At 72.3% G+C, this 40,979-nt stretch carries 33 protein-coding genes; 30 read left to right on the top strand and 3 right to left on the bottom strand.

Going from position 1 to position 40,979, the window contains the following annotated elements; all coding sequences use genetic code 11:
• The first annotated feature begins 146 nt into the window (after positions 1–146).
• Entirely contained in the window at positions 147–1,601 is a 1,455-nt protein-coding gene (locus ACFQ7Q_RS26620; protein ID WP_383559404.1) for a hypothetical protein, read from the top strand.
• Between the two features lie 73 nt (positions 1,602–1,674).
• Here ACFQ7Q_RS26620 and ACFQ7Q_RS26625 read toward each other — a convergent pair whose 3' ends face one another.
• The gene (locus ACFQ7Q_RS26625) at positions 1,675–2,709 is read right to left on the bottom strand and encodes a LuxR C-terminal-related transcriptional regulator (protein WP_383559406.1); all 1,035 of its coding nucleotides are present in this window, start codon (positions 2,707–2,709) and stop codon (positions 1,675–1,677) included.
• Between the two features lie 276 nt (positions 2,710–2,985).
• Between ACFQ7Q_RS26625 and ACFQ7Q_RS26630 the strand changes: the two genes are divergently transcribed.
• The 27 genes from ACFQ7Q_RS26630 to ACFQ7Q_RS26760 all read left to right on the top strand — a co-directional run bounded on the left by ACFQ7Q_RS26630 (position 2,986) and on the right by ACFQ7Q_RS26760 (position 38,041).
• A complete protein-coding gene (locus ACFQ7Q_RS26630) occupies positions 2,986–3,192 on the top strand; it encodes a hypothetical protein (RefSeq protein WP_383559408.1) in 207 nt (68 codons plus the stop codon).
• Between the two features lie 4 nt (positions 3,193–3,196).
• Complete coding sequence (locus ACFQ7Q_RS26635) at positions 3,197–4,099, top strand: hypothetical protein (protein WP_383559410.1); 903 nt, start codon at positions 3,197–3,199, stop codon at positions 4,097–4,099.
• 286 nt (positions 4,100–4,385) lie between these two features.
• The gene (locus tag ACFQ7Q_RS26640; protein ID WP_383559412.1) at positions 4,386–4,892 is read left to right on the top strand and encodes a cupin domain-containing protein; all 507 of its coding nucleotides are present in this window, start codon (positions 4,386–4,388) and stop codon (positions 4,890–4,892) included.
• Positions 4,889–6,481: a class I tRNA ligase family protein gene (locus tag ACFQ7Q_RS26645; protein ID WP_383559414.1), complete on the top strand. Its 1,593-nt coding sequence runs from the start codon at positions 4,889–4,891 to the stop codon at positions 6,479–6,481. Before ACFQ7Q_RS26640 ends, ACFQ7Q_RS26645 begins: the two co-directional genes overlap by 4 nt.
• A complete protein-coding gene (locus ACFQ7Q_RS26650) occupies positions 6,474–8,816 on the top strand; it encodes an FAD-dependent oxidoreductase (protein ID WP_383559416.1) in 2,343 nt (780 codons plus the stop codon). Before ACFQ7Q_RS26645 ends, ACFQ7Q_RS26650 begins: the two co-directional genes overlap by 8 nt.
• Before the next feature lie 73 nt (positions 8,817–8,889).
• Positions 8,890–10,140, top strand: a complete 1,251-nt coding sequence (locus tag ACFQ7Q_RS26655) for an APC family permease (RefSeq protein ID WP_383559418.1) — start codon at positions 8,890–8,892, stop codon at positions 10,138–10,140.
• 18 nt (positions 10,141–10,158) lie between these two features.
• Positions 10,159–11,475 carry a lysine N(6)-hydroxylase/L-ornithine N(5)-oxygenase family protein gene (locus ACFQ7Q_RS26660; RefSeq protein ID WP_383559420.1) on the top strand — a complete coding sequence of 439 codons (1,317 nt, stop codon included), beginning with the start codon at positions 10,159–10,161 and terminating at the stop codon, positions 11,473–11,475.
• 89 nt (positions 11,476–11,564) lie between these two features.
• Complete coding sequence (locus ACFQ7Q_RS26665) at positions 11,565–12,275, top strand: pyridoxamine 5'-phosphate oxidase family protein (RefSeq protein WP_383559422.1); 711 nt, start codon at positions 11,565–11,567, stop codon at positions 12,273–12,275.
• The gene (locus ACFQ7Q_RS26670) at positions 12,272–13,669 is read left to right on the top strand and encodes an aspartate aminotransferase family protein (protein ID WP_383559423.1); all 1,398 of its coding nucleotides are present in this window, start codon (positions 12,272–12,274) and stop codon (positions 13,667–13,669) included. The genes ACFQ7Q_RS26665 and ACFQ7Q_RS26670 overlap by 4 nt, the downstream gene beginning before the upstream one ends.
• Before the next feature lie 239 nt (positions 13,670–13,908).
• Positions 13,909–14,946 (top strand): helix-turn-helix transcriptional regulator, encoded by a 1,038-nt coding sequence (locus ACFQ7Q_RS26675; RefSeq protein ID WP_383559425.1) that lies wholly within the window; start codon positions 13,909–13,911, stop codon positions 14,944–14,946.
• Between the two features lie 108 nt (positions 14,947–15,054).
• Positions 15,055–15,375 carry a hypothetical protein gene (locus ACFQ7Q_RS26680; RefSeq protein ID WP_383559427.1) on the top strand — a complete coding sequence of 107 codons (321 nt, stop codon included), beginning with the start codon at positions 15,055–15,057 and terminating at the stop codon, positions 15,373–15,375.
• 192 nt (positions 15,376–15,567) lie between these two features.
• The gene (locus ACFQ7Q_RS26685) at positions 15,568–17,412 is read left to right on the top strand and encodes an amino acid adenylation domain-containing protein (protein ID WP_383559428.1); all 1,845 of its coding nucleotides are present in this window, start codon (positions 15,568–15,570) and stop codon (positions 17,410–17,412) included.
• Between the two features lie 11 nt (positions 17,413–17,423).
• Entirely contained in the window at positions 17,424–18,365 is a 942-nt protein-coding gene (locus ACFQ7Q_RS26690) for a chlorinating enzyme (RefSeq protein ID WP_383559430.1), read from the top strand.
• 1 nt (position 18,366) lies between these two features.
• Positions 18,367–19,536: an alpha/beta fold hydrolase gene (locus ACFQ7Q_RS26695; protein WP_383559431.1), complete on the top strand. Its 1,170-nt coding sequence runs from the start codon at positions 18,367–18,369 to the stop codon at positions 19,534–19,536.
• Positions 19,533–20,279, top strand: a complete 747-nt coding sequence (locus ACFQ7Q_RS26700) for an SDR family oxidoreductase (protein ID WP_383559433.1) — start codon at positions 19,533–19,535, stop codon at positions 20,277–20,279. Before ACFQ7Q_RS26695 ends, ACFQ7Q_RS26700 begins: the two co-directional genes overlap by 4 nt.
• A 37-nt stretch (positions 20,280–20,316) precedes the next feature.
• Positions 20,317–21,393 (top strand): thioesterase domain-containing protein, encoded by a 1,077-nt coding sequence (locus ACFQ7Q_RS26705; RefSeq protein WP_383559435.1) that lies wholly within the window; start codon positions 20,317–20,319, stop codon positions 21,391–21,393.
• A 2-nt stretch (positions 21,394–21,395) separates the two neighbouring features.
• The gene (locus ACFQ7Q_RS26710; protein WP_383559437.1) at positions 21,396–21,620 is read left to right on the top strand and encodes an MbtH family protein; all 225 of its coding nucleotides are present in this window, start codon (positions 21,396–21,398) and stop codon (positions 21,618–21,620) included.
• Complete coding sequence (locus ACFQ7Q_RS26715; protein ID WP_383559439.1) at positions 21,617–29,872, top strand: amino acid adenylation domain-containing protein; 8,256 nt, start codon at positions 21,617–21,619, stop codon at positions 29,870–29,872. Before ACFQ7Q_RS26710 ends, ACFQ7Q_RS26715 begins: the two co-directional genes overlap by 4 nt.
• The gene (locus ACFQ7Q_RS26720; RefSeq protein ID WP_383559440.1) at positions 29,869–31,149 is read left to right on the top strand and encodes an MFS transporter; all 1,281 of its coding nucleotides are present in this window, start codon (positions 29,869–29,871) and stop codon (positions 31,147–31,149) included. The genes ACFQ7Q_RS26715 and ACFQ7Q_RS26720 overlap by 4 nt, the downstream gene beginning before the upstream one ends.
• Positions 31,150–31,157: 8 nt before the next feature.
• Positions 31,158–31,805, top strand: coding sequence for a YqcI/YcgG family protein (locus ACFQ7Q_RS26725; protein WP_383559442.1), 648 nt, complete (start codon positions 31,158–31,160; stop codon positions 31,803–31,805).
• Positions 31,806–32,531 (top strand): 4'-phosphopantetheinyl transferase, encoded by a 726-nt coding sequence (locus tag ACFQ7Q_RS26730; protein WP_383559444.1) that lies wholly within the window; start codon positions 31,806–31,808, stop codon positions 32,529–32,531.
• Entirely contained in the window at positions 32,528–33,652 is a 1,125-nt protein-coding gene (gene rsgA, locus ACFQ7Q_RS26735; protein WP_383559446.1) for a ribosome small subunit-dependent GTPase A, read from the top strand. Before ACFQ7Q_RS26730 ends, rsgA begins: the two co-directional genes overlap by 4 nt.
• Positions 33,653–33,863: 211 nt before the next feature.
• Complete coding sequence (locus ACFQ7Q_RS26740; RefSeq protein ID WP_329119050.1) at positions 33,864–34,046, top strand: hypothetical protein; 183 nt, start codon at positions 33,864–33,866, stop codon at positions 34,044–34,046.
• Between the two features lie 50 nt (positions 34,047–34,096).
• A complete protein-coding gene (gene gntD, locus ACFQ7Q_RS26745; protein WP_383559448.1) occupies positions 34,097–35,119 on the top strand; it encodes a guanitoxin biosynthesis L-enduracididine beta-hydroxylase GntD in 1,023 nt (340 codons plus the stop codon).
• Between the two features lie 31 nt (positions 35,120–35,150).
• The gene (locus ACFQ7Q_RS26750; RefSeq protein WP_383559449.1) at positions 35,151–36,482 is read left to right on the top strand and encodes a cation:proton antiporter; all 1,332 of its coding nucleotides are present in this window, start codon (positions 35,151–35,153) and stop codon (positions 36,480–36,482) included.
• Positions 36,479–36,667, top strand: a complete 189-nt coding sequence (locus ACFQ7Q_RS26755; protein WP_383559451.1) for a hypothetical protein — start codon at positions 36,479–36,481, stop codon at positions 36,665–36,667. The genes ACFQ7Q_RS26750 and ACFQ7Q_RS26755 overlap by 4 nt, the downstream gene beginning before the upstream one ends.
• 69 nt (positions 36,668–36,736) lie before the next feature.
• A complete protein-coding gene (locus ACFQ7Q_RS26760) occupies positions 36,737–38,041 on the top strand; it encodes an MFS transporter (protein ID WP_383559452.1) in 1,305 nt (434 codons plus the stop codon).
• Between the two features lie 18 nt (positions 38,042–38,059).
• Here the strand turns inward: ACFQ7Q_RS26760 and ACFQ7Q_RS26765 are convergent, their stop codons facing one another.
• Positions 38,060–38,938 carry a sigma factor-like helix-turn-helix DNA-binding protein gene (locus ACFQ7Q_RS26765; RefSeq protein WP_383559454.1) on the bottom strand — a complete coding sequence of 293 codons (879 nt, stop codon included), beginning with the start codon at positions 38,936–38,938 and terminating at the stop codon, positions 38,060–38,062.
• 101 nt (positions 38,939–39,039) lie between these two features.
• Positions 39,040–39,426 (bottom strand): DUF6479 family protein, encoded by a 387-nt coding sequence (locus tag ACFQ7Q_RS26770; RefSeq protein WP_383559456.1) that lies wholly within the window; start codon positions 39,424–39,426, stop codon positions 39,040–39,042.
• 122 nt (positions 39,427–39,548) lie between these two features.
• On the opposite strand from ACFQ7Q_RS26770, the gene ACFQ7Q_RS26775 reads away from it, so the two are divergent.
• Positions 39,549–40,058, top strand: a complete 510-nt coding sequence (locus ACFQ7Q_RS26775) for a SigE family RNA polymerase sigma factor (protein WP_383559458.1) — start codon at positions 39,549–39,551, stop codon at positions 40,056–40,058.
• A 53-nt stretch (positions 40,059–40,111) separates the two neighbouring features.
• A complete protein-coding gene (locus ACFQ7Q_RS26780) occupies positions 40,112–40,945 on the top strand; it encodes a hypothetical protein (RefSeq protein ID WP_383559460.1) in 834 nt (277 codons plus the stop codon).
• Positions 40,946–40,979: the final 34 nt, after the last annotated feature.

Below are 40,979 nucleotides of genomic sequence, written 5' to 3' on the forward strand. Positions count from 1 at the left end.
CGGCCGGGCCGTCGGCGTCTGTCGAGGGAAGGGTCCGTCAAGAAAAGCCCAGGTCACGCATCTTCACACCGCCATCACTCGAACGGTTGTCGAATGCGCCTACACTCCCGCAGGCCATGTGCATGGCAAGTACACGGGAGGAACGCGTGAAGAGGAGCTTCAAGACGAGGGCGGTGTTGTCGATCATGGCGACGCTCGCCGCGTCGCTGCTGACGGCGGCACCCGCGCAGGCCGTCGATGATCCAGGGCTGGAGCTGGGCAACTTCGAGCTCCGCCCGATCGGCAACCGCGCCGAACTGCAGGGCCGGGTCGACAAGCTCAACGCCGATCTGCCGAACATCGGCGTGAACTCGATCCTCAAGTCGGATGCCCGCCAGGGCACGTGGAGTTCGGGCGTCTGCAACTCGGCGGCGGTGGAAGCCGGCACGAAGCCGGAGAACCTCACCCGGAGCTTCTGCTTCGACGACGCCGACAACGGCAACGCGAACTCCGAGTGGTGGCCGCAAGGCGTGACCACCGTCGCCGACGCCGACGAGGACCAGACCTGGGGCGATCCCGAGACCGGGTGGGACCCCGCGGACCACAAGCCGATGATGGTCACCTGGTACAACAAGGACGACTGGAACGACGACAAGAAGCCCGACGACGCGGACTCCGACGGGCTGAACACCGAACGCAAGGGCGTTCGCGTCTCCTTCATCGACTCCAGCACCGGGAAGTACGCCCACGTCCTGCTGGTGTACCCGTTCATCAACGCCTCGGGCAACGCCAGTTACATGAGTGTGCGCACCTCGCAGCACTACTCGTCGAGTCAGTACAACTACGGCTCGCTGCACGCCGGCGGCATCGTCTGGTACGGCTACTACCTGTACGTGGCCGACACCAACCGCGGATTCCGGGTCTTCGACCTGCGCAACATCGTCGACCTCGGGGCCCTGCCCGCCGACAAGTGGGGTACGTCCAAGAACGCCATCGGCAGGCAGGACGGCGTCTACCACGCCCACGGCTACCGCTACATCCTTCCGCAGAGCGACGGGTGGACCAACACCGCCTGCGACACGGTCGAGCCGCCGCCGGGCACCCCCTGCGACATGCAGGACAACGACAAGACGTGCGAGGCCAACGACGTCACGCCGAAGACCAGCTACGCCGGTCTCGACCGCAGTTCGAGCGTCCGACACATCACCACCGGCGAGTGGTGCGAGAAGGCACAGGTCACGGACGCGTACACCACCGGCAGGGTGATCCGTCGGCCGATGAACGCCAGTGGGGGAACGCCGAAACTGGACAGCAACGGATACTGGGCGGCCGACGAGGCGTACCGCATTCCCTTCAACACGTCGTACACCGACAACGGCGGGATCCAGGGCGCCGCGGTGATCAACGGTACGTACTACCTAAGCCAGAGCCGAGGTTCGTCGAACGGCCGGTTGATCGTCGCCAGGCCCGACACCAGCACGGGACGGCTCGTCGAGACGTCCCCCCGCCGGGTGTCCGCGATCGGTGTCGAGGACCTCTCCGTCTGGCCCGGATCGCCGAACCAGCTCTGGACGGTCACCGAACACCCCGGCCAGCGAATGCTGTTCAGCGTCACTCCCTGACCGTGTGACCTGGTGCGCGGCGCCCGGGACGGCTTCGGCCGACCCGGGCGCCGCCCTGTTTCCCCGTACGTCGTCAGCCCGTCGGCTGCTCGCGTTCCTGCTGGGCCAGGAGGTAGCCCGCCTGGAAGCGGCTCTCGGCGCCCAGGGCCGCCATCACGTCGGCGACGTGGCGGCGGCAGCTGCGGACCGAGAGGCCCAGGCGGCGGGCGATCGCGGCGTCGGTCAGGCCCTCCGTGAGGAGGCGGACGATCGTCTGCTTGAGTTCGTCGGAGATGTCCATGATGGTCTGGCGGTCCCATTCGGTCTCGAACGGGAGCGCCTCCAGCCAGAGGCGTTCGTACGCGCCGACCATGAACGAGACCACGTGCGGTTCACGGATCAGGACCGCCGCGTTCGGGTCGTCCGGGACGGGGATGACCGCCGTCGCGCGGTCGAAGACCAGCATCCGCATGAACTCGTCGTCCAAGGTGCGCACCTGCGCGCCCAGCTTGCCGACCCGCTCGACATAGGCGCAGGTGCCCGAGGAGAAGCGGGCGGTGTGCTGGTAGAGGATGCGCATCCGGACGCCCCGGCGCAGGAGTTCCTCGTCGCGGGCGACCGCCTCTTCGAGGACCTCGGCGCGCCGGCCGCCGCCCGGCTGCGCGGTCATGACCTCGCGCTCGCAGGTGCGGCCCAGTTCCGTGATCGCCTCCCGGACCGCCCTCAGATCGGTGAGGACCTCCACATACTCCGCCTGCCGGAGGTGTGTCATTCGGGACAGATGCGTCTCGTAGAGCGGCATGAACGCCATCAACTGCTCACGCGTGCGCTCCATGTGCAGGCGCCGGGCCCGCATCTCGCGCTCCAGCGGGCCCAGGGTGCGCTGCACCGCCTCGTCCGGTGGTACCGGCAGGACCCCGCGCTCCGGCGTGCGGCGCAGCAGGCCCATGTCGAGCAGGGCCGACACCGCCGACTCCACGCGCGCGAGCGGGAGTTCCAGCTCCTCGGCCAGGTCCGCCGGTCGCGCGGGGAGGTCCGGATCGCGTCCCAGGATCGTCGTGTAGACCCGTGCCGGTGGATCGTCGGGTGCCAGGCCCTCCGGTAGGGCCTCCCCCGGAGGAGCGCCCATGAGGCCGACCGCGAAGCCCCCGCCCGGGCCGCTCGCGAGCCCCTTGGGCCTCTCGCTTCTGTCTGGTATCGCCACCTTTACCCCCGCTTGTGACAGCGTCCTGTTGCTGCCATGCAGCCTAATGAGCCATGCGGTCCGCCCGATACCCATGCAATCCCGGATACGTTCATCTCACCGCCCACAAGGTCAAAGCTCACAGAGCTCGTGAAGCACACGAGCCATGCAAATCCCTTGAAAACACTCGGACTTACTCAGCGCGGAAGAGAGAGCAGACGAATGAAGCGGCGGATCCGCAACACCGTGTACGCCACCCTGATCACCGCCCTCGCGGGCCTGGCCACCGTCACCGGCACGCAGCTCGCCGCCGCCGGTGCGGGCACGGACGACACGGGCTGGGGCGCGGCGGTCGTCGGCGGCACCTACGACACCGGCTGGGGCGCTCCGGTCCCCGGCCCGGGAACGAACGACACCGGCTGGGGATGACCGCATGACGCTGCTCGACTGCACCCTGCGCACCAGCGGGCAGCTCACCGGCGGCGCGCCGTCACCGCAGCTGGTCGTCGACTACCTCGCGGTCTGCGCGCGGCTCGGCATCGACGTGATCGAGCTGGGGTACGTGCACGACCCCGCCGCGCGGCCGGCCGGCGCCCCGCTGCCCGACGTCCTGACGGTCACCCGTACGGTCAGTGGCGCCGAGCGGTACGGGCCGCGGTTCGCGGTCCTGCTCGACGCCGCCGAACTGCCCCCCGGGGACGGCCCCGCCGTGGCGGCGGCCGACCGGATCACCGACCGGATCGCCGCCGTCCCCCTCCCCGTCGGCCTGGTGCGCGTCGCCGTCCGCTACGACGAGGTGGCGCGTGCCGCCGCCCCGCTGGGACGGCTGCGCGACGCCGGGTTCGGCGTCTGTCTGCTCCTCACCGAGATCGACCTCGCCTCCTACCCCGAACTCGACCGATGTCTCGCCGAGACGGCGGCGCTCGGACCGCTCGACGCCGTCTTCCTCGTCGACTCGCTCGGCTCGCTCCGCCCGGAGCGGGTCATCGAACTCGTCCAGTCCATCCGCGCCGCCGTGCCCGCACCGGTCGGCATCCACGCCCACGACAACCAGGGGTTCGCCCTCCACAACACCGTGGTGGCCCGCAGCGCCGGCGCCACCTGGCAGGACGCCGCCGTGCACGGGATCGGCCCGGGAGCGGGCATCACCCGCACCGAACAGCTGCTCGCGCTGCTCGGCGCGACACCCGGCGACCTCGGTCCGCTCCTCGAACTGATCGCCACGCACGTCGCCCCGCTCAAGCGCCGGTACGGCTGGGGCGCCGGACCCCGCCAGGTCATGGCCGGCCTCGCCCGGATCCCGGTGACGGCGGTACGGGGGCTGGACGGGGGCTGAGGCGGTCATGCCCCGCCCGGCGTCGGGGGTGCGCCTTCCGCCCCACCGGGCGTCGGGGGTACGCCCTCCCCGGCCCCCGTGCCGGGGGTGCGCCCTCGTCCCACCCTGCGTCGGATGTGCACCCTCCCCGGCCCCGTGCCGGGTGTCGCCCTCCCCGGCCCCGTGCCGGGGTACGCCCTCGTCCCACCCGGCGTCGGGGTACGCCCCCGCCCCAACCCGGCGTCGGAGGTGCGCCCGCCCCGCGCGCTCGTCGACCGTCGCCTGCCGCACGTCTCAGGAGACCCGTATGCCCTTCACCGCACCCATCCCGCCCCCGGGAGAGCCGGCCGCCGCCGTCACCCCGTACGGCAGCGCCGATACCACCACCCAGCCCGCCCGGCGGGCAGACCGCTCAGGAGAGGCCATGGCCGACCGCAGCCCGAACCGCTTCCGCATCGACCGGAGTTCCGCCGAGGAGGAGTTCGGCCTCGCCTGCCAGCGGCTCATTCCGTGGCCCGGCGGGGACGAGGAGCCGCCGGTCGGCGCCATGGCCTGCTTCCTGCGGCCCGGTGGCGACTCCGACCCCGACTGCCACAACCAGGACGAGGTCATGATCATCCTCTCCGGCGCCGGCAGCGTGACCCTCGACGGCACGCTCGAACCGCCGTTCCGCGCGGGCGACGTCGTCGTCCTGCCCCGCAACCAGGAGCACGTCGTCCACAACACCGGTGACGAGGAGCTCAGCTGGGTCTCCCTCTACTGGCCGCTGCGCGAGCCCGCCGTCCGTACCGAGAACGAGGAGGTCGCGGCGTGAGCGCGACGCACTGGATCACCGCCACCCCGCCCACGCCCAACGGCGACCTGCACATCGGTCACCTCGCAGGCCCGTACCTCGCCGGTGACGTGCTGCGCCGCTATCTGGTGGCCGAGGGCACGGGGACCGTCCGGTACACCACGGGTCTCGACGACCACCAGAGCTACGTTCCCGTCCGCGGCCTCAACGACGGCGGGCGCAAGGGCGAGGAGGTCGCCGACGGTTACGGCGAGTCCATCGAGTCCGTCTGGCGGCAGGCCGGCGCCGACTTCGACGCGATCGTCCGCCCGCGCCGTGACGTCGAGTACCTCTCGGCGGTGCAGGAGTTCTTCCAGCGGCTGTACGACACCGGCCACATCGTCGCCCGTACGCGACCGCTGCCGTACTGCACCGGCTGCGAGCGCTGGCTGTACGAGGCGTACCTCAAGGGCGGCTGCCCGCACTGCGGCTCGGGCTCCAACGGCAACGCCTGCGAGCCGTGCGGTCGCCCCAACGACTGCGCGGATCTGATCGACCCGGTCTGCACCGGCTGCGGCGCCACCCCCGAACTCCGCGACTGCGAACGGCTCTACTTCCCCCTCGCCCCCTTCGAGGAGCAGCTCACCGCCTTCTGGGCCGAGGTCGACATGCCCCCGCACCTGCGGTCGCTCTGCGAGTGGATGCGGGCCGAGGGGCTGCCGGAGATCGCCGTCAGCCACCCCTCCGAATGGGGTGTTCCGGTACCGGTCGCGGGCTTCACCGACCAGCGGATCTACGTGTGGTTCGAGATGGCCCCGGGCTATCTGCTGGAGTGGACCGGCGCAGGGGAGACCGGGCCCGCCCCGGCTCCCGTGCAGTTCTTCGGCTTCGACAACGGCTACTTCCACGCCCTGCTGTTCCCGGCGGCGTTCCGGGCGTACGACGCGGAGATCGCGCTGCCGAAGGCGTTCGTGGTCAACGAGTTCTACCGCCTCGAAGGGCTGAAGTTCTCCACGAGCCGGCGGCATGCCATCTGGGCGCACGAGGAGCTGGCCCGGACGAGCGCGGACGTGCTGCGCTACCACGTGCTGTCGGACCGGCCCAACGGGCGGCAGACCAGCTTCAGTTCGGCCGCTCTCGAGATCAGCCGGGTGCGGCTCGCGGAGCGTTGGGACGGGTGGCTGGGCCGCCTGTTCACCGCCGTCGCCGAGGGCGGGGGCGTGGTCCCGTCGGAGGCGCCCCGGGGCGCCGCTTGGGAGCGGCTGCGTCGGCGCCTGACGGAGACCGTCGGTCAGCTGCGGGAGGCGTACGGGGTCGAGGGGTACGACGCCCGGCGGGCTGTCGCGCTGCTCGACGAGGTCGTCGCGCTCGCGGAGGACTTCGGGTACGTGAACGGCTTCGAGGCGGAGCGGCCGGACGGTGCCTCGGCGTACCGCGCCGCGCTGGCCGCGCAGCTGGCCGTGGCCGCCGCGCTGTCGGCGTGGGCCGCGCCGGCGCTGCCGTACGGCTCGGCGCGACTGGCGGAACTGCTCGGCCTTCCCGCGGTACGCCCCGTGGACGCGGTGGCCCTGACCCCGCTGGTCCCGGGCGCGCCGCTGGCGGCCTGGCCGGGGACGGTCTTCGGTGGCTGAGGCCCTGGAGGGCGTGGGTGCGGTCGGCGCCGGGGCACGGTCCCCGGGCGCCGGGCCCGGTGGTACCGGTGCCGGGTACCCGCGCTCCGGTGGCCGGCCCGTCCCCGCCGAGTCCGCGCCCCCCGAGCCCGTCCCTGCCGAGTCCGTGCCTGCCGAGTCCGCGCCCGCCGAGTCCGTGCCCGCCGAGCCCGTGCCCGCCGAGATCGTCCCCGCCGAGTCCGCCGGTGCCGAGTCATCGCTGCCGCGCGGCGCCGTCGTGGGCCCCTTCTCGGGGCCCCGGGCCGCTTGGGGCGAGCACCTGGAGCGGGCCGCGGCCCTGTACGGGGACGTCAACTGGGAGTTGTACGACGACCGGGGGGAGGCGGAGACCGCCCGGCAGATCGCCGAGGCCGTCGTCGCCGAAGGCCGGCACACGCTGGTGATCGGTCACTTCAACAGCGCCGGCGCGCGGGCCGCGCTGCCCGTCTACCGGTCCGGGGGCCTGCCCGTCCTCCTGCCGCTGGCCACGACACCGGACCTGCTCGCGGACTGCGGGGGCACGGTTCTGCGCTGGTGCCCCGACGACCGTGCCCAGGCGGCGGATCTGCTCGCCGCCGTCGGCGCGGCCGGCCACACCCGGATCGTCGTCACCCACGACGGGACGGCGTACGGGGAGGGCCTGGCCCGACTCGTACGGGACGCGGGGCAGCCCGCGGCCACCGGCCTCCCGGCCGGGCCGGTCGTCTCGGACGGCAGCGGCCCGGCGACCGGCGCGCTGCCGGGTGCCGGCCCCTTGGCCACCGGCTTCCGCACGTCCGCCGGAGCGCCGGAGCTCGTCTCCGCCCCCGGGGCCGACGCGGCCGCGCTCACCGCCCTCGTCGTGTGCGGGACGCACGGCGGGGCCGCGCGGGTCGGGCGGGAGTGGCGGGACGCGGGGTTCGAGGGGGAGCTGTACTTCACCGACGACTGCGCGGTCGACGAGTTCTCCGAGCTCCTCGGGGACGCGAACCGGGGTGCTCGCGTGGCCCGGATGCGCGGAGGGCCGGAGGCCCACGTCACGGCCGCGTTCGCGGCGGCCACCGCGGCCCTCACCGAGAACCCCGAGCGGACCGGGCGGATCCTGCTCTCCGCCGTACGGGCCCACGCCGACCGGGCGTTCACCGCGCTCGGGGAGCCGGTGGAGGGGAGCGTGGGCTGGGATCTCGACCCCGTACCGGTGCGTGCGTCGCCGTCCCCGGGCGGCGCGGGTCACCGCGGCCGGGCCTACGACGTGATCGTCGTCGGTGCCGGAGTCGTCGGGGCCGCGACCGCCGCCGTACTCGCCCGGCAGGGCGCGCGGGTGGCGCTCGTCGCGCCGATGGACGGGCGCCGGGACCATGCCACCGCCTGGTCCGGCGGGCTCGTGCGGGCCTTCGAGGCCGACCCGTACCTGCGGGGGCTCGCCCTCCGCAGCCACCAGCTCGCCTGGGGGCCCGCGGCCCTCGTGCCGGGACCTTACGGCTTCGTGCCGACCGGGTCGCTCGTGCTGTGCGGCGAGGCCGACCTGGACCAGGCCGAGAAGGGCGTCGCCGAGCTCAACGGCGCCGGGGTGCCCGCGGAGTTGCTGGAGCCGGGGATGGTCAGGGAACGGTTCCCGGGCCTCGCCGTGGACGGGGTGAGCGCCGCGGTGTGGGAGCCGGAGGGCGGTTACGCCGATCCGCCGCGCACCGCGCGCGTGTACCGCGACCGTGCCCTGGCCCACGGCGCGCGGCTGCTGCCCGCCCGTGTGCGCGAGCTGGTCGCACCGCCCGGGGCCGACCGGGTGCGGGTCCTGCTGGAGCCGGGCGGGCCCGTCGAGGCCCTGGCCGTCGTCCTGGCGGCCGGCAGCGGCACCGGTGCGATCGCCGGGCACCGGCTGAGCGGTTCGGACGCGGGGCGTACCAAGAGCATTCGGTACGGCTTCTTCCACCACCCGGACACGGCCGGCCTGCCGACCGTCGTCGACATGGTGACCGGCGTCTGGGGGCGGCCCCAGATCACCGGGGAGGCGGCGGGCGGATACATGGCGGGGCGACCCGTCGACGAGTGGGACGTACCCGCGGGGGGCGAGGACACGCTCACCGACGAGCACGTGGCGTACATCCGCCAAGGGGCGGCCGCGCGCTGGCCCTGGCTCGCGGACCCGGCGACCCGCTTCCTCGGCGGCCGGCAGGGCGTCGACCTCTACACCCCGCACTCCCTGCCCCACCTCGGCCGGGAACGGTCCGACAGCCGCATCGTGCTGGCCACCGGCTGGTCCGGCGCCGGCTTCAAGACGGCCCCGGCAGCAGCGGAACTCGCGGCGGCGGAAGCCCTGGACGTCCTGTCGACCACCTGACTCCGCCCGACGGGCCCGGTGCTCCCGGCACCGGGTCCGTCCCCGACCCCCCACCCCACCGAAGGTGACACCCATGACGGATCTCATGCCCCGCCCCGCGCCCCCAGGCGGGGAAACGGCCTCGAAGAGGCTTGGCGTTCGGGCGCTCGTCGTCTTCTACGTCAGCAGCCTCGTCGGGACCGGCATCCTGCTCGTGCCCGGGCTGACCGAGCGGCAGGCCGGGCCCGCCTCCGTGCTGGCCTGGCTGGCGCTCGCGGTCTGCTCGTACCCGTTCGCTCGGTTCTTCGCCGAGATGTCCGCCTGGCGGCCCGACGCCGCCGGGCTCGCCGCGATGGTGACCGCCGGGCTCGGGCGGCGGCCGGGGCGGGCCGCCGCGCTGCTGCTCGTCGCCACGTACGTCATCGGCAACCCCGTCATGGGCATCGTCTCCGCCCGCTGTCTGCTCGGCCTGCTCGGGCAGCCGGACGGGCCCGTGTACCCGATCGCCATGGGCTTCATGGCCCTCTCCGCCGCGTTCACCCTCCTCGGGCTCACCGCCGGAGCGCGGGTGCAGGCCGCCTCGCTCGTCGTGCTGCTGCTCGGGCTCGGCGGGGCCGTGGCGGTCGCCGCGCCGCGGTTCGACGCCGGGGAGTACACGCCGTTCCTGACGAACGGCTGGGACGGCGTCGGCATCGCCGTCGTCACCGCGTTCTTCTCCTTCCTCGGCTGGGAGAACGTCTCCACCCTCGCCGAACAGGTCGACGACCCCGCCCGCAGCTACCGCCGCGCCATCCGCTGGGCCGTACCCGTCGTCGGGCTCCTCTACGCCGCCGTCACCGCCGCCTACCTGGCCGTCCCCGGCGACGAACCCGTCGTCATCACCGCCCTGCTCGGCGCATCCCTCGGCGAGGCGGGCGCCGTCGCCGGCGATCTGCTCGCCCTCGGCCTCGCGGTCGTCGCCACCAACGCCTGGGTCCTCGGCGCCACCCGCGTCGTCCGGGCCGCCGCCCGCGACCGCATCCTGCCGCGCACCCTGGCCGACCGGCCCGTGCCGGCCACCGTCGCCCTGACCCTCGCCTACACGGCGGTCCTCGGCGCCCTGACCCTCACCGACACCGGCGAGGAGCTCGTCCTCATCGTCACCAGCAGCGCCTTCCTGCTGCTGTACGTCGCGGCGGCCGCCGCCGCCCTCCGGGCCCACGGCACCGGACGCGCCCTGCGCGCCACCGCCGTCGTGACCCTGGTGATCGCCGCCGTCTTCCTCTCCTTCGCCGGAACGGGGCTCCTGCTCGCCCTGCTCCTCGCCGCAGGCTGCGCCGCCCTCACCGCCCGTACGAACTCCTGAGAACCGAAAGGCACCACCATGAACGCGACCACTCCCGTCTACGACGTCGTCGGTGTCGGCTTCGGCCCCGCCAACCTCGCCCTGGCCATCGCCATCGAGGAGTACAACGAGCAGGCCGCGCCCGACGAGAAGCTCACCGCCGTCTTCCTGGAGAAGCAGCCGTCCTTCGGCTGGCACCGCGGCATGCTGATCCCGGACGCCACGATGCAGGTCTCGTTCCTCAAGGACCTGGCCACGATGCGCAATCCGACGAGCCGCTTCGGCTTCGTGCCGTACCTGCACGACCGCGGCCGACTGGTCGACTTCATCAACCACAAGGCGCTGTTCCCCACCCGCGAGGAGTTCCACGACTACCTCCAGTGGGCCGCCAACGGCGTCGACCACATGGTCCGTTACGGCCTGGAGGTCACCGGCATCCGCGCCGCGACCCAGGCGGGCCCGGTCGTCGAGGTCGACGTCGCCGCCCGCGGGGAGGCGGAGGCGGTCACCTACCGGGCCCGCAACCTGGTCCTCGGCACCGGACTCGTGCCCCGCCTTCCCGAGGGCGTGGTCTCCGCCGAACGCCTCTGGCACAGCAGTGAGTTCCTGCACCGCCTCGCCGCGCTGCCCACCGAGAACCCGCGCCGCTTCGTGGTCGCGGGGGCCGGACAGAGCGCCGCCGAGATCGCCGACCACCTCCACCGTACGTACGAGAACGCCGAGGTCGTCGCCGTCCACACGCGCTACGGCTACAGCCCGGCCGACGACAGCCCGTACGCCAACCGCATCTTCGACCCGGAGGCCGTCGACCTCTACCACGGCGCCGACCCGGACGTCCGGAGCAAGCTGATGGCCTACCACCGCAACACCAACTACGGCGTGGTGGACATGGACCTCATCGAGGAGCTCTACCGCCGCTCCTACCAGGAGAAGGTCCGCGGCGAGCAGCGCCTGCGCATCATGGGCGCCTCGCAGCTGACGTCGGTCGAGGCCGACGCCGCCGAGGTCCGCGTCCGGGTGCGCAACCTCGCGACCGGCGAGACCGAGGCGCTCACCGCCGACGCCGTCGTCTACGCCACCGGCTACACGGAGCCCGACCCGGCCCGTCTCCTCGGTGAGCTGAACGCCGCCTGCGAGCGCGACGAGGAAGGCCGGCTGCGCGTGCACCGGGACTACCGCGTGGTGACGGGACCGGAGCTGGAGGCCGGCGTCTATCTGATGGGCGGCACCGAGCACAGCCACGGCATCACGGCGAACCTGCTGTCGATGGGCGCCGTGCGGGCGGGCGAGATCTGCGACTCCCTCGCGGCCGGCCGCCGTTCCGACAGGCGGGCGCCGGTGGCGGCCCGCGGCTGAAGCCCGTAGAACCCGGGAAGAACTCCACCGCGCGCCCCGCGCCCAGGACCGATCGCCGTCACCCACGACGGCCGTACGAAGAGGACACCATGAGCACCGCCGCCGAACAGGTACCCGCGCCGGACGAACTGGCCGCCACCGAGCGGACCCGGCTGCGCCGGATGCGCCACAAGGGCAGCCACCGGCGCGCCGATCTGGAGGCGGTGCTCGCCGCCGGCTTCCTCTGCCACCTCGGCGTCACCGTCGACGGGACCACGATGGTGGTGCCCACCGCGTACGGCACCGACGGCGACCGGCTCTATCTGCACGGTTCGGTCGCGAGCCGCAGCCTGGTCCAGGCGCCCGAGGCGACCGTCTGCGTCACGGTGACGCACGTCGACGGCCTGGTGCTCGCCCGCTCCGTCTTCGAGCACGGCGTCAACTACCGCTGCGCGATGATCTACGGCGTCCCGCGGCTCGTCACCGACCCGGAGGAGAAGCTGCGGGGGCTGCGCGCGCTCACCGAGCAGTGCGCGCCGGGGCAGTGGGAGTACGCCCGGCAGCCCAGCCGCAAGGAGCTCGCGGCGACCGCGCTGGTGGCGCTCGACCTCGTCGAGGCCTCGGTGAAGATCGCCACCGGTCCGCCGGACGACGGGGAGAGCGAGGACGCCGCGCTGGGGCTGTGGGCGGGGGTGCTGCCGGTCGTCACCACCTTCGGGGAGCCGGTCGCCGATCCTGTCCTGCCCGCCGACATCGATCTGCCGGCGCACATCGCGGACCGCGCGGGCCGCGTCCTGACGGGGGAGGCGATGCAGGCATGACGTCCACGAACGCCGACGCGCGAGGCTCCGACGGCGCGCGGGCCGCCGATCGCGCTCCCCGCACGAACGCCGACGCGCGGGCCGCCGACCGCGCCCATGTCTTCCACTCCTGGTCCGCGCAGGCGCAGACCGATCCGCTGCCGGTGGCCGGTGCCTCCGGCGCCTACTTCTGGGACCACGAGGGCAACCGCTACCTCGACTTCTCCTCCCAGCTCGTCTACACCAACATCGGCCATCAGCACCCCCGGGTCGTCGCCGCGATCCAGGAGCAGGCGGGGCAGCTGTGCACCGTCGCCCCGAGCTTCGCCGTCGACATCCGCTCCGAGGCGGCGCGGCTGATCGCCGAGCACACCCCCGGCGACCTCGACAGGATCTTCTTCACCACGGGAGGCGCGGAAGCGGTCGAGCACGCGGTACGGATGGCCCGGCTGCACACCGGCCGGCACAAGGTCCTCTCCGCGTACCGCTCGTACCACGGCGCCACCTCCACCGCGATCCATCTGACCGGTGACCCGCGCCGCTGGCCCTCGGACACGGGCGCCGCCGGGGTCGTCCACTTCTGGGGTCCGTACGCCTACCGGTCGTCCTTCCACGCCACCGACGAGCGGCAGGAGTGCGAGCGGGCCCTGCGCCACCTGGAGGAGACGATCCTCGGCGAGGGGCCCGGCACGATCGCGGCGGTCCTCCTCGAACCGGTGGTCGGCACGGCGGGGGTGCTCGTGCCCCCGGACGGCTATCTCGCCGGGGTGCGGGCGCTGTGCGACCGGTACGGCATCGTGTTCGTCCTGGACGAGGTGATGGTCGGTTTCGGGCGTACGGGACGCTGGTTCGCCGCCGACCACTGGGGGGTGGTCCCGGATCTGCTGACCTTCGCCAAGGGGGTCAACTCCGGTTACGTACCGCTGGGCGGGGTCGCGATCGGCGAGAGGATCGCCGCGACCTTCGCCGACCGGCCGTACCCCGGCGGTCTGACCTACTCCGGGCATCCGCTGGCCTGTGCGGCGGCGGTGGCCACCATCGAGACCATGCGCGCCGAGCGCGTCGTCGAGCACGCGGCGGACCTCGGCGCGCGTGTTCTCGGCCCGGGATTGCGTGAACTCGCCAATCGGCACCCCAGTATCGGTGAAGTTCGCGGCCTCGGCGCCTTCTGGGCACTGGAGTTGGTGGCCGACCGCACCACGCGCGAGCCGCTCGTCCCCTACGCGGCCACCGGTGAGGCGGCCGCGCCGATGGGCCGGGTCGCCGCGGCCTGCAAGGCGCGCGGGCTGTGGCCCTTCGTCCACATGAACCGCATCCATGTCGCGCCGCCCTGCAACCTGACGGAGTCGGAGGCGAAGGAGGGACTCGCGATTCTCGACGAGGCGCTGGAGGTAGCCGACGCGGAGGCGCGGTGATCAGGGCGGGACCTGGTCAGCTTTGTTCGCTCTTCATCATTTGCCCGTGTTTCCCAGAAGTCGGCGTCTGAAACCCCCAATTGATCCGGTGCCCATTCCTGCTGTCGTCCTGTACCGTCACAGACTCATAAGGGTGGGTGCCCTGATCTCCGTACCGGAATCGACCGTCCGGCGCCGAATGATTCGGGGCGATTAAAGGATTCGATCGCGAATCGACCCGTTGAGTGAGGAGGGGGACAGTGGGGGGCTTCGCCGAGCCGTGCCGTGGGACGCGTGCGGGCACGGACTTCTCGTCGTTGGCGGCGCTGATCGGGCAGGACGAGACCTGCGTCGACGTCTACCGCCTGGTGATCAGCGAGCCGCGCTGGGGGCTCACGGAGATCGCCGGAGAGCTCCATGTGGAAGAAGCCGCGGTCCGGGGGTGTCTGGACAAGCTCGCCGAGCTGTCGATGCTCTATCCCACCAAGGACGCCACGGATGTCGCCCCCATCAGTCCCGAAGTCGGCCTCGCCGCCCACATTCACCGCAGGGAGACCGAGATCCACTCCCAGCAGCTGGAGTTGGCCGCGATGCGGGCGGCGACCGCCGAACTGACCGCGATCTACGCCTCGCAGCGGGGCCGGCACAACAACGTCGGCCTGGAGCAGCTCGAAGGGGTCAACGAGGTACGGGCCCGGCTCTCGGAGCTGGCCCGGCACGCGACCACCGAGATCCTCGCCTTCATGCCCGGCGGCGCGCAGAGCCCCGAGGCGCTGGAGGCCAGCCGGCCGCTCGACGAGCAGACGCTGGCGGCCGGGGTGAGGCTGCGGACGATCTATCTGGACAGCGTGCGCAACGACCGGACGACCACCGAGTACGCCCGGTGGCTCGCCGAACTCGGCGGCGAGATCCGCACGATGCCGTCGCTGCCGCTGCGCATGCTGATCGCCGACCGGTCGGTGGCGCTGCTGCCGGTCAGCCCCGAGGACACCAGGGCGGGCGCGGTCATCCTGCGCGCGCCGGGTGTGGTGACCGCGCTGCTCGCGCTCTTCGAGATGGTCTGGGAGCGGGCGACCCCGCTTCACGGCCGCTCGCGGCCGGCCGCCGGCGCGCCCTCGGAGCAGGAGATCGAGCTGCTCAGGCTGTTGCAGAAGGGGCATACGGACGAGGTGGCGGCCCGCAAGCTCGGCCTCTCCCTGCGCACGACCCGCCGCATGATGTCGGGCATCTCGCACCGCCTCGGCGCCCGCAGCCGCTTCGAGACCGGCGTCCTGGCGGAACGAGCCGGCTGGCTCTGAGCGCGCGGCCGGGCCGGCCGAGGGCCCGGTGGGCCCTTTGGTGCCATGGCAGGAAGATGCCCGGAGCTTATCGGCGTGCGGCGCGAAGCGGCTGGGATTCTCTCTGCCATGTACGCCATCCATCTCGAGGTCCCGCGGATCGATCCCGGTGAGCTGGCCAGAGCGGTGTCCCAGGTCTCCAGCTGTCAGGTGGAACACGTCTATCTGCCCAGACTGCCGGAGCCGGAGCAGCGCTCCGTCGTGTTCGTCTCCGCCGACTCCGCGCCCGAGGCCGGCACGGGCGTCCTCGCCGCCGTCCGGTTCCTGCTGCGGCCCCCGGTCGGCCGGATGCGGGTCGAGTTGAGAGTGCCCCGCGCGGGCCGGGACGTCGGGCTCTGCCACGGCGTCGTGTCCGTCGTGTCCGCCGTCGACGACCACCGCCGTCGCTGAACCTGGCCACTTGCAGCCACTGCACCTTGGTGCCACGGGATTCCCTTGAAGGGCCCGGCCGCCGGCTGACACATTCAGCAGGGCGAGGGCGGCCGGAATAGCCGCCGAATAGCCGGGCGCGCCGAACGTCGAGAATTCCGAAATCTCCGCTCCATGACTGGGAAAGGCTCCACGTCTATGAATCCTGGTGCGATGTCCAGCGAATCGCTCGACGATTCGCTCACCCTGCACGAGAACTTCGAGCGGATCGCCGCGCGCTTCCCGGAGTCGGTGGCGGTCAGCGACGGCGGGACGCGGCTGACGTACCGCGAACTCGACGCGCGTGCCGCGACGTTGGCCCAGGTCCTGCGCGGCGCCGGCGTCGGGCGGGACCAGCGCGTCGGACTCTGCCTGGAGCGCGGTGCGGAACTCGTCGTCGGCCTCCTCGGCATCCTCAAGGCGGGCGCGGGCTACGTCCCGGTCGACCCGGCCTACCCCACCGAGCGCCGGGACTTCGTCCTCGACAGCTGCGACGCGCCCGTCGTCGTCACGAGCACGGCCACCGCCCCGCTCGTCGACGGCCGCACCGCGGTCCTCGTGGACGCGCTGCCCGAGAAGGTCGCCGACACCCCTGCCGGGCACGAGGGCGCGAACGCGTCGAGCCTGGCGTACACGATCTTCACCTCCGGCTCCTCCGGCGAGCCCAAGGGCGTCCTGGTCGAACACCGCAACGCGGTCCGGCTCTTCACCGCCACGGCACCCGTCTTCGGCTTCGACGAGACCGACGTCTGGTCGAACTTCCACTCCGCCGCCTTCGACTTCTCCGTCTGGGAGATCTGGGGCGCCCTGCTCCACGGCGGCCGCCTGGTCGTCGTCGACAACGAGACGGCCCGCGACCCGCAGGCCCTCCACGCCCTGCTGCGCCGCGAGCGCGTGACGGTCCTCAACCAGACGCCGTCCGCCTTCCGCAACCTCATGAACGCCATGGCCGCCGACCCGGAGCCCGGCTCGCTCAGCCTGCGGTACGTCGTCTTCGGCGGCGAGAAGCTGGACTACCGCGCCCTCACGCCGTGGACCGACCGGCACGGCCTGGACGCGCCGGTGCTCGTCAACATGTACGGCATCACCGAGACCACCGTGCACGTCACCTGGAAGCGGATCTCGGCCGCCGACCTGACCGCCGAACCGGCCGTCGAGGGTCTCAGCCCCATCGGCGAGGCCATCCCCGACCTGCGGATCGACATCCGCGACGAGGACGGCACCTCCCTTCCGGTCGGCACGGAGGGCGTCATCCACGTCTCCGGCGCCGGTGTCGCCCGCGGCTATCTGAACCACCCCGAGCTGACCTCGGAGCGCTTCTCGGAGCGCACCGAGGCCGACGGCACGACCGTGCGCTGGTACGACACCGGCGACCGCGGTGTGCAGATCGCCCCCGGGGAGTTCGCCTACGCCGGCCGCGCCGACCGCCAGCTCAAGATCCGCGGCTACCGGATCGAGCCCGGCGAGATCGAGGCCGTGGTGAAGAAGCACCCGGCCGTCCGGGACGCCGTCGTCCTGGCCGCCGACTTCGGCTCGGGAGAGCCGCGGCTGGTCGCGTTCCCGGTGACGTCCGCCGCTCCGGAGCAGCTGACGGCGGAGCTCAAGGAGGCCGTCGCCACCGCGCTGCCCGCCTATATGGCCCCCTCGGCCTATCTCCTCCTCGACGAGCTCCCGGTCACCGTGAACGGCAAGCTCGACGAGAGCGTGCTGCGCAAGCGCCTGGAGCTGAAGCTCGCCGAGGCGGTCAAGGGATCCACCGCCGAGGCCCCCGCGGGGCGGGGCGCCTCCGTCGAGGAGATCCTGCGCGGGATCTGGGCCGAGGTCCTCGGCACCGACGACATCGCCGACACCGACGAGTTCTTCGACCTCGGCGGAACCTCCTTCTCGCTGATCCACATGCTGAGCCTCGTCAACGACCGCTTCTCGATCTCCCTGAACGTCGGCACGCTGGCCGAAGGCGCGAACATCGGCGCACTCGCCGCGGCCGTCAAGAACCAGCTCGCCCTCATCTCCCAGTAGGAGCGCCTGACATGACCACGGACACCCCGAAGGCACAGCGGTCGTTCGCCCTTTCCGAGGAAGAGATAAAGCAGTTCCACCAGCAGGGCTTCATCGGTCCCTTCACCGCCTACGAGCCCGACGAGATGCGGGAGATCTGGCGCAGGACCCGGCTGCAGATGCTCGACCGCAGCCACGCGGTCTACCCGGACGACGAGCTCTCCGGCGCCACCAACATCTCCAACTACGACCGCCACCTCGACAACGACTTCCTCGCCGCCCACGTCGGCAAGCGCGAGATCGTCGACCGGGTCGCGTCGATCCTCGGCCCGGACGTCATCTGCTGGCGTACGGAGTTCTTCCCCAAGCACCCCGGCGACGAGGGCACCGACTGGCACCAGGCCGACACCTTCGCCAACGCCTCCGGCACACCGCAGATCCTGTGGCCGGACAACGCCGAGTTCGGCGGCACGATCACCGTCTGGTCCGCCTTCACCGAGGCGAAGGTGGAGAACGGCTGTCTGCAGTTCATCCCCGGCACGCACCAGCAGATGAACTACGACGAGACCAAGAAGATGCACTACGACCCGGACTCGATCAACGGGGTCGACAAGGACGGCGTGCGCCGCGGCTTCTTCGGCTACGACTACCGCGAGCTGCAGGTAGACCCCGACTGGAGGCCGGACGAGGACGCGGCCGTCTCGCAGATCATGGAGCCGGGCCAGTTCATCATCTTCTGGTCGACGCTGATGCACGCCTCGCACCCGCACGAGGGCCTGACCAACGACATGCGGATGGGCTTCGCCACCCGCTACGTCCCCTCCTCGGTCTCCGTCTACCCGGGCAGCGACCACATCGAGGAGTACGGCGGCCGGATCAGCCTGGAGCGCTACGGCTCCGTCCTGGTCAGCGGCGAGAACAGGAACCCCGGCAACCGCATGGTCACGGAGACCACCCGGGGGAAGAAGTTCTGAGATGACCACGAAAACCCTGAGCGTGGTCGAGGTCCTGGAACTCTGCCAGCCACTGCTGGGCGCGGCCGCGGAGACCCTGCGGGTCTTCCCGGCCGGCGAGCGGGCCGCCGAGGAGTACGGGCCGGAGGCCGTCGCACGGTGCAACGAGGTCCTCACCGCCCTCGGCTCCGCGTACGGCCTGACGGTCCCCCGGTTCGTCTCGCCGGCCCCGGAGAGCCCGTCCAGTCTCGAGGTCGCTCTGAGCACCTACTGCGATCTGGAGCTGGGCAGCTGGCGGCCGGTGGCCGAGAGCTCGGGGGAGTGGGACATGCCGGCGGACGGTCTGGCGGGGCTCGCGGCCCTGCCGGGCCACCGCAGGATCGAGGCCGAGGGCGTGCCCGCCTTCGACTCCTTCGCGACGGGGCCGGCCGGGGACGAGGCGATCGTCCTCGTCCTGCCCTCCGGGGTGCCCGCCACCCTGTTCCGGCCCTGGCTGGAGGAGCTGTCCACGGACCGGCTCGTCGTCACGTACGAGAACCCGTACCTCTTCGGGCAGTGGCGGGCCCTGGACACCCCGGAGGCGGACTTCGCCGAGGAGACCGCGCTGGTCGGCGCGCTGCTCACGGCGTACGGACTCCGGCGGGCACACCTGGTCGGGATCTGCGGAGGGGCGCCGGTCGCCCTCGACGCGGCCGCCGCGTTCGGCGCACGCGTGGAGACGCTGACCGTGCTCCATCCCGATCTGAACTTCGGGGCCGGGGTCATGCGCACCCCGTTCCAGAAGCAGTTCCAGAGCGTGCTCGCCGGGGCGGCCTCCGGCCCGCGCCGGGCCCGCGAGACGCTGAACCTGTTCCTCGACCCGAACATGCTCTTCGGGGTGCCGCCGCGCCTGGCCCCGTACGTGCTCTATCCGTACGGCGACGCGGAGCTGTTCCACCGGTACGCCAAGCAGAACCACGCGCTCATGGCGTACGACGCGAACGACGCGGCCCGTCGGGTCGGGCAGCGGGTGCTGATCGCCACCAGCCGTACGGACCGGATGACGCACCCCGAGACGGCGCACCACTTCGGGGAGCTGATCGCGGGCGAGGCCACGGTCGTGGAGCGCGACTCCGGCAACCACCACGACATCCTGATCCCGGACGCGGAGATCTACACGATGCTCCGGGAGTTCATCGGCGGTGGGGTGTGAGCACGTCCCCGCCGTCCGCCGGGCGCGTCGCCGTGGTCACCCATGCGACGCGCTACGCCGGCCCCGGCTCCGTGGACGGCCTGCGCAAGGCCGGCTACACCGTCCTCTGCCACGACGAGGACTTCCTCGACGAGGCCGCGCGGACCGCCTTCGAGGAAGGCCGCGACGGGGCGGTGGCCTGCGACGCGAGGACCGCGACCGGGGCGGTCGGGCAGGCCGTCAAGCGGTACGGCCGGCTCGACCTCGTCGTCAGCAACGACGTCTACCCGGCCCGCTATCAGCCCGTGGACCAGGCCGACCCGGCGGAGCTGCGGCGGGCCGCGGAGGCGCTGCTCGTCACCCCGGCGGCGGTGATCGCGAAGGCCGCCGCCCAGATGAAGCGCCGGGGGAGCGGGCACATCGTGCTGATGACCTCCGCCGCGCCGCTGCGGCCGGAGACCGGGTTCTCCGTCTACAGCTCGCTGCGCGCCGGAGCGTCCGCCTACGCCCGGGCGGCGGCGCGCGAACTCGCCCCGCACGGCGTCACCGTGCACGCGATCGCCCCGAACTTCCTGGAGAGCGAGACCTATTACCCCGAGGAGCTGTGGGCGACGGACGAGGGCCGGGAGAAGCTCCGCGGTCTGCTGCCGGCCGGCCGGCTCGGCACGGCGCAGGAGATCGGCGACCTGGTGGTCTTCCTCGGCAGCGGCTCGGCCGACTTCCTCACCGGCGACGTCATCCACTTCACGGGCGGCTGGGCCTAGTCCAGCCCCGGTATGCGACCAGAAAGAGAGTTCCGCTGTGAGTACTCGGCCGACAGCGCCCGAGGAGTGCGAGGTCACACCCGGGCACAGCCTGGTGGAACAGACCCTCGTCGAGATCTGGAAGACGACGCTCGACCGGCCGTCCGTCGGCCTCGACGACGACTTCTTCGCGACCGGGGGCGACTCCCTCCTGGCCCTGGTGACCATCGAGCAGATCAACCAGCGCCTGGGCTGGGCGCTCAACATGGGCGACCTGCTGCGTCACCGGACGATCGGCGCGCTGAGCGCGCACAAGGCGCCGGCGAAGGCCGCGAACACCGAACGGGCCATCATCCGGATGAGCAACCAGGGTTCACGGACCCCGCTGCTCTTCATCCACCCCGGTCTCGGTCTCGTCGACGGCTACGCCCGTCTCGTACGGCTCCTCGGCACCGACCGCGGCTGCTACGGACTCCAGTCCCCGCACATCAGCGCGATGGACGTGCCGGACGACATGCGGGAGCTCGCCGCGCTCTACGCGGACCTGATCGAGGACGAGTTCGGCGAGGACGAGTTCCATCTCGTCGGAGCCTGCGCGGGCGGGGTGATCGGCTACGAGATCGCCCGTATCGCCGAGGAACGCGGGCTCGGCCTGCGGAAGCTGGTGATCGTCGACGGCTATCTCGACGGCTCGGCCCCCGAGGTGGACGAGGCCGAGCGGCTCGTCGAGTACCGCGACGACGTGCTGCGGATCGTCGCCCCGCACACCACGTACCCGCCGCTCGCCCCGGCCGACGCCACCCCCGAGGGCGTCTACCGCGAGATCGCCGCCGCGCTGTTCGGCGCCGGCTGGGAGGCCCACGGAGACGGCGGGACCCAGTTCGCCGAGCGGCTGCACAAGGCGTTCCGCACCACGGCGCGGGCCCTGGAGACCTACCGGCCCGAGCCCTTCGACATCGACGCGCTCATGCTCCTCGCGAAGGACAACGAGACCTTCCCGGACTGGCGCAAGGCGATCACCGGGGAGCTGACGGCCGAGGTCATGGACTCCGAGGAACACGGCCTGCGGCTCTGTGTGACCGACGCGGCGCACATCGCCGCGCGCATCGACGACTTCGTGGGCGAGGGACAGTGACGATGGACCAGTCAGGCACCAACCCCTTCGAGAACGAGTCGGGCGTGTACCGCGTCCTGACCAACGCGGCGGGCGAGCACTCGCTCTGGCCGGACTTCGTCGCCGTCCCCGACGGCTGGGACAGCGCCTTCGGCCCGGACGCGCGGGCCGCCTGCCTCGGCTACGTCGAGGAGCACTGGACGGCCCTCGCCCCGGTCGGCTCCGGAGGACGGGACCCGCGCTCATGACCGCCCAGGTGGAGAACGCGGCGGACACCGGCGCCCGGACCGAGGGTCTCGTCGCGCGGTTCGAGGAGCAGGCGGCCCGGGCCCCCGGCGCCGTCGCCGTACGGTGGGGCGCCACCTCGCTCTCGTACGCGGAGCTGAACGCGCGGGCCAACCGGATCGCGCACCGGCTGATCGCCCGGGGCATCGGCCCCGAGGACACCGTCGCCGTCGCCCTGCCGTCCTCGCCCGAGCTGGTGGCGGCCCTCCTCGGCACGCTCAAGGCCGGCGCGATGTACCTGCCGCTCGACCCGGGGTACCCGGCGGAGCGCCTCGCCTACATGGCGGCCGACGCCCGCCCGCGCGCGCTGATCACCGACCCCGAGGCCGCGGCCGCGCTCGGACCGGTCGAGGCCGCCACCCTGTACGTGGGCGAGGAGGGCACCGGGCCCGCCACGAACCCGGCCGGCCGCTACGCCGGGCCGGGCACGGCCGCGTACACCATCTACACCTCCGGCTCGACGGGCCGCCCCAAGGGCGTGGTCGTCACCCACGGTTCGCTGGCGAACTTCCTCGGCTTCATGTCCGCGCACCACCGGGTGCACGCGGACGACGTCGTGCTGTCCACGACCCCGATCTCCTTCGACATCGCGGGACTCGAGCTCTACCTCCCGCTGGTCAACGGAGCCACGCTCCACCTCGTCCCGCGCGGCACCACCGTCGACGGCGCCGCGCTGCGCCGCCATCTCGCCGAGGCCCGGCCCACCCTGATCCAGGGCACGCCCGCCCTCTGGCAGCTGCTGCGCGAGGCCGGCTGGACCCCCGCCGAACTGAGCAGCGGTACGCGGGTGTTGTGCGGCGGCGAGGCGCTGCCCCAGGACCTGGCCGACTTCCTCTCCGCCGACGGCCACGCCGAGGTGTGGAACCTGTACGGCCCCACCGAGACGACCATCTGGTCCCTGCTCGCCCCCGTGCGCGCGGGCGAGCCGGTCACCATCGGCACCCCGCTGTGGAACACCGGCACGCACGTCCTCGACGAGCGCCTCACGCCCGTCGCCGACGGCGAGCCCGGCGAGCTGTACCTCTCCGGCGACGGCCTGGCCCGCGGCTACCGCGGCCGGGCCGCGCTGACCGCCGAGCGGTTCGTCGCCTGCCCCTTCGGCATCCCCGGGGCCCGGATGTACCGCACCGGCGATGTCGTGCGCCGCCGCGCCGACGGTTCCCTCGACTTCCTCGGCCGCGTCGACGAACAGGTCAAGATCCGCGGCTACCGCATCGAACTCGGCGAGATCGAGGAGGCGCTGCGCCGACTGCCCGAGGTCGCCCAGGCCCGTGTCGTCGTCCGCGCCGACGCCGGTGACCACCGGCAGCTCGCCGGCTATGTCGTCCCCGCGCCCGGCCACACCCCCGAACCCGTCGCGCTGCGCGCCGCGCTCACCGCCTGGCTCCCCGACCACATGGTCCCGGCCGGTATCGCCGTCCTCGACCGATTCCCGCTGACCCCGGCCGGCAAGGTCGACCGCAAGGCCCTGCCGCCGCTGGAGTTCGCGCACTCCACCCCGTACCGCGCCCCGGGCGACGAGCGCGAGCGGGCCCTGGTGGAGCTCTTCCGCGAGGTCCTGCGCGTCGAGCGGGTCGGCGCCGACGACAGCTTCTTCGACCTCGGCGGCAACTCCCTGCTCGCCACCCGCCTCCTCGCCCGTGTCCGCGCCACCCTCTCCGTCGAACTCCCCATCCGCACGGTCTTCGAGGACCGCACCCCGGCCGCACTGGCCCTCCGCCTCGCCGAGGGCGCCCCCGCCCGGCCCGCGCCCCGGGTCATGGAGCGCGGGGAGCGCGTCCCCGTCTCGTACGCCCAGCAGCGCCTCTGGTTCCTGCACCGGCTCGAAGGCCCCAGCACCACCTACAACCTGCCCATCGCCGTCCGGCTCACCGGCGAGCTCGACCTCGACGCGCTGCGCGCCGCCGTCGACCATCTGCTCGCGCGCCACGAGAGCCTGCGGACGTACTTCGCCGAAGGCCCCGGCGGAGCCGAGCAGATCGTGGTGCCCGCCGCCGACGCCCGTGTCGACGTCACCGTCCACGACGTGTCGGAGCCGGACGTCCAAGCCGCGATCGACATCGCCGCCGGGTACCTCTTCGATCTGGCCGCGGAGATCCCGACCCGCGTCGATCTCTTCCGCACCGGCCCCCGGGACCATGTCCTGCTGCTCTGCATCCACCACATCGCCAGCGACGGCTGGTCCCTCGCCCCGCTCGTGAAGGACCTCTGCGAGGCGTACACCGCCCGGCGCCGCGGCCAGGACCCCGAGACGCCGGAACTCGCCGTGCAGTACGTGGACTACACGCTCTGGCAGCGCGAGCTGCTCGGCTCCACGGACGACCCGGACTCCCCGATGTCCCGGCAGCTCGGCTACTGGCGCGAACGGCTCGCGGGCGCCCCCGAACTGCTCGACCTGCCCACCGACCGCCCCCGCCCGGCGCTCGCCACCTTCCGCGGCGACGTCGTCCGCTTCGAGGTGCCCGCCGGGCTGACCGACAGGCTCCAGGACCTCGCCCAGCGGGAGCGGGCCAGCCTCTTCATGGTGCTCCAGGCCGCCGCCGCGACCCTGCTCGGCAAGCTCGGGGCGGGCACCGACATCCCGCTCGGCTCCCCGCTCGCCGGCCGCGCCGACAGCGCGCTGGACGAGCTCGTCGGCTTCTTCGTCAACACCCTGGTGCTGCGCACCGACACCTCGGGCAATCCGGCCTTCACCGAACTCCTCGCGCGGGTGGGCGAGTCGAACCTCGCCGCCTACGAGCACCAGGACCTGCCCTTCGAGCACCTCGTCGAGGTGCTCAACCCGGCCCGTACCACCAGCCACCACCCGCTGTTCCAGGTGATGCTGGTGCTGCAGAACAACGTCGAGCCCGAGTGGCGGCTCGACGGGCTCGCCGCCGTCCACGAGACCGTGCCCACCCACACCGCCAAGTTCGACCTGACGATCGAGCTGACCGAGCGCTTCGACGCACGGGGCGGGCCGGACGGACTGCGCGGCGAGATCGAGTACGCCACCGACCTGTTCGACCGGGAGACCGTCGAACGGTTCGCCCGCTGTCTGCTGCGGATCCTCGACGCCGTCGTCGCCGACCCCACCCGCCGGCTGGACTCCATCGACCTGCTCGACGAGGCCGAGCGCACCACGCTCCTCGACACCTGGAACGCGACCGCGCGCGAGCTCCCCGGCGACTCCTTCCCCGCCCTCTTCGAGGCGCGGGTCGCCCGTACGCCCGACGCGCTCGCCCTCGTCCACGAGGACACCGAGCTGAGCTACGCCGAACTCGACCGGCGTGCCAACCGGATCGCCCACTGGCTCATCGAGCGGGGTGTCGGCCGTGACGTCGTCGTCGGCCTGTCGCTGCGCCGCTCGCCCGAACTGCTCTGCTGCCTCCTCGGCATCCTCAAGGCCGGCGGCGTCTATCTGCCGCTCGACCCCGACTACCCGGCCGAGCGGCTCGCGTTCATGGTCGAGGACACCCGGCCCAAGGTGCTGATCACCACGGGCGACGTCCTCGCGAAGCTGCCCGCCGAGGCGCAGGACGTGCTCCGGCTCGCCGTCGACGACCCGGGCACCACGGAGGAGCTGGCGGCCCTGCCCGACCGCGCCCCCGGCGACGCCGAGCGGCGCGCGCCGCTGCGCCCCGAGGACCTGGCGTACGTCATCTACACCTCGGGCTCGACCGGCCGGCCCAAGGGTGTCGCCGTCACCCACCGCGGCATCCCGAACCTGGCCCGCAGCTACATCGAGCGGTTCGCCCTCGACGAGAACTCCCGCTTCCTGCAGTTCTCCTCGATCAACTTCGACCCGACGTTCTGCGAGATGTGCTGCACCCTGCTCTCGGGGGCGGCCGTGATCCTGACCTCGCCCGAGGAGCTGCTCTCCCCGGACCGCCAGCGCGCCCTCACCGCCCGCTTCCGGCCCACCCACATCACCTTCTCGCCGACGATCCTCGGCTCCATGGCCGAGGACGCCCTCGCGGACGTCCCGTACGTGATGGTGGCCGGCGAGGCGTGCCCGCCGGGCCTGGCGGCCACCTGGTCGCGCGGCCGGACGATGATCAACGCGTACGGGCCGACCGAGGCGACCGTGGACACCCTGTACTGGGAGTGCGGCAGCGCCGGACCCGCCTTCGAGGCCGATTCGGTGCCGGTGGGCCGCCCGGTGCACAACACCCGGGTGTACGTCCTCGACGCCGCTCTGCGGCCCGTCGCCCCCGGCGTCACCGGCGAGCTGTACATCGCCGGACACGGCCTCGCGCGCGGCTACCTCAACCGGCCCGGCCTGACCGCCGAACGCTTCGTCGCCTGCCCGTACGGCCCCCCGGGCTCCCGGATGTACCGGACCGGCGACCTCGCCACCTGGCGCATCCTGCCGTCGGGCGAGGGCGTCGTCGACTTCGTCGGACGCGCCGACGACCAGGTCAAGATCCGTGGGATGCGGATCGAGCTCGGCGAGATCGAGGCCGTGCTCGACACGCACGAGGGCGTCGCGCAGGCGGTCGTCGTCGTCCGCGAGGACGCCGCGCAGCACAAGCAGCTCGTCGGCTACGTCGTTCCGAAGGCGGCCGACGCGGCCGGCCGGGCCCGCGACCTCGCCGACGACATCGAGCATGTCGACCGCTGGCAGGAGATCCACGAGCAGGGCTACAGCGAGCAGCAGGACCTGGGTGTCGAGCAGGACTTCACCGGCTGGAACAGCAGCTACGACAACCGGCCCATCCCGCTGGAGGAGATGCGCGAGTGGCAGGCCGCCACCGTCTCCCGCATCCTCGACCTCGAACCCCGCCACGTCCTGGAGGTCGGTGTCGGCTCCGGCCTGATCCTGTGGCAGGTCGCCCCGCACGTCGAGACGTACGCGGGCGTGGACTTCTCGCCCTCGCTGATCCAGACGCTCGGCGGCCGCGTCGAGGAGTCGGAGCTGCGTGACCGGGTGCTGCTGCGCAGCCTCGCCGCCCACGAGATCGGCGACCTGGCCGGCCGCCGCTTCGACACCGTCGTGATCAACTCCGTCGCCCAGTACTTCCCGAGCGTCCCGTACCTGATCGACGTACTGAAGCAGGCCATGGACCTGCTGGAGCCGGGCGGACGGATCTTCCTCGGCGACATCCGCCATCTGCGGCTCCTGCACCCCTTCCTCACCGCGACCGCGCTGCACGGCGGGGCGCACGCGGACGAACCGGTGGCGGCCGTGCGCGACCTGGTGGCGCACACGGTGGAGCTGGAGAGCGAACTCCTCCTCGACCCGGCGTTCTTCAGCCGGATCGGCGAGGAGATCGCGGACGTCGTCGGCGTCGACATCCAGCTCAAGCGCGGCCACCACTCCAACGAGCTGACGGACTTCCGCTACGAGGTCGTGCTCCACAAACGGGGCGCGGAGCCGCGCTCCGTACGGGACGCGACCGAGCTGCTCTGGCAGGAGGCGGGCGGCCTGGACGCCGTCCGCGAGCTCCTCGAGTCCACCCGCCCGGCGACGCTCCGCGTCACCGGCATCCCGAACCGACGGGTCGCCGCCGTGGTCGCGGCCGCGCACCGGATCCGTACCGGGTCGGCGGGCCGGGTGGCCGACCTCGGACTCGACGACCGGGAGCGCCCCGGCATCGACCCGGAGGCCGTCCACGCCCTGGCCGAACAGCTCGGCTACCGCGCGAAGGCCACCTGGACCGATGCCTCCGAGGGCGACCTCTTCGACGTCGTCCTGATCGAGGGCGGCACCGAACAGCCCTTCCTGACCGACCTGTTCCTGCACAAGGCGACCGGCGGGCAGTCCCTCCACGAGCAGGGCAACGACCCGCGTGCCGAGGACCACGGGCGCAAGCTCGCGCTCGACGTGCGCCGGCACGCGGCCCGGCAGCTCCCCGAGCACATGGTGCCCGCGGCCGTCGTCCTCCTCGACAAGCTGCCGCTCACCCCGAACGGCAAGCTCGACACGCGCCGGCTGCCCGCGCCGGACTTCACCTCCCGTACCGTCCGCCCGCCGCGCACCGAGCGGGAGATCGCCCTCGCCCGGCTCTTCGCCGAGGTCCTCGGCCTGGAGAGCGTCGGGGTGGACGACCAGTTCTTCGACCTCGGCGGCGACTCCATCCGTTCGATCCAGCTGGTCAGCCGGGCCCGCGCCGAGGGCTTCGTGATCACCCCGCGGGACGTCTTCCGGCACCAGACCGTCGAGGCGCTGATCGTCCGCGCCGCCCAGGCGGCCGAGACGCTCGACCCGGCGGCCGTGGCCGCCGGCGAGCTGCCGCACTGGCTGAAGACCCTCGAAACCCCCGACCCCTCGTACGGCGACCCCGGCGGCACGTACGCCCGGACGACCCGCACGCTCCCCGACGAGCTCGCGGACGCGCTGCTCACCGCCCTGCCCCGGATGTTCCACGCCGGCCCCGAGCACATCGCGCTCGCCGCGCTCGCCCCGGCGCTCATCGAATGGCGGGGGCGGCGCATCCCGGAGGCCCGGTCCGCGCTCCGCGTGGATCTCGCGACCGCGGCCGTCCCGGAGGCGGTGCCGGTCCGGCTCACCCCGGGCCTCGCCGACCTGGAGAGGAGCCTGACCGACCCGCGCGGTCTGGCCCGTGCGCTGAAGCGGGTGAAGGAGCAGATCCGCGCCCTGCCGGCCGAGGGCCGCAACTACGCGGAGCTGCGGCAGGGCGGCGAGGACGTACGGCGTCAGCTGGCGCAGTTCGCGCCGTCGCAGGTCTGCTTCCGCTACGACGGCTCGGGCGACACCCGGCCGTATCCGCTGCTCGTCGACGTACGGCGGGCGGAGGACGGCTCGGTCGACACCCGCTGGCAGTGGGACACCGCGCTCTTCGGCGAGGCGGACGTCGACGCGCTCGCCGACCGGTGGACCCGGACCCTGACCGCCCTCGCCGGCCTGACCGCCCACCCCGAGCTGGGCGGGCTCACGCCCTCCGACGTACGGCTCCTCAGCCTCAAGCAGTCCACGCTCACCGACCTGGAGCAGACCTACCCGGGGCTGCGGGACGTGCTGCCGCTCGCCCCGCTCCAGCAGGGCCTGCTGCTGCACGCCGGCGCCGCCGACCCGGAGACGGACGACGACCCGTACCAGGGGCAGACCGTCTTCGACCTGGACGGGCCGCTGGACGCCGACCGGCTCCGGCGGGCCGCGCACGACCTCCTCATGCGCCACGACAACCTGCGGGCGAGCTTCGCGGTCCGCGGTCTGGAGACACCCGTCCAGGTCGTGCGGGACACCGTCGAGGTGCCCTGGGCGAGCCACGACCTGTCCGGGCTCGGTCCCGCGGAGCAGGCCGCGGCGCGGGAGCGGATCGTCGCCGAGGACGCGGCGCTCCGCTTCGACCTGGCGACCGGTCCGATGCTCCGCTTCTCGTTGCTGCGGTTCTCCGACATCCGGCACGAACTGCTCGTCGCGGACCACCACATCCTCCTCGACGGCTGGTCCATGCCGGTCGTCTGGCACGACCTGTTCGCACTGTACGAGGGCCGTGAGCCGGAACCGGTCACCCCGTTCCGCGACTATCTGGCCTGGCTGGCCGAGCAGGACCGGGACGCGGCGGCCGAGGCATGGCGGACGTACCTCACCGGTGTCGACGCGCCGAGCAGGGTCGGGCACGCGGGCCTCTCCCCGCACGTCCTGCCACGCACCGCCTCCGCCGTCCTCCCGGCCGGTCTCACCCGCGATCTGACGCGGGCCGCCGCCCGGCTCGGCGTCACCCTGAACACGGCGCTGCAGACCGCCTGGGGCCTCCAGCTGGGACGCCTCACGGGCAGCGCAGACGTCCTCTTCGGCATCACCGTCTCGGAGCGTCCGGCCGAGATCGACGGCATCGAGTCCGTCGTCGGCCTGCTCATCAACACCGTGCCGCTGAGGGTCCGTACGGAAACCGGCGAGCCGCTCGCCGCGACCCTCGGCCGGGTCCATTCCGCCCAGTTGGAGGTCTTCCCGCACCGCCATCTGTCGCTGACCGAGATCCAGCGTCTGGTGGGCGTGGGCGAACTGTTCGACGCGTACTACGTCTTCCAGAACTACCCTGACCAGGAGGATCCGTCCGGCGAGACCGACGGACTGGGGGTGAGCGAGCGGACCGACGGCGCCAAGGGCGTCTCGCACTATCCGCTCGGCATCACGGTCCTCCCCGGGGACCGTCTGGAGATCCTCTTCGGCTACCACCCCGATCTGTTCGACCAGCGGCGGATCGACACCATCAAGGAATCCCTCATCGAGATCATCGAGGCCATCGCGGCGGAGGGCTCGGCATGAAGAGCTTCTTCCGACTGATCCGCGAACTGCCCATCCCCGTAAGGATCCTGCTGCTGTGCGCGATGGCGCGCGCGGTCAGCTTCTTCGCGATCCTCGCCTACCTCCCGATCTACCTGCACGACGCGCTCGACATGAACGGCGCCACCATCGGCTATGTGCTGGGGGTGTGCCTGATCGTCGGCACGGTGGTCAGCGTCTACGGCGGCTATCTCGCCGACCGCTTCGTGAAGGTCCACTTCATGATCGCCCTCGATGTGGTGCTGACCGTCCTGTACGGCGGGCTGCCGCTGATCGGATCGCCGCTCCTGGTGATCGGCGTCCTGCTGGCCGCCAACATCGCCTCCTCGTCGATGAGCGTCACCGCCAACGCGCTCCTCGCCGACCTGCTGCCCTCGGAGAACCGGGCCAAGGTCTTCTCGCTGCGGTACTCGCTGCAGAACATCGGCGCGGCCGTCGGCCCCTTCCTGGGCGTCTGGACGGTGCAGGCCGGTCAGGGCGGTCCGTTCCTGCTCTCCGCCGGCGTCATCTTCGCCGCCCTGCTGCCGCTGCTCGTCTTCCGCAAGCTCTTCACCGGCGCGGCGGCCCAGGAGGCCGCGGCCCGGCAGGAGAAGACCGAAGAGGCGGCGGACGACGCCGAGTCGATGAACTTCCGCGAGGTGCTGCGGGTGATGCGGGCCGACCGGAGGCTCGGGCTCTTCACCCTCGGAGGCATCCTCAGCATCGTCGTCTACGGACCGCTGCTGACGTACATGTCGCAGTACCTGGTCACCGTCGAGTCACGCGACACCGCCTACCAGCTGGTCGCCTACATCTCGGCCGCGAACGCGATCGTGGTGATCTCCACCCAGTACGTCATCGGCAGCAGGCTCAAGGAGAAGACGCTGCTGCGCTGGCTGACCTGGGGCACCGGAGCGTTCGTCCTCGGACTCGTCGGCATGGCGCTGTCCACCGAGGCATGGATCATCGTCGCCGCGATCGTCGTCTTCACGATCGGCGAGGTGATCGTCGTGCCCGCCGAGTACATGTTCATCGACGCCATCGCGCCCGACAACCTGCGCGGCAGCTACTTCGGGGCACAGAACCTCGTCCACATCGGTGTGGCCATCGGGCCGATCATCTGCGGCTTCCTGCTCGTGCACGCCTCGCCCGCGGCGATGTTCGCCGCGCTCGTCGCGCTGGTGATCGCCGGCTGGTGGTTCTACGTCCTCGGCTGTCGCGCCACCGCACCCAGCACCGCCGCCGCCGTCGGTGCCGACGCACAGAAAGTGAATCCGTGAGGTAGACCATGAGCTTCGACGAGATCGTCCAGAAGACCCTCTGCCCCTTCGCCAAGCCCTCGAAGATGGGGCCGGCCCTCACCGTCACCACGGCCGACGTCGAGCGGGAGCTGAGAGGACACCGTGCCGCCATCGCCGACTTCTTCCGTACCGCGAGAGAAGCGGAGCGCGACGGCATGGTGATCACCTTCGAGGACGAGACGCTCGGCGCGTCCCTGGACGCGCTGACCCGGCTGACGAAGCGGTTCTTCGAGACGCTCTGCGCGCTCTGGCCGAGCGTCTACATCCAGGACGCGCCGGAGCCGGACGAGACCTGGTACGCCATGATCGAGGGCGAGCGGTTCTTCGTCGTCTCCTTCGCCCCCTGCTATCCGGAGCACTCGCCGCGCTACAACCACGGCAGCCGGCACACGTACTTCCTGCTCCAGCCCGCCTCCACCTTCGAACGGCACGCGGAGGCGATCGACAAGCGCAGGGAGCGCATCCACCGGGCGTTCACGGCCGTGGGCAAGCCGTACGACGCCCGGCTCGCCAATGTCGAGAACGACATGTTCAAGTCCGTCATGCCGATCGCGCCGATCGACCGGCACATCCCGTGGTGGGAGGTCGAGGCCGAGGTCGGCGCCGCGGCCGGCGAGTCGAAGCGGGCCGGGTAGATGATCGAGGCGCTCCTGCCCCGGCCGGTCGCGACCGCGGAGGCGTTCGGCGACCCGGCCGGGGAGGCCGTCCCCTTCCCCGGGGAGGAGCATCTCCTCCCCGGCGCCGTGTCCGTGCGGCGCCGGGAGTTCACCACCGCGCGGGCCTGTGCGCGGCGGGCTCTCGGGCGGCTCGGCGTCCCGCCCGCACCCCTGCCGTACGACTCCTCCCGCGCCCCCGTCTGGCCGGCCGGCTTCGTCGGCAGCATCACGCACTGCGTCGGCTACCGTGCCGCCGCCGTCGCGCGGGCGACGGACCTGGCGGCTCTCGGCATCGACGCCGAACCGCACGCCCCGCTCGACGGCACCGGAGTGCTGACCATGGTGAGCAGTGCCGAGGAGCGGGCCCATCTGGCGGAGTTGGCGGCGGTCCGGCCGGACGTGCACTGGGACCGGGCCCTGTTCAGCGCCAAGGAGAGCGTGTTCAAGGCGTGGTTCCCGTTGACCGGGCGGTGGCTGGACTTCACGGAGGCCACGGTCGTCTTCCAGCCGCGCACGGAAAGCTTCACCGCCCGCCCGCACATCGAGGGACCGCTGGTCGACGGGGTGAGGACGGCCGCCTTCGAGGGGGTGTTTCTGGTCAGCGACGGGCTGGTGATCACCGCGACGACGGTGCGCCGGGCGACCCTCGCGGGGCGGGGTGCCGAGAATGGCCCCGATCTGTCACGACCGAGAGGGCCCCGATGACGCGTGTGACGCTCCCGGCCTATGGGTGGGACTCCGACTGGGCGGACGCGTTCGTGCCGTACGAGGGGACGGGGCTCGTCCCCGGCCGGGTCGTACGAGTGGATCGCGGACGCTGCGAACTCGTGGTGGAGGGCGCTGAGGTGGGGGACGCGACGGGCGGCGAGGCGGCCGTCCGTACGGTACGGGCCGACACCGAGCCGGTCCTCGGCTCCGACCCGCGCGACACCCCCTGTACGGGCGACTGGGCCGCCGTCGACACCGCTCCCGCGAGCGGCCCCGTCGTCCGGGCGCTGCTGCCCCGCCGTACGCGCTTCACCCGTTCGACCTCCTCCGCCCGCTCCGAGGGCCAGGTCCTGGCGGCCAACATCGACCTGGCCGTGATCGCGGTCTCGCTGGCCGTCGAGCTCGACCTGGGCCGGCTGGAGCGCTTCCTCTCCCTGGCCTGGTCCAGCGGCGCGCAGCCCGTCGTCGTCCTCACCAAGACGGACCTGGTCCCCGACATCACCCATCTCGTGAGCGATGTCGAGCAGGCGGGCCCGGGGGCCGCCGTGTTCCCCGTCAGCGCGGTCAGCGGCGCCGGGCTCGACGCCCTGGCCGCCGAACTGACCGGCCGCACCTCCGCGTTGCTCGGCCAGTCGGGCGTCGGCAAGTCCACGCTCGTCAACGCCCTGCTCGGCGTCGAGGAGCAGGAGGCGGGCCCGGTCCGGGGCAGCGACGGCAAGGGCCGGCACACCACCACGACCCGCGATCTGCTGCTCCTGCCGCGCGGCGGGCTGCTGATCGACACCCCGGGGCTGCGCGGGGTGGGGCTGTGGGAGGCCAACGACGGACTCTCCCAGGTGTTCGCGGAGATCGAGGAACTGGCGGCGCACTGCCGTTTCCACGACTGCGAGCACCATGCCGAGCCGGACTGCGCGGTGCTCGCGGCGGTCGAGGACGGCACGCTCTCGCACCGCCGATTCGAGAGCTACCGCAAACTCCTGCGCGAGAGCGCCTGGATCGCCTCGCGCACCGACGCGCGGCTCCGCGCCGAGCTGAGCCGGGAGTGGAAACGCCGGGAGGCGGCCGGTCGGGAGATGTACGAACGCAAGCGTGGCGGGAAACACCGTAAGGCGTTCTGACGGTGGTCGGAGCACCGTCCCCGACCGTGGATCTGGCAACTTGCAGCCACTGCACCATGGTGCCATCCGAACTTCTTGTAGCGCCCGTTCGGCCCCTGGCAGATTACTCGACGGCGGCCGCCGGCCGATGGCCACACAATGGCCCGCTCGCCGGCCTGCCTGCGGAATTGAGTAATTCACTCAGGTCACTTCGATGGAATCGGACGGGAAAATGCGAAGCAAGGCATTCGTCTACCTGATCTCGTGCGCCGCGGCCGTGACGACGACGGTCCTGGGGGCCACCACCGCGCAGGCGGCGCAGACCCACGAGGTCGCGTCCGCCCCGGCGGCGGGTGCGACCGCCGCCACCCCCGGCCCGAACGGCGACGGCGGCGACAGCTGGGGCTGGGACTGAAGGCCGGATCCCCAGGTCCCGACACCCACACGCCAGAGAGGGCGAATTCCGTGACCATTGACCAGGGCGTACTCCACTACGACTTGTCCGCCGACGAAGTCGCCCAGCTGGACGCGCTGATCGCCGGACTGGGCGAGGCGGGCTGCGATCCGGGCGGCCCGCGCTTCCACGACGAGGCCTGGGAGCTCGCCTCGCGAGTCCCGGTGGGCGTGCGGAAGTTCCTTGCGGAGTTCCGGCGCGACGATCCGGCCGCCGCGTTCAAGATCAGGGGATTCGTCGTCGACGACAGCGCCGTGGGGCCCACTCCGCGGAACTGGGCGGAAGCCGCCGCGTCGCTGCGGACCCGGCGCGAGGAACTCTTCCTTTCCCTGATCGGCAAGTGCCTCGGTGAAGTCTTCAGCTGGCCGACTTTGCAGTCCGGAAGAATGATCCAGAATGTGCTGCCGATCGCCGGTGAGGAGAACGAGCAGAGCGGTCACGGCAGCGACGTCCTGCTCGAATGGCACACCGAGGACGGGTTCCACCCCTATCGCTGCGACTATCTGGCCCTGTTCGGAATCCGCAACCACGATCGAGTTCCGACCACCGTCGCCTCCATACGCGATGTGACGCTGAGCGCGGAAACGCGCAGGGTCCTCGGAGAGCCGCGGTTCTACATTCTTCCGGACGACGAGCACCTGCGGCAGCTCGCCGCCCAGCAGCCCGACCATCCTGGCCTCTTGCGGATGCGGGCGATGCGCGAGACCCCGGAGCCGGTGGCCGTGCTGTTCGGCGCGCCGGACTCGCCGTACCTGCGGATCGACCCCTTCTTCATGCGCTGTGTGGAGGGTGACGCCGCGGCCGAACAGGCGCTGAAGGAGCTCGTACGGGAGCTGGAGGCGGCGACCCGCGACGTGGTCGTGGAGGCGGGCACGCTGCTCGTCGTCGACAACTACCTCGCCGTGCACGGCCGTAAGGCGTTCACCGCCCGCTACGACGGCACCGACCGGTGGCTGCAGAAGGCGATCATCACCCGTGACCTGCGCAAGTCCCGCGACACCAGGGACACGGCCGCCGGTCGGGTGCTGATCTGATGCCCGCCGAGGGAAGAAGGGGAGAGGTGTGATGGCAGCGTCCGGAGGTGTCCCGGTGGACGCGATCGTCCTGGCCGACGTCGCGATCGTCCTCGTCGTGGGCGCCGTGATGGTCCGGCTCGGCCGGCGGATGCACCAGCCGCCGGTGGTAGCGGAGATCGCGGCCGGTCTGATGCTCGGCCCCAGCCTGCTCGGGCTGCTGCCCGGCGACCTGCCCGCGCTGCTGTTCCCGCCCGAGGCGCGGCCGGGCCTCTCCGCCCTCGCGCAGCTGGGCCTCGCGCTCTTCATGTTCCTCGCGGGCTGGGAGCTGGACCTGGGCGTGCTGCGCGGCCGGATCAGGTCGGTGGGCTCGACGGCCGTCCTCGCCATGGCCGTTCCGTTCGTGGTGGGAGCGGGGGCGGCGGCGCTGCTGTACCGCTCGTCGGCGCCCGACGGTGTCGGCTCCGACATGTTCGTGCTCTACATGGCGACCGCCTTCTCCATCACCGCGTTCCCGGTCCTCGCCCGGATCATCCGGGACCGCCGGCTCGGCCACACCCGCGTGGGCACGACGGCGATGGCCTGCGCGGCGGCGGGCGACGTGGTCGCCTGGTGCGTGCTGGTCCTGGTGGTGGCGCTCGCGGGCGTCGGCGGTGCCGGTGACGCGAGTGGGGCGACCGACGGCATGGGCGGGCTGTTCACGGTCATCGCCCTGACCATCGCCTACGCGGTGGCCATGGCTTTCGTCGTACGGCCCCTGCTGCACCGGGCGCTGCGCCTCGCGGCCGGAGGCCGGCAGGAGACCGGCGTACGGCTCGTGCTGATCGTGGCCGGTGTGCTGCTCTCGTCGTACGCCACCACCTGGATCGGTATCCACGCCATCTTCGGGGCCTTCGCCTTCGGCCTGGTCATGCCCCGCAAGGACGCTCCGCGGCTGCACCAGCAGATCGGTGCGCCGCTGGAGAAGGCGGCCGGGCTGCTGCTCCCGGTCTTCTTCGTCATCACCGGCCTCTCGGTCGACATCGGCGGTCTCGGCTGGTCCGGGCTGCTCGCCCTGCTGCTGATCCTGGTGACCGCGGTGGTCGGGAAGTTCGCCGGCGCCGCGATCCCGGCGCGGCTCTCGGGGATGAGCTGGCGGGACGCGGGCGCGTTCGGAACGCTGATGAACACCCGGGGTCTCACGGAGATCGTGATCCTCGGGATCGGCCGGGACCTGGGTCTGATCGGGCCGGAGCTGTTCACCAGCATGGTGCTCATGGCCCTGGTGACCACGGCGATGGCGGGCCCCCTGCTGCGCCTCCTGGGGGTCGGGGACGCCTCCCCGGTGTCGATGGCGGAGCAGCCCGTAGGGGACCGCAAGCAGCCGATCGGGGCCAAGGGGTGAGCCCCGCGCGGTACTTCGGGTACGAGCTCCGGGCCGACGGCACGGTCGTCCTCACGCGCGGCTGCCGGACCGTCGGGGTGGTGCGCGGCGACGCGGAGGTCGCGCGGTTCCTCGACGAGCTGACGGAGGCGGGCGACAACCGGCAGGAGGCGCTGGGCCGCTGGGCGGCCCGGACGTCGGTGTAGCCCTGCTGAAGCGTCGCTGTAGAACTTTTCGCTTGTGGTGACGCGTCGGGGTGGGAGAGGTTCGACGACATGCGATCCGATTCCCCCTGGCGCGTGCCCGACTTCCGTACCTTGTTCTCGGCGGCGGTCCTCGGCCACCTCGGTACGAACGTCGGATACGTCGCCGTCCCGCTGATCGCCGTCGAGGTCCTGGACGCGAGCCCCGGCGAGGTCGGGGCGCTCGCCACGCTCGCCACCCTGGCCTTCCTGCTCATCGGCCTCCCCGCCGGAGCTTGGGTGGACCGGCTGCCCCAGCGACGTGTCCTGATCCTGGCGGACACCGCCCGCGGACTGCTCTTCGCCTCGGTGCCCGTCGCCTGGTGGTGCGACGCCCTGACGCTCGCTCAGCTCTACGTCGTGGTGCTGCTCAGCGGCTGCGCGATGGTCTTCTACGACGTCGCGGGGCAGAGCATCCTGCCCCGCTTCGTCGGCCGGGACGGCCTCGTCCAGGCCAACGCGGCCATGGTCAGCCTGATGGCCGTCACCAACGTCACCGGGCGCGGAGCGGGCGGTGGCCTGGTCCAGCTGCTCACGGCCCCGGTGGCGGTGGCGGGGGCCGCGGTGAGCCACCTGGGCTCGGCGGTACGGCTGTTGTGGCTGAAGGAGGGGCCGGCGGTCTCCACCGCGCCGGCGGCGGCCCGGGCGCCGGAGCCGCTGCGCGCCCAGATCGCGGCCGGTGTACGGCACGTCCTCGGGAACAGGGAGCTGCGGGCGCTCGCCCTGAGTGCGTCGCTCACCAACCTGGGCTCGCAGATCCTCAACACGATGATGCCGGTGCTCTTCGTCCGCGAACTCGGGCTCTCCGCCGGTGTCCTCGGTGTCTACTGGGCGGCCGGCGGCCTCGGCCTGTTGCTCGGCTCCCGCTGCGCACGGGCGGTGGCGGCCCGCCTCGGCTTCGGCCGCACGCTGGGGCTCGCGGGTCTCGTACTGGCGCCGGCCGGTCTCCTCGTCCCGCTCATCGGCAACGGCCCCTGGCTGTGGCTCGCGGGCGCGGGGTGGCTGCTGGCGATGTTCAAGACCGGCATCGACAACGTCCTGGGGGTGAGCCTGCGCCAGCGGATGACCCCGGACGCGATGCTCGGCCGGATGAACGCGACCTTCCGCTTCCTCCTCACCGGAGCGCTGGCGATCGGCGCCGCGACGGCGGGACTCCTCGGCGAGCTGGTGGGCATCCACCCCACGATGTGGGTGGGCGGCGCGCTGCTGGCGACCGCCTTCCTGCCGGTGTTCCTGTCCCCGGTGAGAACCCGCCGCGACCTTCCGGGACAGGCGGGCCACGTCGCCGTGGCGCAGCGGGCGGCGGGGGCGAAGGGCGCCGGGTCCACGTCGTCGTGAGGTGCTCACCTCGCGGGCTCACTCGGGCAGGAACTCCACGTCCAGGCGGTGGAGGTGGCCCTGGTCCATCAGGATGTCGACGGCCGTGACATGGCCGTCGAGGACCGTGAAGGCGAGCACCGTCCTCGGGGTGCCTGCCGGGGCCCACGCCAGGCCGGCCGCGCCGTCCACCAGCGCGATCCGCGTCGAGCGGGCCCGGTCGGCGAGGCCCTCCGCCACCGGCTGCGCCCCGTGCGCGGTGGTCGCCCCGTTCCGTATCGCCTCCGCGTCCGCCCGCAGCACCGCGTCGGGGTCGAGGAGCGCGAGCAGCGCGTCGGCATCGCCCCTCCGCGACGCGTCGAGGACGGCGGCGACGACCTCGCGCTGACGGGCCAGGTCCGGTTCCGGCATCTCCTCCGTGCCCTGCACCCGCCGTCTCGCCCGGGCCGCCAGCTGGCGCGCCGCGGCCGGGGTGCGCTCCACGACCGGGGCGATCTCCTCGAAGGGCACGTCGAACATGTCGTGGAGCACGAACGCCACCCGCTCGGCGGGCGTCAGCGTGTCGAGGAACCCGAGCAGCGCCCGCTCCTCGGGGTCGGCGGCCCGTTTGGGCTCACCTCCGCCCCACGGATCCCAGGGGTCCTCGCGCCGCGACTCGCGCGACCGCAGCATGCCAAGACAGACCGCGGCGACCGCCGCGGTCAGCCGACGGCCCGGATCGACGATGTCCTCGTCGCTGTGCTCGGGACCGGTGCGGACGAGCCGCAGCTCCGCCTCGCGCACGGCGTCGTCCGCCTTGCCGAACGAGCCGAGGAGCCGGTACGCGACCGCCCGCAACCGCGGCCTCTGCTCCTCGAAGCGGTCCGTCAGGGACGCGTGCCCGTCTTTGTCCACCGCGTGATCGACCACCTGTCGCATCCTCCGTGAGGCGTGGCGTCACAGTCATCGGGCCCCGAACGGCCGGAGCCGGGGGACGCCCCTCGGGGGCGCCCCGCGCGACATCCCGCCCGTGACGAAGCTCAGTCGCCGTGCCCCGTTCCGCCGCTGCCGAAGCCGCCGCTGGAGATCCCGCCCCACTTGCGCTTCTCCTCGCTGGGCGGTTCGGGCGAGGTCTCGCCGCCGTCCTTGATCTCGTACGGCATGAGCCGGTGCTCGCCGTCGGTCTGCGGCATCTCGTGGGGCCTGCGGTACTCGGACGTCTCGCCGGGCAGACCGCCTTCCGGCCGGTGCGGTTGATCCTCGGGCTTGGGTGTCGGGGATTCCTTGTCCCTCACCCTCATCCCCAGCCAGAACGCACCCATCAGTACGGCGACCAGGATCAGGCCACCGAGAACCTGTGCCATCCCCGACTGCCAGACTCCGGCCGCCGTGGTGACCTCCGCGGAATCCAAGAGAAAAGCGTTCATGCTTCAGGGATACCCCCTTTCGGTCGTGATGGGACATTTCGGGCGGCTCGAACTCGTGTGAAACATTTCCGTGCGCCCACCGCGTCAATGAGGTGAAGGACGACGGCGACGGGGGGCAGGGCATGAGACAGGCCCGGGCGGACGAGTTCCTGGAGTTCGCCTCCGCGCGGACGGGGCACCTGTTCCGGTCGGCATGCCTGCTGACCAGCGGTGACACCCACCTCGCCGAGGATCTGGTGCAGGAGACGCTGGGCCGGATGTACGCACTGTGGGGCCGCGTCCAGCGGATCGGCAACCCCGCCGCGTACGCGCACACCGTCCTCGTCCGCACCTTCCTCAGTCACCAGCGGCGACGCTCCGCGACCGAGCGCCCCCTCGGCGAGCTGCCCGACCGCGCCCCGGAGACCGGGGACGACCCGGCGCTGCGGATCGCCCTGCTCGACGCGCTGGCCGCGCTGGCGCCCAAGGACCGGGCGGTGGTGGTGCTGCGGTACTGGGAGGACCGCAGCATCGAGGAGACCGCCGACGCCTTGCAGGTGAGCTCCGCCGCGGTACGCACGCGCTCGGTGCGGGCGCTCGGCCGGCTCAGGGAACGGCTCGGCGGCAGCATCACCGAGTTCGCGCACCGCTGACCCAGGCACTTCGGAACTTCTTTTCACCCATGGATCGGAGACGGTGATTCGACATGCCCCTGAACGAGGGACACGAACGCTTCGAGGAGGAACTCGGCGCGGCCCTGCGCCGCACCGGTGACGGCTTCGCCGCGGGCGACGGCCGCGAACTGGTGGCCGGCGGGCTGGCCCGCGGCCGGAGCCGCGTGGTGCGCCGCCGCCTGGGCGCCGTCACCGGCAGCGTGCTGGCGCTCGCGGTGGTGGCCGTCGGCGGCGCGTACGGCGGTGACCTGCTGGGCTCGGGCGGGGGAGCCGAGGGCTCCTCCGTCGCCGCGTCGAGGCCCGCGCCGGCCGGTCAGGACAAGAGCGCCCGGGACCGGGCCGTACCGGGCGGGAAGAACGCCCGGGACAAGGCCGAGAAGCTGCCGGTGCGGAAGGACGGCAAGCCCGGGTCGGGCACCGACACCGCACCGCCGGAGCCGGACGGCGACGCGGTGGCGGCCACGCTGCGCGCGCTGCTGCCCACGGGCCTGAAGGTGACCTCCAAGGGCGGTGACGGCCAGTACGCCTACGTGGTCGTCGACGACGGCAAGGGCAAGAGCCTGGTCCAGGTCAACGTCCAGTACGACATGGGCGACGAGGCCTGCGCGCTGTACTGCAACGGCTCCACCACGCTGCCCGACGGGGGCTTCCTGAAGCTGACCCGGCAGGGCGGCGAGAAGGGTGGCGCGGGCGTGGTCTGGTGGTCGGCCGACACCATGGACAGGGACGGCTTCCGGGTCGTGGTCTCCGCGTTCAACGCGGAGGCGCAGGACGAGAAGGCGACGCGCGCCGAGCCCGCGCTGACGATGGCCCAGCTCAAGGCGATCGTCCTCGACGCCAGGTGGGCGAAGATCGAGGCGAAGTAGGGGCGTCGCTTCCGGACGGCGGCCGGCCGGACCC

Source organism: Streptomyces sp. NPDC056527 (assembly GCF_042794475.1).
GTDB lineage: Bacteria > Actinomycetota > Actinomycetes > Streptomycetales > Streptomycetaceae > Streptomyces.

Bases quoted from the DNA above. Each gene is read 5' to 3' on its own strand.
- ACFQ7Q_RS26625 (WP_383559406.1), bottom strand. From the start codon at position 2,709: ATGGGCGCTCCTCCGGGGGAGGCCCTACCGGAGGGCCTGGCACCCGAC.
- ACFQ7Q_RS26630 (WP_383559408.1), top strand. From the start codon at position 2,986: ATGAAGCGGCGGATCCGCAACACCGTGTACGCCACCCTGATCACCGCC.
- ACFQ7Q_RS26635 (WP_383559410.1), top strand. From the start codon at position 3,197: ATGACGCTGCTCGACTGCACCCTGCGCACCAGCGGGCAGCTCACCGGC.
- ACFQ7Q_RS26640 (WP_383559412.1), top strand. From the start codon at position 4,386: ATGCCCTTCACCGCACCCATCCCGCCCCCGGGAGAGCCGGCCGCCGCC.
- ACFQ7Q_RS26655 (WP_383559418.1), top strand. From the start codon at position 8,890: ATGACGGATCTCATGCCCCGCCCCGCGCCCCCAGGCGGGGAAACGGCC.
- ACFQ7Q_RS26660 (WP_383559420.1), top strand. From the start codon at position 10,159: ATGAACGCGACCACTCCCGTCTACGACGTCGTCGGTGTCGGCTTCGGC.
- ACFQ7Q_RS26665 (WP_383559422.1), top strand. From the start codon at position 11,565: ATGAGCACCGCCGCCGAACAGGTACCCGCGCCGGACGAACTGGCCGCC.
- ACFQ7Q_RS26670 (WP_383559423.1), top strand. From the start codon at position 12,272: ATGACGTCCACGAACGCCGACGCGCGAGGCTCCGACGGCGCGCGGGCC.
- ACFQ7Q_RS26680 (WP_383559427.1), top strand. From the start codon at position 15,055: ATGTACGCCATCCATCTCGAGGTCCCGCGGATCGATCCCGGTGAGCTG.
- ACFQ7Q_RS26685 (WP_383559428.1), top strand. From the start codon at position 15,568: ATGTCCAGCGAATCGCTCGACGATTCGCTCACCCTGCACGAGAACTTC.
- ACFQ7Q_RS26690 (WP_383559430.1), top strand. From the start codon at position 17,424: ATGACCACGGACACCCCGAAGGCACAGCGGTCGTTCGCCCTTTCCGAG.
- ACFQ7Q_RS26695 (WP_383559431.1), top strand. From the start codon at position 18,367: ATGACCACGAAAACCCTGAGCGTGGTCGAGGTCCTGGAACTCTGCCAG.
- ACFQ7Q_RS26710 (WP_383559437.1), top strand. From the start codon at position 21,396: ATGGACCAGTCAGGCACCAACCCCTTCGAGAACGAGTCGGGCGTGTAC.
- ACFQ7Q_RS26715 (WP_383559439.1), top strand. From the start codon at position 21,617: ATGACCGCCCAGGTGGAGAACGCGGCGGACACCGGCGCCCGGACCGAG.
- ACFQ7Q_RS26720 (WP_383559440.1), top strand. From the start codon at position 29,869: ATGAAGAGCTTCTTCCGACTGATCCGCGAACTGCCCATCCCCGTAAGG.
- ACFQ7Q_RS26725 (WP_383559442.1), top strand. From the start codon at position 31,158: ATGAGCTTCGACGAGATCGTCCAGAAGACCCTCTGCCCCTTCGCCAAG.
- ACFQ7Q_RS26730 (WP_383559444.1), top strand. From the start codon at position 31,806: ATGATCGAGGCGCTCCTGCCCCGGCCGGTCGCGACCGCGGAGGCGTTC.
- rsgA (WP_383559446.1), top strand. From the start codon at position 32,528: ATGACGCGTGTGACGCTCCCGGCCTATGGGTGGGACTCCGACTGGGCG.
- ACFQ7Q_RS26740 (WP_329119050.1), top strand. From the start codon at position 33,864: ATGCGAAGCAAGGCATTCGTCTACCTGATCTCGTGCGCCGCGGCCGTG.
- ACFQ7Q_RS26750 (WP_383559449.1), top strand. From the start codon at position 35,151: ATGGCAGCGTCCGGAGGTGTCCCGGTGGACGCGATCGTCCTGGCCGAC.
- ACFQ7Q_RS26760 (WP_383559452.1), top strand. From the start codon at position 36,737: ATGCGATCCGATTCCCCCTGGCGCGTGCCCGACTTCCGTACCTTGTTC.
- ACFQ7Q_RS26765 (WP_383559454.1), bottom strand. From the start codon at position 38,938: ATGCGACAGGTGGTCGATCACGCGGTGGACAAAGACGGGCACGCGTCC.
- ACFQ7Q_RS26770 (WP_383559456.1), bottom strand. From the start codon at position 39,426: ATGAACGCTTTTCTCTTGGATTCCGCGGAGGTCACCACGGCGGCCGGA.
- ACFQ7Q_RS26775 (WP_383559458.1), top strand. From the start codon at position 39,549: ATGAGACAGGCCCGGGCGGACGAGTTCCTGGAGTTCGCCTCCGCGCGG.
- ACFQ7Q_RS26780 (WP_383559460.1), top strand. From the start codon at position 40,112: ATGCCCCTGAACGAGGGACACGAACGCTTCGAGGAGGAACTCGGCGCG.